This is a genomic window from Algoriphagus confluentis (assembly GCF_036245625.1).
GTDB lineage: Bacteria > Bacteroidota > Bacteroidia > Cytophagales > Cyclobacteriaceae > Algoriphagus > Algoriphagus confluentis.
Genome location: NZ_BTPD01000007.1, coordinates 1 through 57671, shown reverse-complemented (window position 1 = coordinate 57671; position 57671 = coordinate 1). Strand labels below are relative to the sequence as shown.

Below are 57671 nucleotides of genomic sequence, written 5' to 3'. Positions count from 1 at the left end.
GAACAGGTGGTGCTCTACCTGGTAGTTTAACCCTCCGATCATCCAGGAAAACCATCGGCTTTTTTCCGAATAATTGGAAGTGGTAGCCAATTGATGAAGCATCCGCTCTCCTTCTACCATACCTTGCTCATCCGGCTCAGGAAATGATACCTCTGGCATGATGTGGGCAGTTTGAAATACGAGGGAGATACTCAGTCCCGTGATGAAATGAAGGACAAAAAAGGCAAGCAATAGCTCTCCGATTCCAAAGGGGGAAAAGAGCAAAGGAAGTCCAAGTGTGAAAGTGAAATACACAATCTTCCAAGCGATTATTTTGAAAACAGTGTTTCTGTAAACGTTTTTCCCTTTCAGCAAGCCCATTTTATAGTACCTGTTGAGTCGGACAAAGTCTTTGGATGTCACCCAAGAAACAGTGGATAAGCCATAGAAGAACCAAGTATACCAATGCTGATAAGGATGGAGCTTTGTTCTTTTGACATTGGGGGAGAAACGAAGAAAGAAGGGAGCATTGATGTCATCGTCTCCTTCATGAATGTTGGTGTAGGAATGATGAAGGACATTGTGCTGGATTTTCCAGACAGTGGCATTTGCCCCTACCATATTTAGCGTGTAGCCTAGAAGTTTATTAATAAGGGGATTTTTGGAGTACGTGCCATGAATAGCATCGTGCATGACGCCCATTCCAATGCCTGCCATACCAAATCCGCTCAGGATAAAACAAGCAAACAATTGCCACGTTTGATCTGCCACACCCGTGATCACCAAAATCACAGGAACAAAATAGGTCAACATCATCACGACGGTTTTGAAAACCATTTCGGAATTGGCGTACTTGCTCTGATTGGTGGATTTGAAATAGGTGTTGACTCTGCTTTTGAGAGTAAGTGAGAAATCAGACAGGGCTGATTCCGTAAATCGGATCGTTTTAATAAGAAGAGGGGTTAATAAGGGGTAAACTATTCAAGGTTCTCGTAAAGATTGTATACTGCAGGTTTTAATTCCGAAAAGATCAAGATCCGTTTAGAATCAAAAAAGTAGAAGAAGAAGAATAAAACCTGGTATTGGAGAACTCTTGATTTGCTACTTGTGGCAGGTGAATCGCCGATGCTATAACTTGTTGCCAAGTGCCGAAAACATTTCTTCGACCTCACAAAGGTGAGGCTAACATTCTGTAATTCCTAATTTCCTAGGAAAATATCCGAATATCCTTTCATTTTCTGCCTAGTAATTGGTTAAATATTCGGATCAATTCCACCTCCAATTGATGATCCCGTTGATGTGGAGCAATTCTACCTTATTGTAAATCTGATTGATGGATAGGTTTTCTGCTCTCAGTGGCTGCTTGCTCATCAAAATCAGATGAAAACTCAGATTCTTGACTTTGGCTGTCCGGTAGTTCCAGCCCAGATTCCATTGGAAGTAGCTTGGAAAATTGTATTTATTGGAAGCGGGGTCATTTTCATCCGCCAGCCTATGGATTCCTGCATGAACATAGATCTGCATAGGTACCTTCTGAAATCGGTATTCCCCATACCCGACCCAAGCATGAACAGTCGAAAACCCCTCATTTCTCTCTCTTGGGATGAAAGTATACCAGGCATCTTTGCCCCATTCCCTGGGACTGAGCCACCGGCCTTTACCTCCCACATGAGTGAGACTGAAATGGGTCAACCATCTTGAAGAACTCCAGCCCAATCTCCCCGATACTGAATAATTCAGATCTTCGGGATCTTTATACCTTAATTCAGAATTGGGATTCCCACCTTTCCCCAACCCATGCTGAAAGCCTGCTTGTATTCCGTAAAAAAAACTTCCTATATCCCCTTTTCGGTTTTTATCAAAAGCTAGCCAATAAGTAGAAAACAGGTTTTGAGCCATAGTGGCAGAAAAATGAACTTTTGCTCCTTCATTTAAAGAGCGGTCCACTTCCAGAATCATTAGGGTTTTGCTAGTTGTATTTTGAAAATAATCAGCCGGCTTCCCGCTTGCATTTCTTCCCTGAGGATAAATCCCCACTGTTTCTCCTGGATTCAGCCATGCTTTACTTCCACGGATATTCATTCTCCCGACCCCCCAAATTCCGAATTTCCAACGCTTATCGGGTTGAAACCAAGCATATCCTCCTTCCACAGCTGTTGGGGCAAGTCTGCCATCCTGAGCATTCACCCAATCCGAATTGATTCCCATTCGGCCGATTTTAAGGCCAAATTTTTCTTGAGAATATTCCAGAGAGAGTGTTTCCAGACGGCCAAAAAAACGGTCCTTTGGATTCAAAAGATCAAATAGACCTGTCTCGTAGCGATTACTCTGGGAAGAAATAGGATCTGGATCCCATATCTGTGAACTCCAAACATTGGCAAACATCCGATAGCCTGCATGAAAAGTCCAATTTTCTCTATACTTGATTTTTCCTCCCAAATTAAGGCTCATTCCGAGGGCATAGTCCTCTTTAAAATCCAATCCGGGGTAGGAAGTACTCATCCAAAAAGTCCGAAAGTGAAGATCTGGTCTCAGCTCAAGCTTCTTTTCCTCTTCTTGAGCCCATACCTGATCCACTCCTATCAAAAGGAACAGGTACAAAAGAAAGGGAAACCGCATTACTTGACAGCTTTTTGTTTGGTCTCTTGGATAGGCTTGAAGGGGCCATACTTGTGCTGCTCTTCGGTAAATTCATCGGCAAATGGACCAAAAGGATGATCCATTGGCTTTTTGGAAATATCCGGCCAATCTCCTGACAGATCCTTGGAGGGTCTTTCCAAACTGTTGACATAGGCCGCCACATCCCAGGCTTCTTCATCGCTCAGCATGGGGTTTTGATAGGTCGCTCCCAGAGGCATATTAGCTTTGACATAGCCCGCAAACCGGGACAACCGAAAAAGTCCAGCACCTTGATTGTAGCTGTTTTTTCCCCAAAGAGGAGGATAAATGTAGCCCAAGCCATCCTGTCGGGGTATTCCCTGTCCATCTGCCTGATGACAACTCACGCATTGATTGTCGTAGACCAGCTTACCTTTCACCGGGTCGGCAGCCCTTTCCAGCAAAGGCACTACATATAATCCGACCCCCTTGGGTTTTTCTCCTTTAGGTACTTCTTTACCCAACCATTCCATGTAGGCTACCATTGCGATCATTTCTTTGGAATCCCTCTCCAAAGGCTGACCATTGAGGCTTCGCTCCAAGCAGTCGTTGATCCGCTTAGGAATATCCTCTGATTGTCCTGATCTTGCCCTGACCTTGGGATAGGTAGAAGCCACCGCTCCGTAATTATTGCCCAAGGGAGCAGTTCCGGCTTGCAGGTGACAGTTTTGACAGTTCAACCCATTGGAAATCGCTTTGACTTTCCCGTTGGGACCCAAATACTCAGCTGTGTTTGCAATGAGCGCCCTTCCATACTTGATCTTTTCGGCTTCCGGATCCCCTTCCAAACTGGACAAATCAGGCGCAACCCACATCCCTTCTGAATCCATGAGCGCCCGGACGGCAGGAATCTCAAAAGCCGCCTGGGCTACAGATACCGGAGAGGAAGAAAGCGAAGGAAGCTGAATGCCTGAAAAAAACAGTAACACTACCAAACCCACTACTCCGACCAAAGCTGTAGCTAGGCCGAGCAAGGCTACCAGTAAGGTGATCAACTTGACAAAGGGTTGCTTCATGGTCATCTGAGTAGATTTCTAAGATACAAAAATGGGTGGTTTTGAAGGAGGAAAGTTGTGATCAACATCACATAAGGCACGGCGTATTAGGCCTATCCATTCTCACAAAACCCCGAAATCAAATCAAAGCAGAAGTGCTCGGTGTTTTTTCTTTGTTTTCTATCCAGGTGAAACATCCAGTGTATTAAACCTCTGCCAGGAAAACCGCCTTTTCTGTAGTAGCTCCAGAAATGAAAAATCCATCCTCCAGCTTGCCTAGGCTCAAAGTCATCTGATCCCCGGCGTGACATTCGGAGAGGTAATTGATTTTGATTTGCTTTGGGAAAAGAGAAATCCCAGCGAGGATATTCTCCACCCATCGGATGTAGCTGGTATTATTGACGTGCTGGTATAAGTCCAAATCTGAATTTTGAACCCGAATGGTTTCCTCCTTGACTTTTTCTCCTGCCAGCTCTAGTTTCTGAGGTATCCAAGCTGGCTTACTGTTGGGATCAAAGAGTTCAGCAGGCAGGACGGATTCGGGTCGCTGAATTCGTTTGGTTTCGGAATTCAGTAAAAGCCAAGATGACATAGCCCGGGCGATCGGTCTTTGGTTTTTATCCCAAACCAAAAACTCCCGAAAAGCAAACAGCTTCTCAGCCCCCCTTCCTCCTGTGAAAATCTGTAGCTGATCTCCCCACTTGGGAGGTTCAATCATGTTGATTTCCAATCGGGAAAGTACCCACATTTGCTGATTGGCCAGAAGATTTCTTCCAAAATCACCCGAATCTGCATGCCTCCAAGCAATTTCCTGCAGCAAGTCTGCCAAACAACTCAGGCGAATTGCCCCATGTGGATGAACCTGATAGGAACCTACTTCGAATTTTTTGGCAAACTGAAAATCTTCCGGAAAGCTCATGCCCTCACTGTTTTTTGATCGGAAAAGAAAACCTGTTTTCGAATGCTGCTCAAAATCACGATTCCCAATCCATTCACGGCAATGAGTGCAAAAGAAAACTTCAAGTTGAATAAATCCGCAACAAACCCGATCAATGGAGGACCCAGCAAAAAGCCGAAAAATGAGATGGTAGACACCAAGGCCAAGGCTACACTGGGAGGATACAGTTTGGACCGACCGGCAATACCATAAGATACCGGGATAATTGAGGCTACTCCAAATCCCACAAAAAGGAATCCAATTGCCGCTACCCATAGCATAGGTATCAGCACAGAAAGTAGCAAACCAATGAAAATCATCAATCCGCTCATTCTCAAAACAGGCACCCTACCAAAGCGGGCAGTGGCCTTATCTGTTAAAAACCTTCCTGAAGCCATGGCCCCCATAAAACAAACATAACCCAAAGCGACCCACTCCGGCTGGGCGAGAACAATCTTCTTGAAATACACCCCACTCCAATCAAACATGCAGCCTTCGGTCATCATTCCCAAAAAGGCAATCAGGCCAATCCTCAACAGAAGATCGTCAGGCCGTTTCAAAACCAATCCACTTCCGTCTTCGGAATCCGTTTTGTCATTGAGGATAAATTTCTGGGCAAACAGGACAATGAGAATAGAAATCAAGGTCACAATCGCGTAGTGGGAAGCAGGATTGAATTTCAGAAAAATCATCGCAGCTCCAATTCCTGCCCCGGTAAACCCCGCCAAACTCCACAGACCATGAAAGGAGGCCAAAATGCTTTTCCCCATCTGATCCTCCAGTCCCAAGGCCTGTGTGTTGAGTGAGATGTTCATGATATTTCCCAGCATGCCAAAAAGAATCAAAACCGGCACAATGACCCAAGTAGTCGGTGCCAAGCCGATCAAAGGAAGTGTCAGCGCATAAATAAAACTCCCGATGAGAATCACGATCCGACTCCCATAGCGATGTACCGACCAACCGGCAATAGGCAAGCCGATCATCGAACCGATAGGCAAACAAAGTAAAATTGTGCCCAACTGTCCTTCTGACAATTGAAATTTAGCCTGAATATCAGGAATTCTGGCGGCCCAGGAGGCAAAACATAGGCCGATGAAAAAGAACATGGACCCTAGGGCAATTCTTCTTTTTGAAAGGTAATTCATGAAGATGGGTAAGGTAGAAAGCGCACAAAGTTAATCAGATTGCCTGTAATTCCTTTCGTCCGGAACTCCGTGTTCAATGGAATCCTGTTTTCCTCCGGTTCCGGAAAAGTGCTGGGGGACAGAAAAAAGTCTAACCTTTTTTACTTCTTTACTTTGCCCAAAAAGGAAACGAGAGAATATCTTTCATTAAAACCAAAAACCATTCCTCTTCACAGAGAGTTTCCCAAAAAAAACCATCATGGAATTTGTCATCGTAGGAGCAATAGTCCTCACCATCATTTTTCTTATCCGCTTTATCATCAAAAAAGTATTCCAATAAAAAAGCCGTCCTTTTCGTTCAGACGGCTCTTCAAATTTGGTTATTTCTATCAGTTGGGAAGCTTATCGGCAAACTTTCCATAGACCCAAGTTCCAGCCAATGCTGATATCAAAGTCACCAAAACTACAGTGTAGCCACTGCCGATTTGAGCAAAAAGCGGACCTGGACAAGCGCCTGTAATCGCCCACCCCAACCCAAAAATGAACCCTCCGATCACCTGACCTTTTTTGAATTCCTTGTTTGGTATGACAATGTCTTCTCCATGAATGGTTTTCACATTGAATCGTTTGATCACCTGAATAGAGATGATTCCTGTCACTACAGCCGAACCAATTACCCCATACATGTGGAAAGACTGAAGTCTGAACATTTCCTGAATTCTAAACCAAGAGATAATTTCAGCTTTGACAAATACGATCCCGAATACTACTCCGATAATCAGATATTTCAGAAGCTCAAGACCTTGATCATGATCTTGTCGGAGATTTGGCGCTGCACAATGTGGATCACCGGTTTGTTTTTTCTTTTCAAGTACTTTTGACATGATTATTAATTTTTAGAATCCGACAAGTTTCATCAAAGGCCCCAAGAGCATATGGGTCATGAAAAATCCTCCAATCATGAAGAATATCGTGGCTACTACGGACTGCCACTGCAGTGAGCTTATACCCATGATGGCATGACCTGAAGTACAGCCTCCGGCATATCGGGTACCAAATCCCACCAAAAACCCTCCAAATACAAAGAAAAGAAGTCCCTTTGCTGTGAAGATGGTCTCCCAGCTAAAGATATCTGAGGGCATTAGATCTGAGAAATTGGTAATTCCCAAAGCCGCCAAGTCTGTCTGAGTAGCTTCGGAGATTACGATCGTGTTAGGATTTGCCAAGAAATTGGTTGCCAAAAAACCACCAATAGCTACCCCAAGCACAAAAAGGAGATTCCAGACTTCTTTTTTCCAGTTGTAGGTGAAAAAAGGAATTCCAGCGGGCACACAAGCCGCACAGATATGACGCAGAGAGGAAGAAATCCCAAATGTCTTATTTCCCACAATCAACAAGGCCGGGACAGTAAGTCCGATCATCGGCCCAGCTACATACCAGGGCCAAGGTTGACTAATCCATTCAATAAATTGATCCATTTTTTTTTGTTAATAATTAAAATCTATAGTCCAGAATAATATTCATGTTGGTCATATTGACCCGATTGATCACATACTCCTGACCCAGCTTCTGATCGGTATCCTCTCTTTTGTGAGCCACCAAAAACTGCAAGTCTAAGCCTTTGAAGAATCCATCAAATCGATAATCTACCAAACCGGTGAAGTGGTAGTAATGCGGCAGTCCATATTTATTCAGTTGGATTTCCTCCAGATTGGGAGTAGTCACATGTCCGGCCCCCAAAGATACGTTCAGCTTGTCATGGATGAAGGTTTTGTCATAGAGCAAGGTGATTGCATTCACTCCGCCCATTCCTTCAAAACGCTCCCTCCTTAAGGAGACAAAGAACTGCTCTCTTCCCCATTCTCTTGGAAACAGGAACCTTCCCTGATCCGAAATCCCGAGATAGTTTACGCTTAACCTATTATGTCCCCATTGAATTCCCGATCTGAGCCCAACCCCGTGCGTTTTTTCTCCGGGAAGAGTATAGGCCTTATTGGGGTCCGGATTACCTCCATCACCCATAGCTGACTGGTAAAATCCCTGAACTCCATAGTGAAACTGGCTGGACTTTCCCAATTGGGTCGACCCAGTGACTTCTCCGAATGTCGTGGCAAATACTCCCTCTGCCCAATAATTCCAAGATTGGATTTTTCCTTTGGGAAGGAAATACTCGATACCTAAGACCCCCACTCCTTTTGAGTGTACATGATGCTTGTACGACTCTTCCGATCCCGTCGGATTTCTTCCTGTGGAATAAAAGCCAAAGGATTCATCAATGGACACCCATTCCAAAGACCCTCTGGAGATGACGTGATTAAACCAAGCTCCTGTGAGATTAAATCTTCCCGGCAGGTAGTTTACCTTCACTCCACTGAATAGGTTGGGCCTCATTCTGTTGTCAGATGCATTGAGCAAGGGACTTTCGAAATGATGACGCCCAAACCAGGTAGAGAATTTATCTTTCTCGTAAGAGATATAAAATTCCTCCAGACGATCCATATCATGGTAGTTTTCGGGGTGATGGACATCGTACAAGGTGAGCTCATATCGATTGGCCAAGCCTGTAGCGGGATCCAACTTGGTAATGTTGTTTTCATAAAACCTGAAAACAAAAAAACCACTAAATCCCACGCCAAACCCTTTCCATCGTGGACTGAAATAACCCAATCCCGCACCAGTACCCCAAGTGGAGTAATCGAGCAGGCCCGGTTGATTTTCAGTATGCATGAAAAAGGACCTCAGGTGAAATTCAAACTGTCCGGTTTTCAATATTTTCCCAAACAACTTTTCGTTTGAGCTTGTATCCACATTCGCTTCATGATGCTGGGCATTAGCCCTTGACATCAACACCAAGGAAACTCCCAAGGCAAAGAGGAAAACAACTGATGCAAATTTCTTCATAAAAGGACTTGGAAATTGGTGACTTTGATCACATCTCCTATCATTAAACTAAAAATGGCAGACTCTCAGGTCTGCCATTTAGGTGATGCAACTTCTCTTGCGTATTCTTATAATAGGGTAGTAGGACACACATAGTCCGAAACTTTGAATTTGCCAGACTCTTTGATAGCCTTGAATCCACCTGCAATATCGATCAGGTTGTCATACCCTCTAGCTCTGAGAATGGAGTTGAATACCATAGACCGATATCCACCAGCACAATGCACGTAGTAGGTTTGATCCTTCTTCACCTTGAGCATGCTGTCATTGATATAGTCCAAAGGAGCGTTTTCGGCATCGAGGACATGCTCGGACAGATATTCAGAGTTTTTCCTGACATCAAGAATATGGATAGAAGGATCTCCCTCTTTGATTTTCGCCAATTCATCAACAGTGATGGAAGTAATGGAGTCCACTTCGTGCCCGGAATCTTTCCAAGCTTTGAATCCACCTTTGAGATAACCAATGGCATAATCATATCCCACTCTGGCCAATCGGGTGATCACTTCCTCTTCTCTGCCTTCATCTGCCACAACCAGGATTTCCTGCTTCAAGTCCGGAATCATAGCCCCAACCCATACGGCAAAGCTTCCGTCGATCCCGATATTGATAGAATTAGGAATGAATCCTTTGGCAAAGGTCTGAGCTTCCCGGGTATCCAAAATCAAGGCTCCGGTTTCATTGGCTGCAGCTTCAAATTCGGCAGGACTCAAAGGTCTGACACCTCTCTCCAATACCTCATCGATGCTATCATATCCTTGGATATTCATTAGCACATTTTGGGGAAAATAAGCCGGAGGAGGTGTCAGGCCGGTCAATACTTCCCGGATAAATTCTTCTTTGCTCATGGGCTGAAGGGCGTAATTGGTCTTTTTCTGATTACCCAACGTATCAGAGGTTTCTTTACTCATGTTTTTGCCGCAGGCAGAACCTGCCCCATGCGCAGGATAGACCATCAAATCGTCAGAAAGAGGCATAATCTTGTTTCTCAGCGAATCATAAAGATGACTGGCCAGCTTTTCCTGAGTCAGGTCTTTAAGGACTTTTTGAGCCAAATCAGGCCGTCCCACATCTCCGATGAATAGGGTATCCCCAGTGAATAGAGCTTCCTCTTTTCCTTCTTCATTGATCAGCAAATAGCAAACCGACTCCATGGTATGGCCAGGAGTATGAATCACCCGAATCTTGGCTTTTCCAAGAGAAAATTCCTGATTGTCTTCCGCTACCATCGCATCAAAGCCCATCTTCATATCGGTAGGTCCATAGACAATCTTTGCTCCTGTTTTTGCAGCCAAATCCTTGTGTCCAGATACGAAGTCCGCATGGAAGTGCGTCTCAAATACATATTTGATTTGGGCATTTCTACGCTCGGCCTTTTCGATATAGGGTTGTACTTCGCGGAGCGGGTCAATGACCGCTGCCTCTCCATCAGACTCGAGGTAATAGGCACCTTGTGCCAAACATCCGGTGTAGATTTGTTCTATTTTCATAGCCTTGCTAGGTTTATTTGATCTCAATGATTGGGTAAAGGTACTTTTCTTCCTCAGGGACAAAAATGACTTTTGTCACTTAGATTTCAAGAATTCGCCAGTAAATTGGACTCAAGGATTTGGACCAATTGATGGACCGGAACCACCCCAGACTGTCTCCAAACCACCATACCCTTGCGAAACAAAATCAAAGTCGGAACACCTCGTACCTGAAACTTGCTTGCTGCAAGCGGATTTCGGTCTACATCCACCTTGACGATCTTGACTTTATCTCCCATCTGACGGGAAGTATCTTCCAAGATGGGTTGCATCATTTTGCAGGGACCACACCAATCGGCAAAGAAATCCACCAACACGGGAGTTTCCCCATCGATCAGTTCCTGAAATGTTTTTGCCTGTGAACTCATAATTATTGAGGTTTGAATTGACAGGACAAAACTACATCCAAAAGGCCAACAGGAACAGTAATTTTTGTCACAGTAAGAATCTATGCAGGTAATCCCCCCTTAAAAAGTCCTAAAATCCCCTGAATTGGAGTAAAATTTTATATTTTCGCCCGTCTAATTTTCCGATTTAATGCTCAATTACAAGCAGATTAATAATCTAACAGGGTGGATCATTTTTGCTGTTTCTACCTTGGTCTACGTCCTCACTGTAGAACAAACCGCCAGTTTCTGGGATCCGGGAGAGTTTATCGCAGTTTCCTATAAGCTTCAGGTCCCTCATCCTCCAGGGGCTCCTTTCATGCTTTTGGTCTACCGAATGTTTGGTTTTTTGGCCATGGGGGATGGCTTGCAGGTCGCCTATTGGATGAATATCGGCAGTGCACTATTCTCAGGATTTACCATTTTGTTTTTGTTTTGGTCCATTACCCTATTTGGAAGAAAAATCTTCGGAATTCAAGCTGGTCAGGAGTCAAAAGGGCAGGTAATTTCTTTGATGGGAGCTGGCCTTGTGGGCGCTTTGATTTACACCTTCTCTGATTCCTTTTGGTTTTCGGCTGTAGAGTCTGAGGTATATGCCATGTCTTCCTTTTTCACGGCAATCGTGATTTGGGCCTTTCTGAAATGGGATGTCATCAAAGATCCCAAAGAAGAAAACCGATGGTTGATTTTTATCGCCTACCTGGTAGGCCTTTCCATTGGGGTTCACTTGCTGAATCTAGTGACGCTTCCAGCCTTGGCTTTGATATATTATTTCAAAAAGTATCCGAGCCCGACACTCAAAGGAGCAATTTATGCCATGTTTTTGGGAGGGGTAGCGCTGATTATCATCAATAATCTAATTATTCCGGGACTACCTACCTTGGCTGGCTCCATGGAGATTTTCTTTGTCAATAGTCTAGGGCTGCCTTTCGGCTCGGGAATCGTGGTTTTCATCGCCCTTTTCCTCTCAGCGCTGATATTCGGTATCCGGTATTCGATAAAAAATGCCCGAGTCACACTCAATACCATTTTACTTTCTCTGGTCTTTATCCTGATCGGATACGGAAGCTACACCTTGATTATAGTACGGGCCAATCAGAACCCCATCATCAATGAAAACGCTCCCAAAGACATCATCAGCTTTGTTTCCTACCTCAAGCGGGAGCAGTATGGATACCGTCCGCTCCTGCATGGGCAATATTTTACTGCCCAGCTGATTGCTCAAGAAGAAGGAGCACCTGTCTACATGAAAGGGAAAGACAAGTATGAAATCGTCGATTACGAATTAAAAAACACCTACGATCCCGAAAAGACGACCATCCTTCCCCGAATCTATTCCACCCAGGAAAACCACAAGCGAATCTATCGCTCCAAGCTGGGACTGAGAGAAGGGCAAGAACCTACTTTTGGAGACAATATTTACTTTATGCTCAGCCATCAACTTGGGCATATGTATTGGCGGTATTTTATGTGGAATTTTTCCGGAAGAGAAAGTGACTTTTCAGATGCTCCCTGGATCAGTCTTGCAGATTCACTCTCCGACAAATACCCCGATTACATCAAAGAAAACAAAGGCCACAACAACTATTTCATGCTGCCTTTGATCCTTGGCCTGATTGGACTTTTCTTTCAAGCTAAAAAAGACCCCCGATTCTTCTATGTGAATTTGATGCTATTCCTGATGATGGGGGTAGTGCTGGTTCTCTACCTCAACTCCCCCCCTGTAGAGCCAAGAGAGCGGGATTACATCTACGTGGGTAGCTTTTATGCCTTTGCCATTTGGGCAGGCTTGGGTGTGCTTGGCCTGGCACATGCCTTCGGCAAAATGACCAAGAACCTGGGAACAGGTGGAATTATCGCTACCCTGCTTACCTTACCTGTAGCAGGATTGATGGGTGCAGAAAACTGGGACGATCACAACAGAAAAGGAAGGTATTTTTCTGTGGATTCGGCCAGAAATTTCTTGTCCTCCTGCGCTCCCAATGCCATTCTTTTCACAGGAGGAGACAACGACACCTTCCCGCTATGGTATGTGCAGGAGGTGGAAGGATTCCGTACGGATGTTCGGGTGATTGTATTGAGCTATTTTGACACGGATTGGTATGTGGAGCAGATGACCAAACAAGCCGATGAGTCAGCCCCCTTGCCATTCTCCCTTTCACCGGAGCGCTATCAGAAAGGGACAAATGACGTCCTTTACGTCATGGAAAGAGAAAACCTCAACGCCATCTCAGCCAGAGAATACTTGAGATTGCTCAATTCTGGGTCAGACTTACTCAAAATGCAAACCGGAGGAAAAAGCATAGTCAACATGGTTCCTTCCAGAAATCTCATTCTGGAAGTAGACAGCAGTTTCCTCTGGAACGACGAAATCGTACCGCCTCAGTTTAAGGAAATTTTTGCTCCCCAAATCAATCTTCAAGTTAAAGGAAACTACCTCACCAAAGGCAATTTGATGCTGATCGACTTGATTGTGAGCAACAACTGGGAAAGACCCATTTATTTCAACAACACCTCTCTCTCCACGGTCACCCTGAACATTTCCAATCATGTAGTGATGGAAGGTATGGCCTATCGCCTGCTGCCAATCCGAAAACCCGACTACATTCGAGAAGAGTTGGTCAATACGGATATTGCCTACGAAAACTTCATGGAGAAATTTGCCTTCCGGGGCATGAATGACCCCAACTCCTATCTCGATGAGGAATACCGAAGATTTGCCTCCAATCACCGAAGTGTAGCCAACAGCATCGCTATTGCCTTATTGGATGAGGACAAGCTGGAGGAAGCGGCGGAGGTTCTGAATCGAAATCTGGAAGTAATGCCGCACCAAGCTATTCCTTACGATTTGAGCAGCGGGCAATCGGTTCCTCTTTTCTTTGAAGTGGGTGAAGACGAGAAAGCTTTGGATATCGTGGAGAAAATCTCCAAAAAGTCATTGGATATGATCGAATTCTACACCTCCGAAGACAGAACTTACGACCGGGAAATGATGATTTCCATAGAAATGGTGAAGTATTTTATTCCTCTCCTGGAAGAGCGAGGCTACCAGGAAGAGGCTCAAAATCTCAAGCTGAGACTGGAAAGCCTAATAGGCAGTGAAAGTTCCCAGCCGGGAATTTTGGAAAGGAGATAAACAAAAAAGAGTCGGGGATGTCCCGACTCTTTTTTTGGTCTATTTTTCATCCTTCCAGAGGATATAGAATAAGTCCAGTCCCTTTTCGGGGTTTTCCACTAGTGGGTAATCTCCATGTGAAATACGGATTACCGATTCTCCTCGCTGCTGATGAAGTCGGTTTCTGTTGATTCTGTTTAGAATCTCATAGGGCATCCTAAGGATCCAGGCGGGAAGTCGGTGCTGCAAGTCCAATACGTCAAAGCGCATGATTTTTTGAACAGACAGCCTATTGGCTTCATGGTATTCCCATACTTTCTGATTTCCTCCAATCCCCTTCGGTTCGACCCGGTCAAAAATACCAGAGGTCAGTAGGGTAAGTTCATGCGGGAGGTATTCCCGGACATGCCAAGGGTTTCTGGAAAGGGTATGGGCAATATTGGGTGTGGAAATGATAGCCTTCCCTCCAGGTCTCAGCATTCGATAGATTTCTTCCAAAAACAAGCGGTCATTCTCAATATGCTCAATCACCTGAAAACTCACAATTGTATCAAAACTTTCCTCCTTGAACCCTACAAATGGGGGAATTACAGCCTGCCTGAAGCTTACGCCGGGATACTTATCCTGAAGCATGGAGATCACTTCTCCTATTTTGTCCAGCCCCAGATAGCTTTTGGCCAGAGGAAGCAATTCATCCACTCCTCTGCCCTCTCCACAGCCGATTTCCAGCAAATCTCCCTGTATCCAAGGCTTGGCTGCCAAGTAGGCTTTCAGTAAGCGTTGGTGAATAGGATTATCGCTGATCAACTTATCCGATGCGATTTCCGTTGTGTAGGTAGCCATTTGAAAATTTAGTATTTTGGCAAAAGTAAGGCTAATTTTTAAAACCTGAACTTGTACCCAATGAATCGAAAATCCCTCTTATTCATCCTAATCTTTCTTATTTTTTCACCATTTATTGCTTCTGCACAGAAAACTCTCTCGACGCTAAACCAGTCATTGAGGTATTCTCTGTATTCCCGGTTGGGACTCAAGGTAATTCCTGTACAAGTCTCCGATACTACATACAAGGTTCAGTTCATCATTGAAAAGGTGGAAGAAAATCCTGATTTCAATGCTTTCAGTTTCAGCTTCTCCATCCTAAACTCCTACGATGAAGAAATCACTCCTGAAAAAGTTAATCTACTCACTGCGTCCGATTTGTCTGCAGATACCGATCGGCATTGGTTTTTTGAAAAAACAATCGATATCCAATCTACCTCTCCCTTGGCAATTGTGCTATTGACAGCTTTGGACACAAGGCAGGGAGATGAATATGTGTACCATACCGATCTGAAAAGTCCGTTTGTCTCGGGCATACCGGACTTTGGAATTTATTTTTCCAATGAAGTCCCATTTGATCAAAACTACATCAATATCAACGAATCCCTGCTGTTCAAAACCGTAAGACGACCGAGCATTCAGAGTTTTTACTATCCGATCCAGTTCGATGTGCCTTTTCCTCCCATGGAAACCCGCCCTGCAGATGTACCCAAGGAATTAGAAGTGGTCAATCAAGGAGATTTTTTCGCCAACACACCCAGAAAAATTGAAGAAGAAGGCTACTTTTTTTTCCAGACAGACACCCTTGCTCCTGCTGGAATTCTTCTCAAATCCTCTCATGACGCCTTCCCCAAGGTGAAGGACTGGGACGAAATGATCCAAATGGTCACTTATATTTCCACTCGAAAAGAGCACGAAACCCTGCTCCTTGCCTCGGACAAAAAGAAAGCCTTGGATGAATATTGGATCAACTTGACCAGGAATCCGGATACGGCCAAAGAGCTGATTCGCAACTATTTCCGCATGGTCGAATTCGCAAATATTCTGTTTACAGATTTTAAAGAAGGCTGGAAAACGGACAGAGGAATGGTCTACATTGTCATGGGACCTCCCCAAGAAGTTAACTTTTATATGGACCGGGAGGTGTGGACTTACTCCGGCATGGACGCAACCTCGAAAATTAAGTTTACTTTTGTCCGGTCAAAAACTCTTTTGACCCCACATTTCTACACCTTGAACCGATCTAGGGCCTATCAGCCGATTTGGTTCAAAAACATTTCCCAATGGAGAAGCGGAAGGATGGCTTTCTGATAGACAAAGGAGCCCACGACAAAGACTTTATTTTCGGAACCCGTGCAGTCATGGAGGCAATCCATGCTGGCAAAGAGATCGATAAGGCCTTGGTCCAAAAAGAACTCAACAACGACCTGATCAAGGAGTTGCTTCAGCTTTGCAAAAGCGCAGGAATCCCAGTGGTCCGTGTGCCTGAAGCCAAGCTGAACCGCATTACCCGCAAAAATCATCAGGGGGTTATAGCCCAGATGTCGGCAATTGAATACGCTTCTCTGGATCATGTCATCGATTCTTGTTATGCTGAAGGAAAAGCACCTTTCATCCTTATTTTGGATCATATCACTGATGTGAGAAACTTTGGAGCCATTGCCAGAACAGCCGAATGCGCTGGAGTAGATGCCATTGTGATCCCAGAAAGAGGAAGTGCTCAGATCAACTCCGATGCAGTAAAGACATCTGCCGGAGCGCTGAATTTCCTGCCGGTCGCGAGAGTAAAAAACCTGTTTTACGCTTGCCGAGATCTACAAAAGATGGGATTGGCCCTGGTGGCAGTCACAGAAAAAACCGAGCAGATCATGTATGAGGCGGACTTTTCCTCCCCTGTAGCACTGGTCCTAGGATCGGAAGAAGATGGAATTTCTCAGGAAATCATGGGGATTGTAGATCAAAAGGTGAAAATCCCCATGGCGGGAAAAATAGAAAGCCTCAATGTCTCGGTTTCTGCGGGGGTGGCGATTTATGAAGTCACCCGACAAAGAAAAAAGTAAAAACCCCGTTTTGATTTTGAATACCGATGAGGGAAACTCCCTGGGTGATAGGAGTTCGGAATGGATTGCTTAAAAATGTGAAACATTACCCACGTTTTTCAAGCATTGAGGCTACACGGGCTCCGGGGTAATTCTTTGGTATTTATCTGCAGGTAGTGATGATTGGTCTTGACCTGTTTTCTATTTTGGCTATTTTACGAGGATAAAAACTCCTCAAAGCCATGCTAATCACCCTCTTTTTATCTTTTTTTGCTTTTTTCCAAGAGCCCCTAGAGCAGGCAAAAGAGCTCTATCAAATGCGGAAATATGACAGTGCAATCTGGCTGGCAAGCTCAATCCGGGAAGACTCCTATGAAAAACTCAACCTGATCGGAAACAGTCATTTTTCTTTGGGTCAATACGACAGCGCGATCAAGTCCTTTCAAGATGTATTGAATCTGCAAGGAATCACCGTGCCCAATCAAGTCAACGCTCTCAATCGTCTCGGTCAATCTTTTCAACGCCTTGGAAAATTTGATGAATCCCTCGAATACCTGTTTGATGCGCTTAGGATACAGGAAAACCAAGTGAATTTGGAGAAAAATGAAGAAAATCTGATTCTTCTCTCCAGAGTTCAGCTCACGATCGGAACCGTCTTGGATGAAATCGGGGACTCGGACAGGGCAATACGGTATTACAATAAAACCCTGGCTACCCGAAGTGAACTTCAGGATTCTCTGGGTATGGCCAGAGTATTCAATAACATTGGAATTGTTTACAAAAATGCCTTGAACTATGATTCTGCCTTGATAAGTTACCAAAAAGGACTGGAACTGCTCCCCAATTCCAACCCCAACCTCACCGTCCAATGGCAACTGATTACCAACCTGGGAAATCTGTACAAGAGAATGGAGAAAATCGAACAGGCTAGGTCAGCTCTCATCCAAGCAGTGACTATTTCCGAAAAACTCAACAATTCTACCCTTCAAAGCGACAGCCATCTGAATCTTGCCTCATTTTGGCAATCGGTAGGCAATTTTGCCGCAGCTGAAAAGAATCTCTTGCTGGCTTTGGATCTGTCCTTAGAAAATGGAAATACCTATGAGCTCTTCGAGATCAGAAAGAATCTGGCCGATCTTTACCAAAGCTGGGACAAAAAAGACCTAGCCTATGATCAGCTACTGCTAGCCAACCAATACCGGGATTCCCTTTTTCAGGAAGAAAAGGAAAAGGCAATTGCGGAAACACTGATCCAATACGAAACTGAAAAAAAGGAACAGCAAATCGCCTTGCAAAATGCCCAACTTGTCGAGCAAAAAGTGATCAATCAGAGAAACTTCCTGCTTATTGGCATCTTGCTCATTTTTGTTTTGCTGCTGGTATCTCTGGCCATTTTAATCAGAAATAAAGGTGCCAAACAGCAGGAGATTTTAAGGAAGGAAGCCGAAATCCAGCTTCAGGAAGCAGAATTGAAAGCCACGGTACAATCACAGGAACAAGAAAGAAAGCGATTTGCCCAAGATCTTCACGACGGTTTGGGTCAGATGATTACCGTACTTCTGCTCAACATCAAATCCCTGGAATCGAGGATTTTGGACGAAGCAAACCTATTCCAATCGGCAACACAGATCCTGGAAGACATGTACGACGAGTTGAAGGCTATCTGTTTTAACCTGATGCCCGACACATTGATTCGATTCGGAATAGAGGCCGGAATTCGGGAATTTGCCCAAAAAATCAACGACACCGGAAAAGCTACCATTCGGGTCCAAGTCAGTGGCTTAGAAGACCGCTTGGGGGATATTCAGGAAGTCTCACTCTACCGACTCGCACAGGAATGGATCAATAATATCATCAAGTATTCGGATGCAGATCAAATCGAAGTGCTTTTGAAAAAAGATCGGAACCAACTGCTTTTTCAAATCCGGGACAACGGTTCGGGATTCGATCCGATTCACCTTAAAAAAGGCAAAGGAAACGGCTGGAGAAACATGAACTCCAGAGCAAAAATTCTGAAAGGAGATTTGCAGATCTTCAGCTTTCCCGAGCAGAAAGGGACCACCTTGAACCTGATAGCTTTTTCGGAAGACAATCGGGTGCTGGAGCCGGAGTATTGACACCAAATTCTTGATCCATCTGAGAATCAGACGAAATCCTCCCCTTTTTTACGGGCATTGCTTACAAATTCCCTAAACTTTTTCTCCGCATCAAGTTTACAGATCAAAAGCACATTCTCCGTGTCATTGATGAGGTAGTTTTCCAAGCCTTGGACTACTACCAATTTTTCTGAATCGGATTTGATATACGAATGGTGTGTATCAAAGAGCATTCCATTGGCTTCTACGACATTGTCGTGTTCGTCCTTGTCGCGGATTTCGTGAAGGCTTCGCCAAGACCCCAAATCCGACCAGCCAAAATCTCCCAAAACCACATAGACTTGGTCTGATTTTTCTAAAATTCCATAGTCAATAGAAATGTTTTTCACCAAAGTATAGGCCCTGTTCAAGAATTCCTCTTCAGTGTTTTTTCCGAAATGCTCTATTCCCTCTTCAAAAACCTCCGCTACATCGGGCATGTGTGCTTTAAAAGCATCGATGAGACTTTTCACTTTCCAGACAAACATCCCTGAATTCCAAACAAAATCTCCGCTTTCAAAAAAGGCCTTGGCAAGCTTGGCATTCGGCTTTTCGGTAAATGTTTTTACTTTTTGAGCGGGTCCTTGCTGAATGTCCTCATGATACTGAATGTAGCCATATCCTGTTTCAGGCCGATTCGGTTTGATTCCCAGAGTAATCAAATGCCCTTCTTCTTGAGCCGCATCCAAGGCTTTCTTTATGGATTCTTGAAAGCGATTTTCTCTCAAAATCAGATGGTCGGAAGGTGTTACAATCAGCGTAGCATCCGGTTCAAACGCATGGATCTTATATGCAGAATAAGCAATGCAGTTAGCTGTGTTTTTTTGGAGAGGCTCAGAGAGGATTTGGTCTGACTTTAATTCGGGAAGCTGGTCAAGGACGAGATGGAGGTAGTTTTTGTGTGTGACTATCAAAAAACGGCTCGGGTCAGCCACTTCCCTGAAGCGGTCATAGGTCATTTGCAAAAGAGACCTGCCTGTACCCAAGACATCCAAAAATTGCTTGGGCTTATTTTTGCGGCTATACGGCCAAAACCGGGAACCGATTCCCCCAGCCATAATTACGATATAGGGCTTTTGCTTCATGCTTGGCTTAAACAATTCCTTCTTTCATCAGGTCATGAATATGGATAAATCCCGCGATTTTTCCCCCTTCCAATGCGACCAGCTGCGTGATATTGTGATTGCGCATCAAATTAAGCGCTCGAATGGCAAATTCATCCGCATCGATGGTTTTGGGGTTGACTGTCATGATATCTCTGGCTTTCAGCTTGGCAATATCCAGACTCTTCTGAAGCATTCTTCTCAAATCTCCATCGGTAATGATCCCCTTCAGATTTCCCTCCTTGTCTAGTACGGCTGTAGCTCCCAAACGTTTCCCAGAGATTTCAACAATCACCTCTGCCAGACCTGCATCTTCTTTGACCACGGGTACTTGGGTTTTGGATAAAATGTCCTTGACTCTTAGATAGAGTTGCTTACCCAAGGAGCCTCCGGGATGGTATTTGGCAAAGTCATCCGATGTAAATCCCCTAGCCTCCAAAAGGCAAACGGCCAGGGCATCACCCAAAGCCAAATGGACCGTAGTACTGGTAGTGGGGGCAAGATTATGCGGACAGGCTTCCTCCCCAATTGTGGCATTCAGGACAAAATCCGCTTGTTCGGCGAGGTAGGAATTGACATTGGAAACCAAGGCAACCAAGACTGAACCCAACTTTTTTAGCAGAGGAACCAACACCTTTATTTCGGGAGTATTTCCCGACTTGGAGATGCAAATGACCACGTCATGCTCTTGGACCATTCCCAGGTCTCCATGGATCGCATCAGCAGCATGCATAAATAAGGCAGGCGTACCTGTGGAGTTAAGTGTCGCCACAATCTTATTGGCAATGAGGGCACTTTTGCCTACACCGGTCACCACCACCCTACCTTTGGAAGCTAAAATATGCTCCACACAGGCCTCAAAATCCCCATTTAAAAAATCCGCTACACCCAAAATCGCATTTGCTTCATTTTGCAAAACCCGGGAAGCAGTATTTCTAATATTTTTAGCTAAATTCAATTTTACCTGCGTTTATCATTAATTTTGTACAAAGGTAAAAAACTAATCATTCAATCCTGTTTACTGGGATTATAACCTTACTAGCCCTTTCTTCAAGTGGAGGAAAAAGTCAAAGCAGACCTTAAGAAAATCTTCGGATTCAGTCAGTTTCGAGGGAATCAGGAACCCATCGTAGACAATCTGCTGAATAAGCGGAACACGTTTGTCATCATGCCTACTGGGGCAGGCAAATCCCTGTGTTATCAGCTGCCTGCAGTAGTCAATGAGGGTACGGCTATCGTTATTTCCCCGTTGATTGCCTTGATGAAAAATCAGGTAGACCAGTTGAATGCTGTGGGTATAAATGCCCACTTCCTCAATTCCACCCTCACCAAGGCGGAAGCGACCAAAGTGAAGAATGAGGTGTTGAGGGGGAAAACCAAACTCCTGTATGTAGCCCCTGAATCTCTTACCAAAGAGGAAAATATCGCTTTTCTCAAATCCGCCCAGTTAAGTTTTGTAGCTATAGATGAAGCGCATTGTATTTCGGAATGGGGCCACGATTTCCGACCGGAGTACCGAAAGATCAAATCCATCGTAGCTCTGATCGCCCCCAATCTCCCCATTATCGCACTGACGGCCACAGCCACCCCTAAAGTGCAGCAGGATATCCAGCGAAATCTGCAGATGGAAGAGGCCGATGTATTCAAATCTTCCTTTAACAGGACCAATCTCTTCTATGAAGTCCGACCCAAAGTAAAGAATGAGAGTAAAAAATCCTTGATTAAATTCATCAAACAACACAAAGGGAAATCAGGCATCATTTATTGCCTCAGTAGAAAAAAAGTAGAGGAAATAGCAGAATTACTCAAAGTCAACCAAGTCAATGCAGCCCCCTACCATGCCGGCCTGGACTCAGCCATACGGATCAAAACCCAGGATGATTTCCTCAATGAAGAGCTGGATGTGATAGTGGCTACCATCGCCTTTGGGATGGGCATAGACAAGCCGGATGTCCGGTATGTCATCCACTACGATGTACCCAAATCTCTCGAAGGCTACTATCAGGAGACCGGGAGAGCGGGTCGGGACGGACTGGAAGGCCACTGTTTGATGTTTTACCGCTATGAGGACATCATCAAGCTGGACAAATTCAACAAGGACAAGGCAGTAACAGAGCGGGAAAACGCCAAGCTTCTTTTGCAGGAAATGGCCGCCTATGCGGAGACCGGGGTCTGCAGAAGAAAGTTTATCCTCAATTATTTCGGAGAAATGATGGAGGAAGACTGCGGATTCTGTGACAATTGCAAAAGAGAAAGAGAGACCTTCGAGGGCATGGAGTTTTTACTGACAGCCCTTCAGGCAGTTCAGCAGACTAAAGAACGGTTTAATCTGACTCATTTGGTCAAAGTCATCCGTGGGGACATGGACGAGTACGTTTCCAGCTACAAGCACGACTTATTGCCTGTATTTGGCCAAGGGAAAGAAAAAGAGGAAAAACATTGGATTTCCATCATCAGACAGGCTATGATTCTGGCTTTCCTCGAAAAGGATATAGAAAATTACGGCGTCCTTAGATTGACCCCAAAGGGGCAAGAATACATGGATTCTCCCTACACAGTGGATCTTTACCAAGACCATGATTTCGAAAAGCTGACTGAAGAAGAAACCCAAGAAGTAACCGTATCTACCGGCCCCGCCTATGATGAGAAGCTTTTTGAATTACTCAAAGCGGAAAGAAAAAAAGTAGCCCGATCTAAAGGTCTCCCTCCCTACGTCATCTTCCAGGACCCATCCTTGGAGGAAATGGCCACCGTCTACCCCACCACCCGTGAGGAACTCGCACAAATCAATGGGGTGGGAATGGGGAAAGTAGCTAAATTTGGTGCTTCATTTCTAAAGCTCATTGCCACCTATGTGGAAGAAAATGAGATTGAAACTGCTTCCGATGTGGTGGTCAAAACATCCGGCAACCGATCCAAAGTGAAAATTTCCATTATCCAGCAGATTGACCGCAAAATCGACCTGGATGAGATTGCCGAAAATCTCAATATTTCCATGGATGAACTACTCCAAGAAGTGGAGCAGATCATTTACAGCGGTACCAAACTCAATATCGACTACTACATTCACCACATCATGGATGACGAGCGGGAAGAGATTCTCCATGATTACTTCATGAATGCAGAAACCGATCACATCAAAACAGCACTGGAAGAACTAAGTGGTGAAGACTTTGCAGAAGACGAACTGAGAGTCTATCGAATCAAGTTCATATCCCAGCATGCCAATTAATTAACCGAAACAATTAAATGAATATACTCTTATTGGGCAGTGGAGGCCGAGAACATGCCTTCGCTTGGAAAATAGTACAAAGCCCGAAATGCTCTCGACTTTTTGTGGCGCCAGGAAATGCAGGAACAGCGGAAATCGCCGAAAATGTAGCCATTTCTGCCACTGATTTTGACGGCCTACTTCAGTTTATCCTAAAGGAGAAAATAGACTTGGTAGTTGTGGGTCCAGAAGAGCCATTGGTCAAAGGGCTGGTGGATTTTATCCGATCAAAGCCTGAAACAGCAAAGCTGCCCGTGGTGGGCCCAAGTAAGTTGGGGGCAACATTGGAAGGAAGCAAGGATTTTTCCAAACGATTCATGCATAGGAATCATATTCCTACCGCCGCCTATGAAACCTTTACTCCGGACCAAATAGATCAAGGGCTTGCCTATTTGGAAAGGCAATCCCTCCCCATAGTCCTGAAGGCCGATGGACTTGCAGCCGGTAAGGGAGTTTTGATCTGTCAAACTTTGGAAGAAGCCAAAACCGCACTGAAAGAAATGCTTTTGGATGCCAAATTTGGAGAGGCCTCTTCCAAAGTAGTGGTGGAAGAATTCCTGACCGGCATTGAGCTGTCAGTCTTTGTCGCTACCGATGGAATCAGCTACAAAATCCTCCCGGAAGCCAAAGATTACAAACGAATCGGTGATGGAGATACCGGCCTCAATACAGGAGGCATGGGCGCTGTAAGTCCTGTGACTTTCGCAGATGATGAATTCATGAAAAAGGTAGAGAAACGTATCGTGATACCTACGATCGAGGGCTTGGCCAAAGAAAACATGGATTACAAAGGATTTCTTTTCATCGGTCTAATGAACAAAGACGGTGAACCTTTCGTGATTGAATACAACGTTCGGATGGGAGATCCGGAGACTGAAGCTGTTCTGCCCAGAATTGAGAGTGATTTCTTGGAAATGCTTTTGGCGATAGGCACAGAAAATCTAAGGCAATACCAACTCAAAATCTCTCCGGAATATTCCACAACCGTGGTCATGGTCAGCGGAGGATATCCGGGTTCTTATACCAAAGGCCACCCCATCACCTTGCCCGAAATAGTAGAGCACGGGGTTATCTTCCACGCCGGAACGGCAAGGAATTCAGAAGGAGACCTGATCAATCATGGAGGCCGGGTAATTGCGGTGACTGCAAATGGAGGTACTTTGGAAGAAGCTTTGAAAAACACCTACACGACAGTCCATTCCATATCTTGGAACCAGGTCTACTTCAGAAAAGACATCGGCCATGATATTTTGAAATTGAAGAAATAAACCCAAAACTAAAAGAGGCCTAAGCCCTGAAAATAAAATATGTCTGGATGCAGTACTTGCTCAACCTCCTCGGGAGGAACGGGAGGATGCCAAAACAACGGCACCTGCGGCACGAGCGATTGTAATAAAATGAACTCATTCGACTGGCTTTCCCACTTGGGAATACCCCAGGTCGATAATTTTGATATCGTAGAAGTCAAATTCAAAGGCGGAAGAAAAGAATACTTCCGAAATGTGGATTATGTCTCTCTGAATACAGGAGACCCCGTAGTAGTAGATGTGCCTAGCGGCCACCACATAGGGTATGTATCCCTACAGGGGGAATTGGTCAGGCTGCAGATGCAAAAAAGAAAAATCCGAAACGATGATAACATCACCAGGATTTACCGATTGGCCAACGAGAAAGACATCGAAAAATGGGAAGAAGCCAAAAATCGGGAAATCCCTACCCTCTATCGATGCAAGCAGATTGTAGATGAGCTCGGCCTTCAGATGAAGATGTCAGATGTAGAATACCAAGCCGACAATTCCAAAGCCACCTTTTATTATTCCGCAGAAGATCGGGTGGATTTCCGAGAGTTGATCAAGATTTTGGCAGGAGAGTTTAAGATTCGAGTAGAAATGAGACAAATCAGTCTCCGACAAGAGGCCGGAAGATTAGGGGGAATAGGCGTTTGCGGACGGGAACTTTGCTGCTCCACTTGGCTGGTTGATTTCAAAAACGTCACTACCTCAGCCGCCCGGTATCAGAATCTTTCCCTCAATCCCAGTAAGCTAAGCGGACAATGCGGACGGCTGAAATGTTGCCTGAATTACGAACTCGATACCTACATGGAGGCGATCAAGGATATCCCTTCCATTGACCGTCCTTTGCAGACTGAACAAGGCCCTGCAAAACTCCAAAAAACTGACATCTTCAGAAAATTGATGTGGTTTAGCTACAATAACGACAACGATTGGCACAGCATTACTTGTGAAAGAGTAAAAGAAATTCAAGACCTCAATGAAAAGGGTGTAAATGTATTTAATCTCCAAGTGGACAAAGCAGACGAATTGGAAGACTTGGCGGCCCAGTCAACCCGAGAATTGGAACTCTTGGATAAGAAGTTTGCCAAAAAGAAGAAGAAAAAGAAAAAGAGAACAAAAGATTTCAAACCGGGAGAAGCGGAACAAAAAACCAACTCCAACCCAAGCGCAGCACCGAAGCCCAATCGGGTCAAAGATGAATCTTCACCTGCCGAACGTGCCAGACCTGCTCGTGCAGACTTTCAGGAAAAGAACCCATCTGCAAATCCACAGCCCAACCGGGAAAACCGCAGAAAAAAGAAGCCAAGAAACAGGCCCAACCCCAATCAAAAACCAAGTACAAATTCCCAAGGGGCAGAACCGAAAAACCCGCCTTCTCAATCAGGGGATAATTCCCAGGAAAACAAAAAGAGGAAATTCCCTCCCCGACGAAACCAAAATCCAAATAAAGGAAGTAATGAATAGGTCGGTGTGGATTGGATTGGTTTTCTTCACTTTTATGCTCAGCTCCTGCAGTGGAGACCGTCTTTATGAGGAGTTTCATCCGATCGAGGGTGATTCTTGGCAGGTCACTGATACACTCCTCTACCAAATTGGGCCTTTGGGAACAGAACAGAAATTAGATTTGATTGCCATTAGATATACCGATTTGTATCCATATTCCAATTTGTATATTCGGATTTTGATGGAGGACTCTATAGGTAAGCCTCTGGATAATAAGCTAATCAATATTCCTCTATTTGATACCAAATCAGGAAGACCTTATGGAAAAGGATTCGGGAGCACCTTTATTCAATATGATACCCTACCGATCCAATTCCCGAAAGAAGCATCACGAATCCGAGTAGTCCAATACATGAGAAAAGAAGAAGTTGCAGGAATTGAAGCAGTGGGAATCAAGATTGTAAAAATCAACTAGCTTTCGATTTTCAAATTGGCTGCCTTCTTGGAGTAATCCCTGATTTTCGAATCCAACTCTTCGGCCAAAGGTTTTAAGTACCCAAAAAGCTTTTTATTCTCTTCACTTAGAGAGGTAAAATCAACGAGGTCCAAAATACCCAGCATGCTGGACAAAGGACCCCTCAAAATATGAGAGGGTTGCAATGCGAGCTTTTTGAGGATTTGGTTTTCCTCACGAAGTCGATGGACCTTGTTTTGAAGGCTGGAATTGTTCCAAGCATAGATAAAAATCCCCTGTACCCCCTGGCCAGAATCGCAAATTGGATTGATTACCACTTCCAAGGATTGAACCTCATCCTGAAGCGGGCTTCTTTGAATCTCAAAACGTGTATAATTCCCATTCAGGGCCTCCTCGATCGCACGTCTGAATCGGAGAGAATCAGAGGAGGGTGGGTAAGCGCTCATTGCCAAAGGCACACCTTCCTCCAAGTAGGCACCAAACAAGGTCTCGGACAATTGAACTGCCAGATCATTTCTCTGGATCAAACAGGCCTTCTGATCAAGTATGAATACGGCGCCTGGAATCAAATTAATTCCTTTATCCGAAAAAAGCCGAAGAGCTGGAGGGTTAAGTTCTTTCTTTTCCTTTGGTCCCATGAAAAAGTGAATTTCCTGACCCGACCTGGAAAGCAAGCCTCCAAACTCTTTGGAATTGCCTTGGAAGGTGAAGAAAACCGGGTTTTCCCCTTCCAATAACTTTTGCAAACTGGAAAAAATAGAAAGGTCATCCCCAAACTCTTCAGTTTGTAACAAATCCTTATTCTTCCAGAAGCAATTCTCTCTATTGAACCATAGCTCCACTCGGGAGTCCCAATTGGTAATTCTGAAACGGCTATCCAACACAAGTTTACCAAACCCCAACACATCCACCAGATTATCCCAAGGTAGCTCTTCCTCTAAAAGCTGAAGACCTACCCCAATCCCAATTACTGAAGAAATGTCTCCCTCTGGAGTAGTAATCACCGAAAACTCCCACCAGATCTGAGAAAAGGTATCCTCATTTCCAAAAGGGTGTTCAAGCATAAGGTGCCTTTTGATTTTTGGTGCACCCAACATCAGCTCTAGAGAATAGCAAAACTCTTCTGCCGTGTCCAGAGATAGGAAGTTCCAAAACTCTTTGCCCGAGGCACGAGGCGCAATTTTCTCGAATACCCCATTTGATTTCAGGACTTTCCCTTCCACATCCATGATGACGAAGTAGAAGTGACCAGAATCCATCAAAGACTCGGGAATGAGATTTTCAATATTCTCAGTACAAATCAAGGTAATAAAGGGTCGGGTGATGTCGAAATATGAGTAAAAAATTTTAATTAGAAAAAGTATATTTTCTAAAAATATTATATCTTTTTTTTACCCTATACAAAATTAAATTTTACAATAGAAAAAAAGTAGTTTTAAATTGAAAAAATGTTTTTGATAAAAAAGAACAGAAATCCATCCGAACTTTTTTTTTCAACACCTAAATAAAATATTCTGAAGCTAAGGGAGTTGCGGCAAATTCACCCCTTCTTTATAGAACCTAGAGTAATCTATTTCCTTGACCAGAAGAATTAAGGTATGGGCAAAGTTTTGTTTGCAGGTTTTGATCATAAATGGCCAATCTTCCTGATCTATTGAGTGCTGCACAGAGGACCCAAAAAGTCGCTGCAATTCAATCGGATCTTTAGAATAAACAGAAAGGCAACCATCACAATCCGGAGAGGTTTCAATCAAAAAATTGGCATTTAAAGTTTGAATAATCATAGAAATACTACTTATCGGAATAAAAGTAAGGGAGATATTATTTAAAAAAATACCCACAAGTGGGTATTTTGAATTTTTTGAAAAAATTTCTGTTGATTTTCAGGGATTTAAACAGGATAAAGCCAAAGAAATTTCCATTTTATTGCTCCTATTGTTTAAATCTTCTCAATTGGCTTATATTTGCATCACTTTGGCGAAAGGCCAAGAAAGAGAGTTGGGTGAGTGGCTTAAACCAGCAGTTTGCTAAACTGTCGTACGGGTCAAACCGTACCGGGGGTTCGAATCCCCCACTCTCTGCATTTTAAGTTTTTAAACCAATTTAGAGCTCAATAAAAGACAATTATTGAGCTTTTTATTTTGCCAAAATTTTAATGTCAAAACCCTTTACAATTATTTGATTTTCAACGGGTAGGAGAAAATTTCGGGGAGAGGTTTCTTTCAAGGCATTAGTTGCCATTAACCTTAGTCAGAAGAGATTATCCGTAACATCTGCACAATGGACCTCCTTTTCTGATGTAGCTACCGGAAAGCACATCGTTCTTTAATTAAACTCCAACTTATCAGCCAATTTTTTTTAACTACTTCCTGCATTCTTCCAAAGCATCTAAATGAAGACTTATCGTTTCAATTTTATTTGCAAAAACCGAAAAGTACCATTCTCTTCATTGCTTTCCCTGATGGCAACAATCAGAATGAGAAAAGTGCTATTTCTGTCGATCAATTCATCTTTATAGCTTCTTTACCATCATAAAATTAGTGTTTGTATCACTAAATTCAGTTCAGTTATTTAGGGGTGAATCCTCTTTCGGATCCAACTAAATCGCTAAATAAATCACTGATAATGAAAAGAGCTAGAAACAAACAAGCAAAAGGCGACCGGAAGCAAGACATCTTGAATTGCGCAGAAGAGCTCATCCAAGAAAGAGGATTGGAAAACCTGAGCATTGCCCAAGTCGCCAAGAAAGCCGGCTTGGCTGTAGGTACGATCTATCTTTATTTCCCAAAAAAAGAGGACATCATCGCTCATCTGACGATCAAGTCGAGAGAGATTCTTTTACAAAAATTCAAAGAGAGCGGAGAATCGACGGCAGACGCTTTGATAAAAGTCCGCCTGATGCTTTGGGCTTATCTCAACTTCTATAAAGAGCATCCATTTTACCATCAACTGGTCTCCTTTTATGAAACCAATGCCGGACTGGAAGAACCCGAGGAACTCCTGATGGCCAGCCGAAAAATCACCAATTATGTCATTGAGGTCATCCAATCGGGAAAAACCCAAGGAAGCATTCACCCGGATATCGATGAGTCGGAATTTTCATTCCTGCTTTGGGCCTCTGCTGTGGGAGTCATCCAAATTATTGATGTTAAGTCAAGGATCATCCAGCAACAGCTAAACAAAAGTACAGACGCCTTTTTTTCATCTTATATTGACATGATAATCAGATCCTTGAAAAAATAAATTGATTTTTTTTCCTTTATCAAAAACATAAATGAATTACGTTCAGTTATTGAGTCGGGACAGATAATCTGTCCCATTTCATCCAATTCAATAACTCAAACCCATTTATGGATCAGAAAGAAATTACCCTATTTGAGACCGCGGCGAAATTTGGAATCTTCTCCATTGCAAGGCGCAAACCAACCGTCTTTGATGCATTTCTCAACCTAGCTCACGAGGTCATGCATCCCGAGAGTGCTTTTACTCCACTTACCCGCGAGCTATTGGGAGCGTATGTTTCCAAACAATTTGGCTGTTCATTCTGCCACTTGGGACATTTGGAAACTGCTTTCGCAATCGGAGGTGAAGAAGTTAGAAGTCTGGTGGATCATCCTTCCGAGGAGTTGAAACCGATTTTTGCCTTGGCAGATAAAATAGTCGCAAACGCAGTAACAGAGGAAGATATCCTTTCCTTTTTGAACTTGGGCTACAGCGAAAAGCACTACGAAGATGTGGTATTTGTTTGCGCACTTTTTGGCTTTGCCAACCGCATGGTCACCGGTTTTGGGATCGAGTATGACGCCAAGCGAGACGAGGCCTCTTCCCGATTTCTGGCAAAAGGTTACCGCATGAAAAACTGATTTTTCACTTTCGGCCCTCTTCCAATGGTTTTTACCGAAGGAAGAAGGTCATTTACCTCTAAAAATCCACGACCATGTTCACTTCCAATTACCTATCCTTTTTCGCTCAACTCAGCGAAAACAACAACACCGATTGGTTTAACACCCATAAAAAAGACTACGAAAAAGACGTCAAAAAGCCCTTTGAAGCCTTAATCTCCAAATTGATTTTTGAGATGAATGCCTTGACGCCCGAGATTACCATTTCTCCTTCAGAAGCCATTTTCCGCATCAACAAAGACATTCGGTTCAGTTCCGACAAGTCTCCCTACAAAACAGAAATGTCAGCTGTGATTTCCAAGAAAGGAAAGAAAAGCAATCCTTGTCCCGGCCTATACCTCAGCATTGGTGCTGATGAAGTGACCGTGGCTGCCGGATTGAAAATGCTGGAAAAAGAGGAGCTTCTTGAGGTCCGGCACCACATTGCTCAGCATTCAGAGCAGTTGGATGAGATCATCCAAAAGCCAAAGTTCAAGGAGACCTTCGGAGAAATTCAGGGAGAAAAAATCAAAAGGCTTCCCGAGGAGTTCAAAGAAGCTGCGGCACATCAACACTTATTATACCACACCTCGTTTTTGGCGATGACAAAACTTCCGGCTACCGAAATCACCAAGCCAGACTTTGTTGAACAAATCATGAGTTTGTACCAACTTACCCTGCCTTTTGCGAAATTTCTAAGCAAACCTCTCGAAGGCTAAATCCCATTCCAATGAAACGCTCCGGAACAGCTGACCTGAAACTCATGGGAGGAAATATCCCCACCTGGTTGTTTGATCGGATGACCCGATTGAGCTTACCTATCGTGGAGACGATTTTGATGGAATACGGGAAAAAGGAGTTTCTAAGAAAAATCTCAGACCCTTTCTGGTTTCAAAGCTTCGGAGCAGTCATTGGGATGGATTGGAATTCGTCCGGTGTCACCACTGCAGTGATGAGTGCCTTGAAAAAATCCCTCAATCCCCATGCTAAGGAGTTGGGGATTTTCGTCTGTGGGGGAAAAGGAAAAGATTCCCTTCAAACACCCGCCGAACTCCTTCGAGTAGGTGACCTCACTGGGCTGGATGGGCAGGAGCTTTCACGCTCAAGCAGACTTTCTGCCAAAGTGGACAGCACTGCGATTCAAGATGGCTTTCAGGTGTACATGCACTATTTCCTGGTAAGCGACGAAGCTGATTGGTCGATCATTCAGCAAGGCATGAAGCCTGAAAACGGCAAGGCACGGCGTTACCATTGGAACTCCAGCAGCCTGACGTCATTTGTGGAGGAGCCGCACACGGCGATTTGTGGAGATCATCAGGGGGATATTTTGAATTTGGTGGACCGAAACGCCAAACCAATCCAAACCTCCATGCTCAGCATCGCCCAAGAAGATCCTGCCAAAATCCTCGTAGAAATTCCCCATATGAAGCTCCCGAACTACTACGATGTCAAGGATCAGGATGTAGACATAAAACGCTTGGGCTCTATTCTTTGGTTGGCCCAAGAGTCCCAAACCACAACTTTCGAGGAGCTTCTTCTTCTCAAAGGCCTTGGGCCAAGGACGCTCCAATCTTTGGCTTTGGTCAGTGAAGTGATTCATGGCACGCCTTCCCGATTTACCGATCCGGCAAGATTCTCATTTGCCCATGGAAGTAAGGGAGGAAAGCCATTTCCTGTACCCACGAAAGTCTACGACGAGACCATCGCAACGTTGAAAACAGCCGTTGAAAAGGCGAAAATCTCTTCCACCGATCAGCAACAAGCCATCAAAAAACTCAGTGAACTCGCCCAAGCGGCGGAATCTGATTTCACGCCCAAGTCAAGGCTTCAAGACCTGATCCAAAAGGAAAATGAAGACGCTTGGAAATATGGGGGACGAACGATTGACGGGTATGCAAAGAAAAGTGAGGGAAATGGTGAATAGACAGATAAGGGTTATCTAAAGTCATTTTTATTTACCAAAAAACGGAAAGAAGCTAACCAAACCCTTTCGTCCCAACGGTATTTTGACGAATCGACTTTTTCATTTCAATCCAAAAAAAGGCGATTGTTCCCCACTATCCATTTCCCAACAACCACCGCTTAAATTGGGGACTTCTCTCTTTGCTGATTTCTACCTTTTGGAGAATTGAGTTTTTGAGATAGACTTCCAGTCCTTTGTAGGTAGTCTTTATGTGCTTGATTTCATCTATTCGGATGATGGTTTGCCGATTGGCCCGAAAGAAAACGGCCGGGTCCAATTTCCCTTCCAACACCTCCAAGGTCTGAAAGTCTGTGATCAATCGCTTTCCCTCACGATTGACCAGAAAAATGAGTTCTTCTTTCACAAACCCCGAAACCTCCCCAATCGTGACCGGCATCAGGGTATTTTGCACCGTCACCAGCATCCTTTCCAGGTAGGCTTTTCCTGATTTAACCCGATCCAACGCCATCCTCAGCTCCGGCAGGACGTAAGATTCCCGGCGCTTTCTTAGTTTTTCCAGGGCATTTTTCAACTCTTTTTTTTCTATGGGTTTGAGCAAAAAATCCACACTGTTGACCTCAAAAGCCCTGATGGCATATTGATCAAAAGCTGTGGTAAAGATCACTGGGCACTTGGGCTCCATTCGCTGAAATAGGTCAAAACTGATCCCGTCTGCAAGCTGGATATCAGCAAAAATAAGGTCCACCTCCTGCCCTTTTTCAAACCAGTCCAGGGCCTTTTTTACGCTGGGCAAAATCACCAAGATTTCTGCTTGAGGCATCAAATCCAAGAGGTGCTTGGACAATCCGTCGGCTACCAGGGGCTCATCCTCGAGGATCACTAGTCGTGCACGCTCAGTATTCAGATAATTACTCATGGCTTAGGATAGATGGGGGATCAAGGGGATGATGACTGAAAATTCACTTTCCGAATAAAGTACTTGGACAGACTCCTTACTCAAAAAGCTGTATAGCTTCTTTAAATCTTCCAGCCCCCTACCATTGGAATCCATCATTTGGATTTTGTGATGAATGGAATTGCTGACTCGCAGGGATTTTTCCTCTGCCGTTACCCGGATTCGGAGTGGAGCATCGGGATCAATGGCGTTGTGCTTGATGCAGTTTTCGAGCAAAATCTGAAGCGTGACCGGCACTATACCCAAATTTTTGGACTCCTCCGATACATCGATTTTTACGACCACACCTTTCCCAAAGCGGGTTTCCAACAAAAAGATAAAGTGACCGATAAACTCCAATTCCTCCCGAAGGGGAACCGTCTCTTTATTTTCATGAAGGAGTACATAGCGGTAGACCTTGGACAGGTTGGTCACATATTCGGAGGCGAGCGCAGGCCGATCCATGATCAGGCTGTGAAGGGAACTCAGAGAATTGAAAAGGAAGTGCGGGTTGAGTTGATTTTTGAGGTTGTCAAATTGTACCTGTGTCTTTTCCCGCTCCAGTCGCTCGGCACGCAGGAGGCTTTTTTTCCATTCCTGGAAAAAATACTTTCCGAAAAAGATGCTGTTGATCAGGAAGGAAAGCGTAGCAAACGTAGCATAGGTAGTCATGCTAAACATGACCGAAAGCGAACCTTCGAGGTATTTCCCAGCCACCATAAACAGCAGCCGATTGACCAAAAGCATGTACACCGCTCCAATCACCAGCTGAACGGAAATCCGCAATGCCAAGCCTTTGGAGTAGGGAAGGATGCCGTTCATGTATCGCTCCATCCCTTTGAAAAACTCCCAACTCAGCACCAAAAAGACAAAGGAAAAACCGATCGTCTCCGGGGGAAATTCTCCTTTCATCCCCAAGTCATCCCATAGCAAGTATCGAGTCACCCCGCTGACTAGTGTGACCAATACAAGAATGGCATACTCCATCCAAAGGCTTTTTTTGATCTTCATAGGTTTTGTTTGCACAGTAGATTACGGGTTTTTCTCGGGCTAGTCAATTCGTGGCACAAAGAATTCCAATTTTCCAAGCTTCGGTCAAACCCTCGCAGGTAGGAATTAGGCTTCCCATAGCCAGCCATTAACTGACTCCAAAACCCGTGATCAGGAAACGATCTTTCCATCCTTCATCTCAATGATACGGTCTGTTTTTGCAGCAAAATCATCGTCATGGGTCACCGTGATGATGGTCTGTCCCAAGTCTCTGGTGAGTTTTCGAAACGTATCAAACACGATTTTCGAATTGACTGAATCCAGATTGCCAGTAGGCTCATCGCCCATGATCAGCAGAGGATCATTGATTAATGCCCGGGCTATAGCCACTCGCTGCTGCTGTCCTCCGGAAAGGCGGGAGGAAGCTTTTTTTGCCTGATCCGCGATTCCAAGCAGGTCAAGTTTTTCCATCGCTTTTTGGCGGATCACTTCCTCCGAATACTTCCCCAACTTCAGCGCAGGGATCATGACATTCTCCAATGCGGAAAACTCAGGCAAGAGGAAATGAAACTGAAATACAAATCCGATGTGCTCACTTCGAAATCGCGCCAAGTAGTCCGGAGACTTTTCGGTCAGTTCTTCCCCGTTGATCACCAACTTGCCTTCAAAGTCCATGTCCATGGTGCTGAGCAGGTAAAGAAGGGTGGATTTCCCACTGCCAGACTTTCCTATCAGACTGAGAAACTCTCCTTTATGGACTTCTATATCGATGCCTTTCAGAACCTGAAAAGTCTCTGGATCATGGAAATATTTGGTGATTCCCTGCGTCTTGAGCAGGATATTGCTAGTGCTCATATTCCCCTGATGATTTCGATTGGGTCAATTTTCCCTGCTTTTCTTGAAGGCATCCAGCCTGCTATTGCAGTAGTCACTACGCCAAAGACAATTCCGATGAGGTAATACTTGGTCTCAAAGTTGACCGGAAGTGAATCTAAAGCCAATAACTCCCCACCATCAAAAGGAACCTGGGCCAACAGTAAGGAAAAGACAAATCCCACTGCCAATCCCATCAGACTACCGATCAGACCGATAATTAAAGACTGGGTAAGGAATATTCCTGTGACATCTTTGGCCGCAAAACCCGTGGCCTTAAGAATGGCAATGTCCTTCATCTTGCTGTAAATAGTCATGTTGAGGATATTGTAAATCCCAAAACCAGCCACAATCAATAAAGTGATCGAAACGGAGTAAGTCATGATGTCCCGAATTATTGCCCCTGCCAGCAGCGTGGAGTTGGCCGTTTCCCAATCTTCAGCCTTATTCCCAAAGGCTGCCTGAATGGTCTCTGCCTTGGCTTTTGCCTCCCGGTAATTGGTAATTTTGAGATTAAGGTCAGTGATGTAGCTGGCATCTTTGCCCAATAGCTTTTGGACCGTGGCGAGATTGGCATAGGATCGGACATTGTCGATTTCTCCCAATCCCAATTGAAAAATCCCAACTACCTTCATTGTGTATACGACCCCCTGCGGAGTAGTGACCATCAGCAAATCACCGACTTGAGCGGAAAGTTTTTTGGCCAAGCCAGAACCTATAATCAAACCATTGGAGGTGGTTTTGAGTGCTGCCAGTGAGCCAGCCTTGATTTTGGAATGGAGGTCAAAGAGCTTGTCCTCTTCCAAAATATCCACCCCAGCTACCGAACCGTTGAGTTTTACAGGGCCAAAGTTGTAAAAGACCTGACTGGTCAGCCGAGGAGCCACGCCGATCACTTCGGGGTCTTGGCGTAGCAGATCTGCAATCTGACGGGAATTTCGGATCTTATCGGACTCGTTTTTGGGTTTGACATGATGAACCAGGTTTAATCCTTCCGGACGAATTCGGTCCAAAAGCGTGGCTCTTGGTTCGGTGACATCTTTGTAGATTCGGATGTCTGCCGAGGCGATTTTGGTCAGGTCTTCCGTGAAATTATTCAGACCGGTCATCAAGCTGATCATCATGATAAACATCCCGATACCGAAGGTCACGCCCAGCATCGCCACCAAAGTCTGCTTGGGCTTGGACAAGAGGTGGGTTTTGGCGATTTTCAGAATGACATTCATGGTTTGATCAGATTGGATTCGGCTGTTATTCCCTCCAGGATTTCCACCTCTGACAAGGTCCGGATACCGGGAATCACTTTCACTTTTTGCGCTTTTCCCTCTTTCAGAACACGGACACTGTCACCTGGAAGCAGGAGGTTACCGGGAATGACAAGGGCGTCGGATTTTTCACGGATGACAATGTTTGCCTCCAGAGCCAATCCCGTCAGTGCCGTGGGTAGCTTGTCTGTCAAGGCGACATCCACACGCAGCATCTGATCTATGGGGTCGATTCTGGAGTAGACTTTGGTCACTTTGGCCATGAAGGTTTGATCCGGAAATGCATCCATCTCCAACAGGACCTGTTGTCCCAGACTGACCCGACTGATATCTTTCTCATCGATTTTGAGACTGCCGATGTAGCCCTGATCCGAGCCGATGACGGCCAGGACATCGCCTTTTTTGACCAGCTCTCCGAGAGAAAAAGGTGACTCGAAATAGATCCCATCCCGGTCGCTTTTCACTTGGTAGAAATCCAACTCGTCTTGGACCATCCTCAAATCTTTCCGACTGGCTTCAAGCTCCCGAATGACCTGATCTCGCTTACTTTTCAACTGGCTCTGACTGCGCTCCAGACTCTGTCGGGAGGATTCGTAAGCTTTTCGGGCATTCTCATAGGTTGATGAAGAGACTGCCTTCTGTGGAAAAAGGTTGGATTGTCTAACCCACGTGAGCGAGTCGTTGATAAATTGTTCTTTGGCAATTGAGACTCCATGGACTGCTTCCTGTATTGCAGGGCCTGATTCGGAAGCATTCCGCAATGCTATGTCATAGGCCGTTTTTGCAGAGTGGAGTCGACTATCTAATGCCACTCCCGAAAGGGTAAACAAAACTTGGCCCTTTTTTACTTTGTCCCCCTCTTTGGCAAATGATTCCAATAATACCCCATCCACTTGGGAGCGAATTTCTGCCTGGTTTAATGCCTCGAGGTAGCCTGAAGCATAGACAGCCTCCGTGACTGCTTTGAGCTGAGGAGTCTGAGTAGGAACTTCCGAGCAGGCCAAAAGTCCTGCAGAAGAAATGACCAAATGAAATAGTTTGCTGATTTTTAATTGAAGCTGATTCATGGGGTTTCGGTGTAGGATTGATTTCGGATGGCCTGAAGTGCTTTGGAGGTGAAAAGGTCAGAAAGTGCAATCAGATATTCTTGTTGCTGCTCTATCCATTCCTTTTCTACCTGAAGGAGCTCATCTGTAGAAATTTGCCCCTCTGCCCACTGAATGCCGGCCAAGCGGTAGTTTTCTTCATAGAGCACTTGAAGTGGCGCAAAGTCATTTACGAGTTGCTGATTTTGGCGCAACTCGATGTCGAGCTGGTTTTGTTCCTCGACCAGAATCTGTTGAGTATGCAACTGCCGCTCTTTAGCAATTTGCCAGTCCAAGTAGGCAGTTTTCGTTTTGAGACGTTTCTGGTTACCCTGAAAAATGGTCCAGTTTAGGCTTAAACCCCAGACCCCAACTTCAAAAGAACTGGCATCGCTTAGGTTAAAATTATTTCCCAAGGTTTGCTGGTAAAACCTCCCGTTGGCAGTCAGCTTGGGCCAATAACTTGCACGGGACTGCTTCCATGCCTGCTGGCTCAGCGCCAAAGCCAATTCCTCCCTCCTCCAGCTAGGCAGGGAGTTTAGCTCATAGGAGGAAAACTCCTCTTTGGTGGCTAAGCTTTGAATTTTTTCCGACAGTCCAACGGGCTGGTTTCCGGCACCAATCAGCGTTGTCAACGAGGACTTGGCTAAGTCTCTTTGCTTTTGTTGCCTGATAAATGCATGTTGAGCCGAGAGAGCAGAAGCTTTGATCCTTTGAAAAGGCAAGGGTTCCATCTCACCTGCCTGAAAAGTAAACTCAGCCAATTGAAAGATAGAGTCGGATAGTTGATAACGCGCTTCAGCCAGCCTTAAGCTTTCCTCATGAAGAAGCACCTGAAAGTACATCCGGGCAATCTCCTCAGTCCATGCTTGTTCCTTAGAAGACAACTCCTGCAGCCCCATCTGATACCTAAGTCGGTCAGATTTAATTCTGCTCCAAAGCTCTGGATCAAAAAGTGGCAAAGAAGCCTCTACTCCCAGATTGATTTGGTATTGGGTGCCAAATCGAATCTCCGTAAAAGTGCCTGGCTCACCTCCCACCGCCTCCGATGGAAGCAATTGGACCGGAAGCTGAAGGTAATTGTCCCAGGTACCATAGGCCCGAAAGGCGGGAAGTAGTTCGGTCCTGCTCATGCGGGATGCAATCCCCTCTTTTTCTCTCTCCAAGGCTCGGATTCTTTGTTCTGGAGAATTCTCCTTCGCAAAAAACAGGACTTCTTCCAAAGTATGGAAAACCAGATCCTGCCCAAAAGCCGGTTGGCAACTTAGATAAAAGAGGCCCATTGTGAAGAATAGGAAATGTAAGGAGCGTATCATCAGCGGTTAGAATATGGATTCATGTCGCCAAGTTGGATACTGACTCTTAGCCTTGAAAAAAAAAGAAGCCGAAGCCGCTTAAAAGTAGGTTTAAGCAGACGAAACAACCTACGAAGCAATAGGTCCGCCCCTTTACAGGACTCCAATCCGAGGGCAAACAAAAAGAAAAAAAGAACCTAAGAGAACCTCTTCACTGGCTCAATCCAGTCCCTAGGAAAAAGTAAATCACCCTAAGCGGCCATCAGCCAAAAGTCTATACCACTCCGCTCAATGCAAGAACCCCTTCTCAAGAATTCAGTCCAAGGAGTCTATTATTGGCCTGAAAAATCCTTTCAATAATTGAAGACCTATTCCATTGCCTGCAATTAGGCTATGGTCTACAGGAGGACTCGGATAGGACTTTTACAGATCGACTCGACTTTCCTTCTTCTTTGGAAAAAAGCTGAAAGAAGAGAATAGGAAAGCAAGAGTCCAAAGTCATTGCTTCTTTCGCTTTGCAACGCTTTCCTGCTCAGAAAAAAATCCATGAATCATCTAAAGATAGTTGTTCCTATTCCGATAGGTAGATGGAAAACAAAGCATTCTGACTCAACTAACGAATGGTGAATTCTTAGTCAAGAATAATTGACGGGCGATCCCTACCTGATTTTTTCTATTCTTGGAAAATCTAAAAAAAAACTTGCTGGAGATCTACAAATTTTACCTACTTTCGTGACTCGAAAGAGAGTGGGGAAAGCCCAATTTCAAAAAAGAGTTTAGAAGAGTTGCCTTTTTTTATTTTACTGAAATAAAATATTGGTAATCAGTCAGATGGATTGAAGAGCTCTTTTCGCTCCATTTTAAAGCTTTTAATGAAGAAGATAAAAGCTCTTCTTCTGGTTTCAATAATTAGTTCGGGGTGTAGCGTAGCCCGGTATCGCGCCACATTTGGGATGTGGAGGTCGTAGGTTCGAATCCTGCCACCCCGACAAAGTTTTTCCGGCACTTGCGCATGTGGCGAAATTGGTAGACGCACTGTCTTCAGGCGGCAGCGCCCTCGGGTGTGGAAGTTCGAATCTTCTCATGCGCACTTATGGCCTCTCAGAATCTCTGAGAGGTTTTTTTATGTCTTCTCCCCACTCCTATTCACCTTTTCTTTCCTCCTCAGCTTTCTGGCAAGAATTTTTACAAAATTTTCACTTTCTTCTTCTACCGGAATTTGATCCCCTAAGAGATAGGCAAAAGGATGCAGCCGTTCGCTTCTACTCAAGGTGATTTTCAATACACCTACCAAAGGAATAAATAGAACCATACCGGAAACTCCCCAAAGCCAACCTCCTAATAGAATAGCCAAAATCACAGCTAAGGCATTGACCTGGACCTTTGCTCCTACTACCAATGGAGTAATGATGTTGTTCTCCAAAAGCTGAATTCCCCAGAGCACAAAAAAAGTAAGCAAAGGAAAAAACAAGGTGTCGAAGGTAAGAAACACATACAGAATTGCGAAAAATGAAGAAATGACTACTCCCACATAAGGAATCAGGTTCATGATGGCTATAAATGCAGCAAAGAGTAAAAAATACTTGACCCCGATGGAAAAGAAAAACAATCCAGAAAGCACGGATACAATGAAAGTAACGCGAATCATTCCGATCAGATAGGATTGGATGACAAGTCCGGAATCCCTGACCCAGGCCAATACATCCTCTTTTTTTTCCTTGGATATTTGAACCAAAAACTCACCGAAAAAATCCTTATAATAGAGCAAAAGAAAAATGTAAAGTGGGATAATTCCGGCTAGAGTGAGGGACTTTCCGGTAGAGAAAAGGGTTTGGTTGATATTTTCAGGTCTGACAATAGACCAAAACTCAGTTTTGTGATCGGAGTCCACCCCATCCCCTCCAATCAGAAAGGACAGCTCTTCGGAATAAAGTTCAAGCTTGGATTGAAGGTTGGCTCCAATCTCGGGGATATCCCGAATCAATCCTACCATCTGATTGAGCAATAGGTAAAAGATACCCAATACGGCAGAGCTGATCAGAAAAATAGATAAAACAATCGACATCCCTCTGGGAATGGACTTTTTTTCAAACCAAACGGCCAAGGGATTGAGTGCGAAAGCGAAAAAAACCCCCCAAACCAAGGGTACCAGAATAAAGGAGCCTTCTTTCATGACCAGTGCTCCCAATACCAAAACAATCAGAAAATACGCGGCTGTCTGAAGCTTTCTCATAGTTTGTGGGTTTTGCCCAGAATTTACAAAAACAGCGTATTTTCATTCCTGATTTAACTCAGCTTTGGGGCGAAAATTCCAAATCTTTTCTGAAAACAGAAGCTTATTGAAAAAAAACAGACCTTTATCCCCATTTTTTACGTCTACCATTAGACCAATTCCATTTCGCGATTTGCATAAAATTCTGCTTTTTGCGTTCAGAATCTCACCCCACCTATGTCAAAATTCGACCCGATCAGACCCTATTATGATGCCGAAGTCAATGCTGCTATCCGGCAGATTATTGATGACCCCATGCTGGAAGCCATGATGAATTTTGCTTTTCCGGATCAACCCACCACCTTTTGGAAAAGCATGATGCTGCAGACCCATTCCCTTAGGGACTTTCAGATCAAGTTCATTTATCCCGCTTTGATGAAGGTCTTGGAAAAAAGCTCGGATGGCCTGAGTACCTCAGGGTTTGAAAACCTAAAGCCGAACACCTCCTACCTCTTTATCTCCAACCACCGAGATATTATTTTGGACACTTCTTTGCTCAATGCCTGTCTATTTGAGAATGGACTGGTGATGACTACTTCAGCTATCGGAGACAATCTGATCAAAAAGCCATTTTTACATATTCTCTCCAGACTGAATCGGAATTTCGCCATTCAGCGGGGACTAAGTGGGAAAGCCCTCTTCGAGAGCTCCATGCTGGTCTCGGAGTTTATCAAGAAATCCTTGCTCAACGAAAACAGATCTGTATGGACTGCACAGCGGGAAGGAAGAACCAAGGATGGAAATGACAGCACACAAAAAAGCGTGCTCAAGATGTTGACTTTGGCCGAGGAAAGCTCGGACTCCTTTTCCTATTTTGAAAAAATCCGACTGGTACCGGTGTCCATTTCCTATGAATACGATCCCACCGATGTGTTGAAAATGCCCGAGCTTTTGGCCAAGTCAAGGCAGGAAAAGTACATTAAAAGTGAAAATGAAGATTTTGTCAACCTTTTAAGAGGTTTGATTGGCACAAAAAAAAGAATTCGTATTTCCGTAAATGGGGAGTTAAATGAAGAAATCAGGGAAATAGCGGCCATGAATCTCTCCCAAAATGACAAGCTTGTTCAATTATCCGGGGTGATTGACAAAAAAATATGGAATGGATATAAACTTTGGCCAAGCAATTACATCGCCCATGACTTGCTGCATAAGACTTCCGAGCAAGCCGGATTTTACACAGAAGAAGAGAAAAATGCCTTTATTGGAAGACTTAATGAAAAAGTGGACGCCAAAAACGGGTTTTTGGTAGAAAACTTCCTGTCCATGTATGCCAGTCCTGTTGACAATCAAAAAAAGCACTCAGTGGATTCTGAGTGCTTTCGATTAGTGAAAAGGAATTGAGACCTCAAACTTGGTACCTCCGCCGGGGCTGGACTGGATCGTCACTTTTCCTTTGAGGCTTTGGATTAAATGCTGGACTAGATTCAAGCCGAACCCATATCCCGACTCTCCCATGGTCCCTTGGGTAGATTTCCCTTGAAGGGCTAAGATTTCTTCAATTTTCTCAGAGGTCATCCCTGTGCCGGTATCAGCTACTTCCAAGAGCAGTGTTTGTTCATTCTCAAAAATTTTATAATCCAATTTCACAGAAACCTTACCTTCTTTAGGAGTGAATTTCAAGGAGTTGGATATCAGGTTTCCCAAAATCTGTAAAATCTTGTTTTTGGGGAAAGGTACCTCTGCATTGGGAGCCTCGACATTCACGGTAAGGCTTATATTTTTGATCAAAGCCTGGGGATCAAACATGGATATCAGTTTGTCCTTGAGGGTATTCAAGGTAAACTCTCCATCGCTCGGCTTTCTTGGCTGAATGGTCTTTGGACTTCCATAATCCTGAGAAAGGATTTCATCCGCCAATTCCAACAAGGATTTCCCGCTTTTTTGGATTAAGTTGATGAATTCCAGTACTTCATCGAGCTTGTTTTGATCTCCCTGCATCTGGATGATTTCGGCAAGACCAATAATTCCGCCCAAAGGTCCTCTGATATCATGGGCAACCCGGTTTTTTATTTGCTGGGACTCATGTACCCTTTTTTGGAGGCCATCTACGGCTTTATAAATCTTGAATCTATTGACCACTTCCTTGGCAATAATCCCGAGCATCTCCTTCTTTTCAGGACTCAATTCTTTAAAGTCCGTGTCCATCACACAGAGAGCGCCCAGGCTCACACGCTCATTGACTCGAAGCGGCACCCCATAATAGTACCTCAGACTGGGATCTTCCTTCACATAAAATTTGTCCTTGAATCGCTCATCCTTGGCCAGATCCTGAACTTCAAAATCTTGGATATTGGGATCCACAATCACGTATTGGCAGACGGTATCCTCCCTGGGCATTTGAGTGATGTCCAAGCCAAAGGAAGACACACTCCATTGGGTAAAGTGATCGATGAGATTGATCAGAGATACTTGAGTTCCTGCGATCTTGGCTGCCAGTTTGGTGAGATCTGAAAGGTTTTTATTCAGGTCCATAAAATCCAAATCCAACTCACTAAGCGCCAATAGACGCTCCATTTCATTATCCGGAATTAGCTTTTCCAAACCCATATTTGATTCGTTCATCCTGCAAAATAAATACTATCTTCGATTGACTTCCTATTATTCCATTTAAGAAAAATCATAAGCTTATTTTCCCCTTATGAAACACAAAAAACTGCATATCATAACCACTACCTTTTTCCAAACCTTCCCGAACTTTTTTCTACTTACGAATATCTTTTGTTTTTGGACTTTCTTTTCTTTTGCGAAGGCTCAGGAAAAATCCCCTTATGGTCGAATCCAAACTCCTCTGGGAGAAATCCTCTTGGAACTGGATGATCGAACGCCCAATCACCGGAGGAGCTTTATCCAATTGGCAGAAGCTGGATATTGGGATTCCCTGACTTTCAACCGGGTCATTCCCGAATTTGTAGCCCAGGGAGGCTGTCCAGATACGCCAGAAGGCTTTACTGACCCAGAATATTTGCTAGAACCGGAATTTCATCCCGAACTCACCCACACCTATGGAGCTTTAGGAGCTGGTAGAGATGATAATCCGGGCAAACTCTCTGCACGATGTCAATTTTACATTGTCCAAAACAAAGACGGACTGCACCGACTGGATGGAAACTACACTGTCTTTGGTCAGGTGATTCAAGGGATGGAGGTGATTGATCAACTGGTAAAGCTAGCTAGAGATCAAAATAATCAACCTTTGAGTCCGGTCACACTCAAGATTGACATCATTTATCTTTCAAAAAAGGAATTAAATCAGCTTCTTAATCACTAAATCCATTTAAATCCAATGAATCCAAAATTAAAAATCCTGGTGGTAGGATGCGGAAATATGGGAGCTTCTCATGCCACGGCTTATCACCATATGGCTGAATTTCAAATCTGCGGACTGGTAGCCAGAGGAGACAGCAAGGTTCGGCTCAATCAAAAGCTGAATGCCGACTATCCGCTATATGAGGATATGGAAGATGCTTTGCTCCAATCCAAACCCGATGCGGTCTGTATTTCGACCTATCCGGATACCCACGAGGAGTTTGCCCTAAAGGCATTGGAGGCCGGCTGTCATATTTTTATAGAAAAACCGCTTGCTGACACCATTTTGGGCTGCGAAAGAATCATTGCCAAAGCGAAAGAAAAAAACAAAAAAGTAGTTGTAGGCTATATCCTCAGGCATCATCCTTCCTGGATCCGATTTATCGAAGAAGCTCAAAAGCTGGGAAAGCCTCTGGTGATGCGGATGAACCTGAATCAACAGAGTCATGGCTTCATGTGGGACGTCCACCGAAATCTGATGAAATCCCTAAGCCCAATCGTGGACTGCGGCGTGCATTACATTGATGTAATGTGTCAAATGACCCGATCCAAACCGATTTCAGTTTCGGCCATTGGAGCCCGCCTAACCGAGGAAATATCCAAGGATAATTACAATTACGGGCAGCTTCAAATCCGCTTTGAGGACGGCTCTGTAGGATGGTACGAAGCAGGCTGGGGTCCCATGGTCAGCGAGACGGCATTTTTTATAAAGGACGTATTCGGGCCAAAAGGTGCTGTATCCATCGTAGCCAAGGAAGCCGGAAAATCAGGGAAATCAGATGATGTGGACTCCCATACCAAAACCGAATCGATCCGGGTACACCATGCTGATCTGGACGAAAAAAACCATTTTACCAAGTCGGATGATTGGATAGACATGACCGATGAGCCCGGCCATCAAGAGCTTTGTGACCGGGAACAGGCCTATTTTCTCCAAGCCATCCAAGAAAACTTGGACCTCACCGACCACTTGGCTGACGCACTGAACAGCCTGAAAATCGCATTTGCCTGTGACGAATCTGTGAAGACAGGAAAAATAATTCAACTTTAATAGTTAAGAAACCTAAATCAATGAAGTAAATTATCTGAGATAAACATCAAGTACTTCATGCCTGCCAAACCCAAATTGAATCCGTCTAAGGGGATAGAAAACCCCGTCCCAGCCTCTCCTGCTTCTCTTCAAATCCAAGGAGACTTGGGCAGAGCAGAAAGAGTGGCAGGGTTTGGTGTTTGGAAAATTGATTTAAACGCCTCTAAATCAGTTTTTTCCAATAATTTCATGGAATTGTTTGGCTTCAGTCCGGAAGAATTGGTTGATTCTCCTGACTTTGAATTTTCGTTTGTGGTACCCAAAGACCGAAAAAAGGTCCAAAAAGCAATTGCCACATCCATTCAGAAAGAAAATTGCTTTCATCTTCAAATCAAACTGGGCAATTCTTCCGGAAAAACATTTTGGACTGATCTGAAAGGGGAGTTTGAAAAAGAAGGAATCATCAAATCAATTTTCATGATTGCAAAATTGATTCCTGAATCAATGCAGGATGGACTTGAACTTGAAGAATCCTTTAGCTTTCAAACCATAATCAATTCCACTCCGGACCTGATATGGAGTGTGGACAAAAATCTGAATCTGATCCATGCCAACAGGGCATTTTTGGATTTGGTCAAATCTTCCCTGGACTGGACCATCCAGCCTGGGAATTATATTTTGGATACACGATTGTATAGCTCGAAATCCTATGAGTTTTGGAAGAAAAAATACCTGCAGGCGCTCAATGGAAAAACCGTCAAAATAGAACGCAAACTGGAGGAGCGCCCGGGCTACCCTACGACTTTTCTCGAAACCATCATTCATCCAATCAAAACTGAAGGACAAATCATTGGCATCGCCTGTCACTCCAGGGACATTTCCGAAAAAATCAGAACCAATCAGAAAATCAAAGAACTGAACCAAAGACTGATCAGTGCCCAAGAAATAGCCAAAGTCGGATACTGGGAAACAAATCTCAAGACTAAGGAAGTGTTTTGGTCCAAGGAAATGTTTCGGATTTGGGAAATCGAAGAAAGTACTCAACCTCTGGAATTAAATTATTTTCTGAAGTCAATCCATTCCGAGGATAAAAATTTTTTCGAGAAAAAAAGAAATGAAGCCTTGACCAAAAAGCAAAAGCTGGATGTGATTTATCGAATCCAGCTTCCTTCGGGCACGGTCAAATACATCAGAGAACTGGGTGAAATAGTCAAAGAATCAGACCAATCCAAAGAACTCTTCAAGGGTGTGGTTCAGGATATATCCGAACTCATCGAAGCACAACTTGCCCTCAAAGAGAGGAATAAATTTATAGAGTCCACCTTGGATAATTTGCCTCTGGGAATTGCCGTGAATAAGATCAGTACGGGAGAAGCCACCTTTTTGAATCAGGCATTCCTTGATATTTATGGCTGGCCGGCACAGGAATTGAAAAATGTGGAAAACTTTTTTTACAGGGTATATCCCAATCCGGAATATAGAAACTGGATCAAAAACCAAATCTTGGAAGACCTCAAGAGTGGAGACCCGGAACGGATGGCCTGGAGAGGAGTATTGATTACTACCCAAAGCGGAGAAGAGAAAGTAGTAAACGCGAAAAATATTCCTGTTCCTGACTTGGACCTCATGATTTCCACAGTCGCAGATGACACCGACAGGTATTGGGCAGAGCATGCCCTTCGAATCTCCAATGACCGCTTTTCCTTGGTTTCCGAAGCTGTTTCCGACGCGATTTGGGATTGGGATCTGGCCAAAAACACTATTTTTTGGGGAAAAGGATACCATTCCCTTTTTGGCTATCCCGAAAAACACGTGCAGGTGGATGAAAACGCCTGGCTGGAATCCATTCATCCCGATGATTTTAAGGAAATATGGGAAAGCATTTTAACAGCCCGCAAAGACCATCACAGGAAATATTGGGAGGGCAAATACCGGTTTAAGAAATACGATGGAACTTATGCCTTTGTCCATGAAAAAACGATTATTCTAAGAAATAACATTGGAACTCCTATCCGGATGGTCGGAGCACTTCAAGACATCACCAAAGAAAAAGAAAGGGAAGAGCATCTGAAATTATTGGAATCAGTGGTCACCCACACCTCAGATGCCATCCTTATTTCCCAATACAATACCGAAAAACAGGATTTTGAGACGATCTACAGCAATCACTCTTTTTCGGAAATTACCGGGTATCCCAAAGAAGAAGTGCTGGGGAAAAATCCCAATTTTTTACAAGGTAAGGACACCCACTCGGACACCCTCAAGCACTTGGAACAGGCGTTAAAGAATCAGAAAAGTCTCTCTACAGAGCTTCTGAACTATCGAAAAAATGGAACTCCCTTTTGGGTAAGTTTGAACGTAATCCCAGTAAAAACCCAAAATGAGGACATGAGTCACTGGATCTGGATCAAAAGGGATATTACTGAGCAAAAAAATAGAGAATCAGAGCTGAAAATTGCCAATGAACGTTTTAGGCTGGTAGCAGATGCCAGCAACGATGCCATTTGGGATTGGGACATACGCAATGACATTCATATCTGGGGAGATGGCTTTTTGAAGCTATTTGGGATAGATCTCAAATCCCAAAAAGAAAGCTATCAGGAATGGATAAATCGTGTACACCCCGAGGATATTCAGGGGCTTTTGGATTTCCTGGAGAATCTCAAAAGCCATCCTGAACTCACCCGTTTTGAGCTGGAATATCGATTTTTGAAATCCAATGGAGATTACACCGATGTTTCGGATACAGGGACCGTCCTTCGGGATGAAGCAGGCAATTTAACCCGACTAGTCGGAGCCATGCAGGATATCAGTACCCGGAAGAAATACGAAAACTCCCTAAAACAACTTAATGATGAACTCAAAAAAGCAAACAAGGAGCTGGAACTGTCCAATCAAGAATTGGAAAGATTTGCCTACGTAGCTTCCCATGATTTGCAGGAGCCACTCAGGATGATCTCCAGCTTTTTGGGCCTTTTAGAAAAACGATACGATTCCATTCTGGATGAAAAAGGCAAACAATACATTCACTTTGCCATCGAGGGTGCCAAGCGAATGAGACAAATCATTCTGGACTTGCTGGAATTTTCCAAATTGGACAATTTTCAGGAGTCCAAGACGTGGCTTGATACCTCAGAGCTGGTACACATTGCACAACTCTTCCTCAAAAAAACCCTGCAAAGAAGCAAAGCGGTCATTCACCAGGATGCCTTGCCTAAGGTATTTGGGCATAAAAACACCCTCATCCAACTCTTCCAAAACCTGATATCCAATGCCATTAAATACCAGCCGGATGGACAAACAGCCCGGATTTGGATTACTTGTGAAGAGGAAATAGACGCTTGGAAATTTTCAGTCAAAGACAATGGACTGGGGATTGATTCCGATTATTTGGAAAAAATCTTCATCATATTCCAGCGGCTTCACACTCAGGACAAATTCTCCGGTACTGGAATCGGGCTTTCTATCTGTAAGAAAATTGTAGAATTGCACCAAGGAAAAATCTGGGTAACCTCAACTCCCGGACAAGGGTCCACCTTCTTTTTCACCCTCCAAAAACCAAAGGAAAGATGAAAAAGAGAGGAAATTTATTTTCAAAAAGCCCCATCATTTCCGGAATCCTGGGATTTTTGGTGACGCTTTCCATCGGGATCTTCATTTCTCAGAAAGAAATTGAGCTGGATAGGCTTCAGGAAAATCAATTCGTCAATCAATCCGCTGAGTTGGTTAAGGACCGAATCGAAAAGATTCTCTACACCGCCAATTCCTCGGTAAACATTTTGGCCTACTTGGTAAAAACCAACGATGTAGAGCAAAATTTCTCAGAAGTCGGGAAAAGTATCATCGATAATATCGACATCATCGATCAAATCCAGTTTTTGGATAGCGGAAAAATCATTGCCACCCATCCTCTGAAGGGAAACGAGATAGTTATCGGCTATGATATTCTGAAAAATCCTGAAATCAGAATGGAAGCCTTGGCCGCCATTGATAAGCAAACCTTATACTTTGCCGGTCCTTTGAAGCTCCTTCAAGGAGGAGAGGGAATTATTGGTCGCCTGCCTTTATTTGAAGAAAATCAATTCAAAGGCTTCGTGGCAGTAATTATTGACTGGGAAAAATTTAAAAAAGAAGTTTTCATTGGGTTTGATGACGAAAAATCAACGCTTCTTTTTGATCTGCTAAAAACCAAACCGGGCGAAGCAAGCACTAGCTCCCTCTTACAGACGGATTTTTCTGAAGCAGATGGGCCCGTTACCCAAATCCATATACCGGAGGGAAACTGGACAGTAGTGGTCCAACTAAAAGCCTCAAAAGCAATTCAAGCTCACCTGTGGGTTATGGGTCTTCGTTTTCTCTTGGCCGGGCTACTTGGATACCTGATTTATCGATTTGCCAATTTACCCTTGGTCCTTTCCAAAAAAATCGAAGAAACCACCAAAGACCTACAGCTGAGCAATCAGCGATTTACCTTGGCCACACAGGCTACTTCTGAAATTATTTGGGATTGGGATCTACAGACCAACCAAACATTCCGGAGTGAAAACTTTGAAAAACTGCTGAAATACAAAGCCGAGGACAATTACCATAACGATGCATTTTGGAGGTCCATCATTCATCCTGATGATCTGGAAAAAGTGACTGCAGACCTAAACGAGGCAATTGCCAGTGATTCCAAAATCTGGTCCAAGGAATTTCGGGTCAAAAATGCCTTCGGGGAATATCTGGATGTGATAGACAAAGGAATTATCCTGAGAAACAAGCAGGGAAAAGCGATCAGGATTATCGGATCAACCCAAAATATCAGCTCCCGAAAGAAAGCCGAACAAAAAATAGAGGAGCAAAACAAAAGACTTTCGAATCTGATAGAAGGTACTCGGGCAGGCACTTGGGAATGGAACGTGCAGACTGGGGAAACAATTTTTAATGAAACCTGGGCAAAAATGATCGGCTACACCCTGGAAGAGCTGGAGCCGATAAGCATACAAACCTGGATCAACCATTCCCACCCGGAGGACTTAGCAATATCCAACCGCATTTTGGAGGAATGTTTCACTAAAAAAGACGGTATATATGAAGCAGAGGTAAGAATGCGGCATAAAAATGGGCATTGGATATGGGTCATGGATCGGGGAAAGGTATTCTCATGGACCCAGGAGGGTAAGCCACTGATGATGTTTGGAACCCACATGGATATTACCGAGAAGAAGAAAAACGAGCAAGAGCTTATCTCCATAAACGATCGCCTCCAATCCGCCAATCACGAACTGAAGCAATTTGCATCAGTAGCTTCCCATGACATGAAGGAACCTTTGCGGATGATCAGCTCATTTCTTCAATTGCTGGAAAAAAAATTTAGTCATCAATTGGATGAAAAGGCCCAGCAATACATCCATTTTGCAGTGGACGGGTCCAAGCGATTGAGTACGCTGATTGAAGACATGATCGCTTACGCGGCGATTGGATTCGATTCTGAACGGTTGGTGGCTTTAGATCTCAACGAATTGGTTCAGGAGGTTTTGGATTTGAAAAGAGAAGTCATCCGGGAGAAAAAAGCAATCGTCGATGTGCAACCACTTCCCAAAGTTTGGGGAATTCCCAGTCCAATCAAAACGGTGCTCATCAACCTGATTTCCAATTCTCTAAAATACCATCCCAAAGACCTCTCTCCTCACCTAAGCATCTATGCCCACATCAACAAGGAGGACTGTCAAATCACGGTAGAAGATCGGGGCATAGGAATAGAAAAGGAATTTTTTCAAAAGATTTTCAATATTTTAGAAAGACTGCATACCAAGGAAGAATATTCAGGGACAGGCATTGGGTTGGCTGTTTGCAAAAAGATCATCGAACAACATGGAGGAAAAATATGGGTAGATTCCATTCCCGGAAAAGGAAGTAAATTTCATTTCACTTTGAAAGTATATGACGAATCAGCCAATTGACATTTTTTTGGTAGAAGATAACGAGGGCGATATACTCCTGATCCAAGAATCAATGGATGAAGCCAATCTTTCCAACCGAATCAGGGTAGTCCGGGATGGTGAAGAGGCCTTTCAGACCCTGGAAGACTTGGGCACCTCAAGTCTGAAAAATCTCCCTGATATCCTATTACTGGACATCAATCTGCCCAAAAAAAACGGTCATGAAGTATTGGCTTCCATCAAAACCAATCCCGCACTAAAAAAAACACCCATCATAGTCTTGACCAACTCCTCCTCAGAAAATGATATTTTTAAAGCCTATGACCATCATGCCAATTGCTATATTGTCAAACCTTTGGAGATTCAAGACTTTCATCATGTCGTGAAAAAGATCAAAGAATTCTGGAATTCTGTGGCTAAACTCCCTAAACCCTCAATTCTATGAAAAGGGACGAAAAAGAGTATCACCTATTGGTGATAGAGGACAATTTGGGTGATTTTGTGATCTTAGAAGAATATCTTTCCGAATATTTGATCAATTCCTCCATGGTTCATGCGGAGGATTTCAAAGCGGCTACCACTGTTTTGAACCAATCGACACGCAGATTTGATTTGGTCTTTTTGGACCTTTCTCTTCCGGACAAGTCGGGGGAAGACTTGGTGAAAGAGATCATCAGACTCACCGAAGGAATCCCGGTGGTGGTATTGACCGGCTTTACAGATTTGGAGTTTGGCAGTAGATCTTTGGCGCTTGGAGCCTCTGACTATCTGGTCAAAGATGATCTTTCCCCTGCCATCCTTTATAAAAGCCTGATATACAATATTCAACGAGTCAACTTCATTCAGGAACTTACCGAGACCAAGAGAAAATACGCTGACCTGTTCCAGCTCAATCCCTCTCCAATCCTAGTCTATGACCTCAATACCTTAAACATACTGGATGTCAACAATGCCGCCTGTGAAAGCTATGGATACAGCAGGGAGGAATTTTTGACCCTAGGACTGAAAGATATCAGACCGCAGGAGGAAATTCCTGTTTTAGTCCAATCCGTGGAAGACTTTTGGATCAATAATAAATCGGATTATGTCCGATTCACCAGACACTTGAAGAAAAACGGAGAAATCATCGATGTAGAAATCAGTCCCGCAAAAGTCAAAATCAATAATCAGAATGCAGCTATCGTTTTGATCAAAGACATCACCGAAAACCTGAAATACATCCATAAAATCGAGGAACAGAACCAGACATTCAAAGAAATCGCCTGGATCCAATCCCATGTGGTACGGGCTCCCCTTGCCAGAATGATGGGAGTTATCCATTTGCTGGAGTCCTGTGAATCTACCATGGATCCCGAAACCCTCGAACTGATTCAATACATCAAAAGATCTTCGGAAGAACTCGACGGTATCGTGAGAGACATCAGTAAAAAATCAGAAAGAGTATTAAACGGCAAAAACCCAAATGATTCCTGACCTAGTCCTTATAGATGATGACCCGATCTTGCTGATCATACTGGAAAAGATGTTTAGAAAAATCAATCCAAAACTCACTATCCAATCCTTCGAATCTGGATTGGACGGTTTGGAGTTTTTAAAAAATCAGGATTCAGCCCATAAACCCATCGCAATGGTAGATGTGAACTTAAAGGACATCAGTGCTTGGGATTTCCTGGATAAACTGGAATCAAGCCCATCTTCTGTCCCACCTATTTTCTTAATCACTTCTTCTGTGAATTCAAAAATCCCGGAAATCTCCCGGGAGTACAAATGTGTGGCAGGGTTCTATGTAAAGCCCATAACTCTGGAAACAATAAAAAAAATAAACCATCAAATCCTTGAGGTCTCCTAATCTGCTTGGAAATTGATCTATCAAAAATGAAACATCAAACTGTCTTAATTACCGGAGGAGCTAGCGGTATCGGCTTGGCCATGGTCAAAAAATTCGCCTCGAAAGGATGCACTGTCTTTTTCATCGACACCAACCATCCCGAGGGAACAAAGCTGGAAATGGAAGAGCATGAAAAGGGTTTTACTGTCAAATTCCTGGAAATTGACCTTACAGCCTTTGATGCGGTAAGGAAAGCCGTGAATTCCATTCCTGGAAAAATTGACGTGCTGATCAATAATGCAGGAATCTCCCATATAGGAAAAGTCGAAAACACCAGCGAAGAAGACTTCGATAGGCTGTATTCCGTCAATATCAAAGGAGTCTTTCATTCGATCAAAGCTGCTTTACCCAAATTGATTGAAAAAGGCGGGGGATCCATTCTCAACCTTTGTTCTGTGGCTGCCACCATTGGCATTCCCGATCGGTTTGCCTACAGCATGACCAAAGGAGCCGTGCTCTCCATGACGTTGAGCATAGCCAGAGATTATGTCGATCAAGGGATTCGCTGCAACTGCCTATCTCCCGGAAGGGTACATACCCCTTTTGTGGATGGATTTTTGGCCAAAAACTACCCGGGTCAGGAAAAAGAAATGTATGCCAAGCTCGCTGCAACCCAACCCATCGGCAGAATGGGAACTCCAGAAGAAATCGCTGAATTGGCGTATTTCATCAGTTCAGACGCTGGTGGATTCATCACCGGAGCCAATTTTAACATAGACGGAGGATTTATGGGCCTCAAAATGTAGCCTTACCTCTAATCTCAAACCAATAAACCTAAACTTATCTCATGAAACTCATACGATTTGGAGAAAAAGGGAAAGAGCTTCCCGGTATTCAGACTTCGGAAGGAAAATATTTGGACTGCTCCGCATTTGGGGAAGACTGGAACGAAGCTTTTTTTGATTCCAATGGATTGGAAAGGCTCTCCGGTTGGCTAAAGGCAAACCAAGATAACCTAAAGGAAATCTCAAAGGGTGCGAGATTGGGTTCTCCAATCGCCCGCCCTTCCAAGATCATCTGCATCGGTCTCAATTACCGCAAACATGCAGAAGAAGCAGGAATGGCCGTACCCGAAGTGCCCATCATTTTCATGAAAGCCACCTCTTCCCTTTGTGGTCCTTTTGATCCCATTTTTATTCCCAAAAACTCGGTAAAAACTGACTGGGAAGTGGAGTTAGCCGTAGTGATCGGAAAAAGAGCCAAATACGTAAAAAAAGAAAACGCATACGACTACATCGCAGGCTACTGCCTCCACAATGACGTCAGCGAACGGGATTTTCAGTTGCACCACGGAGGACAATGGGTCAAAGGAAAAAGCGCAGACCACTTTGCTCCTTTGGGACCGGTTTTGGTCACCCGAGACGAAATCAAAGATCCTCATAACTTGCGGCTTTGGCTCAAACTCAACGGAAAAACGCTGCAGGACAGCTCCACTTCAGACCTGATATTTGACATTCCCACACTCATTGCACACCTATCTCAATACATGACTTTACTCCCTGGGGATGTCATCTCTACAGGAACCCCGGCAGGAGTAGGAATGGGATTAAAACCCGAGCCCCAATACCTAAAGGAAGGAGATGTGGTAGAGTTGGGTATTGAGGGACTTGGTGTTTCCAAACAGGTAGCCATCAACGACCCTGAAGGATGAAAGTAGACTCCCACCAGCATTTTTGGGAGTACGATCCCAAACGCCAAGACTGGATCAGCGAGGATATGAAAAGGATCCGGAGAAATTTCCTTCCCGGTGATCTATTTCCTTTGCTCCAAGACGCCAAAATCGATGGATGCATTGCCGTGCAGGCAGAGGAAAGCCTACGCGAAACGGATTTTCTCATTGACCTTGCTCAGCAGCACGAGTGGATTCTGGGAGTGGTAGGCTGGGCAGATTTGGGAAGTGACGGATTGGAAGAAGTGCTGGAAAACTACTCGGAAAATGAGCATCTAGTCGGTTTTCGGGAAGTATTGCAGAGTAAAGATCCCCGATACATGCTCCGGGAAGAGTTTATCCGAGGTATTCATAAACTAGGTGAAAAAGGCTATTGCTACGATCTCCTGACGTTTCCCCAGCATCTTGAGGCTACTTTGGAATTGGTAAAAAAATGCCCGGATCAGCGATTTGTGATTGATCATCTCTCAAAGCCGGCGATCAAATCAGGAGCCTGGAAGGAATGGAAAAAACGCATCTCTCCTTTGGCTGAGCGGGAGTTGGTTTGGTGCAAACTTTCCGGCATGGTCACCGAGGCAGATTGGCAAAAATGGACCTATGAGGACCTCTTTCCTTTTTTGGAAATCAGCATGGAATTATTCGGCCCTGAGCGGTTGATGTTTGGATCAGATTGGCCTGTCTGTTTGGTGGCTGGAGAGTACGAGCAGGTTTTCCGGGTGATTGAGGACTTCAGTTCACAGCTCTCCACCTCCGAACAGGACCTTATTTGGGGTCAAACAGCCTTGGAATTTTACCAAATATCTTAAGCCATGGATCTGAAATTACGGGGAAAAGTCATTCTGGTATCAGGTGGAGCAAAAGGAATAGGAGGAGCCATTTCCAAAGGGCTGATTGAGGAAGGTGCGTTTCCGGTCATTATTGATCCTTCGGAAAATGAAGGGAAAGCCTTGGTGGAATTGGCTCAGGGAAATGCCCTTCATCTGCCCATTCGGCTCTTTTCAGCCGATCAGGCCAAAGAAGTGGTCATGCTAGCGGTGGAAAAGTTTGGAAAAATAGATGGCCTCGTCAACAATGCCGGAGCCAATGACAGTGTCGGTTTGGAAAATGGATCTCCTGAGGAATTTGCCCAATCCCTTGCTAACAATCTGTTCCATTATTACCATTTGGCCCACTACGCGCTCCCCCATTTGAAAAAAAGTCAGGGAGCGATAGTCAATATATCCTCCAAAACAGCCGTGACCGGGCAGGGAGGCACTTCGGGTTATGTGGCTGCTAAAGGAGCTCAATTGGCGCTCACCCGGGAATGGGCCGTGGAACTCCTTCCCTACCAAATCCGAGTCAATGCCCTATTACCCGCTGAAGTTTACACTCCGATGTATGAGTCCTGGATTCAGTCCTTCTCCAACCCTCAAAAAAAACTGGAGGAAATCAACCAAAAAATCCCTTTGGGCAGGCGAATGACCAATCCGGAAGAAATAGCTGCGATGGCTATTTTCCTTCTTTCTGAAAAAGCCTCACACATCACTGGACAGCATCTCTATGTGGACGGGGGATATACCCATCTTGACCGATCTTTATGAACCGAAAATCTCCCGTAGTACCAAAAGAACTCCTTATCCCCTTCATTCTGATCACCTCCCTTTTTGCTCTTTGGGGATTTGCAAATGACATCACCAATCCCATGGTGGCAGCATTTAAGCGGGTTTTGGAACTGAACAACACCCAAGCCTCATGGGTACAACTGGCTTTTTATGGAGGATACTTTACCATGGCTTTACCAGCCGCATTTTTTATCAAAAAATATTCTTACAAGGTAGGTGTCCTTTTAGGTCTGGGCCTGTATGCTTTTGGGGCACTTTTATTTTATCCAGCGGCTTCTTTGGAAAGCTATGGGTTCTTCTTGGCTGCCTTGTATATTCTGACCTTCGGATTGGCCTTTTTAGAAACTACTGCCAATCCCTATATCCTATCCATGGGGCCCGAGGCAACAGCCACTCAACGGTTGAATTTAGCCCAAGCTTTCAATCCCATGGGCGCCTTGGCGGGTCTTTTCGTGGCCAAAACATTTATTCTCAATTCCCTTCAGTCCAATAATTTAGACGAAAATGGTAACCTGATTTATGACTCTTTGGATATCGGAGCCAAAGCCATAGTGAAGAGTAATGACCTGATGGTCATCAGAAATCCTTACGTGATCTTGGGATTGGTAGTCTTGGGCATTTTGGTGGTGATTGCACTGGCTAAAATGCCGGAAAACAAGGATTCCCGTGGGAAAATCAACTTTGGCTCCACAATGAAGCGTCTGCTGAAAAACAGAAACTTTGTGGAAGGAACCTTAGCCCAAATGTTTTATGTAGGTGCGCAAATCATGGTATGGACCTACATTTATCAATATGGCGAATCGATCGGAATTACCACCTACGATGCAGTCAATTATGCCTATGCCTCTTTAGGGGTATTTTTGGCAGGAAGATGGATTTGTACGGCATTGCTTCGTGTTATATCCCCTTCAAAACTATTAGCTGCTTTTTCTATCCTGGCCATGGCTTTCACTTTAGGAGCCATTTTTCTGGAAGGAATGACTGGATTGTATTCTTTGGTTGGAATCAGCTTTGCGATGTCCCTGATGTTTCCAACTATCTATGGTATCGCTTTGGATGGTTTGGGAGAGGACTCAAAGTTTGCCGCGGCGTTTTTGGTCATGGCTATCGTGGGAGGGGCCATCATGCCTACCCTACAGGGGATGATCTTGGACCTTGGAGGGAAAGGCTACACGGACACCTTGATTCTCGGGGTTCCGGAAGTGAATTTCTCCTTTTTTCTTCCTTTTGCCTGCTTTTTAATGGTTTGGCTATTCAGTATTCGGGTGAAGAAAACTGTCATAAATAATTAGACCATAGGTCTATTGGAAAGACTTTTCCAGATTCAAGTAATAAGTGCAACACTAAAGGTTTAAGGAAGGAAGCCTAGGCTTCCTTCCTTAGGCTGAAGAATTAAATTAGTGTTGTCATGCAGAAATTCAATCATCTCAGCCCAGAGCAAAGGTACCAAATCGAAATTTTAATCAAACAAGGGGTGACTCAGACCGG

Annotated in this window: 47 protein-coding genes and 3 tRNA genes (1 of these 50 running past the window's edge); 28 read left to right on the top strand and 22 right to left on the bottom strand. The window is 44.2% G+C overall.

From position 1 onward, the window contains the following. The 10 genes from AAA943_RS11605 to trxA form a co-directional block, all read right to left on the bottom strand. A protein-coding gene (locus AAA943_RS11605; RefSeq protein WP_338224420.1) for a fatty acid desaturase family protein crosses the window boundary here: on the bottom strand, positions 1-816 show its 5' portion. Its footprint begins 171 nt before the window's first position; 816 of the gene's 987 nt are visible here — the first part of the coding sequence; the start codon lies at positions 814-816; its stop codon lies beyond the left edge, outside the window. A 429-nt stretch (positions 817-1245) separates the two neighbouring features. After that, entirely contained in the window at positions 1246-2598 is a 1353-nt protein-coding gene (locus AAA943_RS11600) for a hypothetical protein (protein ID WP_338224418.1), read from the bottom strand. Beyond that, the gene (locus AAA943_RS11595; protein WP_420915602.1) at positions 2598-3659 is read right to left on the bottom strand and encodes a c-type cytochrome; all 1062 of its coding nucleotides are present in this window, start codon (positions 3657-3659) and stop codon (positions 2598-2600) included. Before AAA943_RS11595 ends, AAA943_RS11600 begins: the two co-directional genes overlap by 1 nt. Positions 3660-3837: 178 nt before the next feature. Beyond that, entirely contained in the window at positions 3838-4551 is a 714-nt protein-coding gene (locus tag AAA943_RS11590) for an acyl-[acyl-carrier-protein] thioesterase (RefSeq protein WP_338224416.1), read from the bottom strand. Beyond that, positions 4548-5714, bottom strand: coding sequence for an MFS transporter (locus AAA943_RS11585; RefSeq protein ID WP_338224415.1), 1167 nt, complete (start codon positions 5712-5714; stop codon positions 4548-4550). The genes AAA943_RS11590 and AAA943_RS11585 overlap by 4 nt, the downstream gene beginning before the upstream one ends. Before the next feature lie 368 nt (positions 5715-6082). Continuing rightward, complete coding sequence (locus AAA943_RS11580; protein WP_338224414.1) at positions 6083-6577, bottom strand: DUF6691 family protein; 495 nt, start codon at positions 6575-6577, stop codon at positions 6083-6085. Positions 6578-6589: 12 nt separating this feature from the next. Further along, positions 6590-7171, bottom strand: a complete 582-nt coding sequence (locus tag AAA943_RS11575) for a YeeE/YedE family protein (protein ID WP_338224413.1) — start codon at positions 7169-7171, stop codon at positions 6590-6592. A 16-nt stretch (positions 7172-7187) separates the two neighbouring features. Beyond that, a complete protein-coding gene (locus AAA943_RS11570) occupies positions 7188-8594 on the bottom strand; it encodes a hypothetical protein (protein ID WP_338224412.1) in 1407 nt (468 codons plus the stop codon). Positions 8595-8701: 107 nt separating this feature from the next. Further along, positions 8702-10123: an MBL fold metallo-hydrolase gene (locus AAA943_RS11565; RefSeq protein ID WP_338224411.1), complete on the bottom strand. Its 1422-nt coding sequence runs from the start codon at positions 10121-10123 to the stop codon at positions 8702-8704. An 86-nt stretch (positions 10124-10209) separates the two neighbouring features. Then, complete coding sequence (gene trxA, locus AAA943_RS11560) at positions 10210-10530, bottom strand: thioredoxin (protein WP_338224410.1); 321 nt, start codon at positions 10528-10530, stop codon at positions 10210-10212. A 169-nt stretch (positions 10531-10699) separates the two neighbouring features. Between trxA and AAA943_RS11555 the strand changes: the two genes are divergently transcribed. Continuing rightward, positions 10700-13684: a glycosyltransferase family 117 protein gene (locus tag AAA943_RS11555; protein ID WP_338224408.1), complete on the top strand. Its 2985-nt coding sequence runs from the start codon at positions 10700-10702 to the stop codon at positions 13682-13684. 39 nt (positions 13685-13723) lie between these two features. Here AAA943_RS11555 and AAA943_RS11550 read toward each other — a convergent pair whose 3' ends face one another. After that, positions 13724-14506: a class I SAM-dependent methyltransferase gene (locus tag AAA943_RS11550; protein WP_338224407.1), complete on the bottom strand. Its 783-nt coding sequence runs from the start codon at positions 14504-14506 to the stop codon at positions 13724-13726. A 60-nt stretch (positions 14507-14566) separates the two neighbouring features. On the opposite strand from AAA943_RS11550, the gene AAA943_RS11545 reads away from it, so the two are divergent. The 3 genes from AAA943_RS11545 (at position 14567) to AAA943_RS11535 (ending at position 18641) form a co-directional block, all read left to right on the top strand. Beyond that, positions 14567-15796 carry a GWxTD domain-containing protein gene (locus AAA943_RS11545; RefSeq protein WP_338224406.1) on the top strand — a complete coding sequence of 410 codons (1230 nt, stop codon included), beginning with the start codon at positions 14567-14569 and terminating at the stop codon, positions 15794-15796. Further along, positions 15769-16545: a 23S rRNA (guanosine(2251)-2'-O)-methyltransferase RlmB gene (gene rlmB, locus AAA943_RS11540; RefSeq protein WP_338224405.1), complete on the top strand. Its 777-nt coding sequence runs from the start codon at positions 15769-15771 to the stop codon at positions 16543-16545. The genes AAA943_RS11545 and rlmB overlap by 28 nt, the downstream gene beginning before the upstream one ends. A gap of 221 nt (positions 16546-16766) precedes the next feature. Continuing rightward, complete coding sequence (locus AAA943_RS11535; RefSeq protein WP_338224404.1) at positions 16767-18641, top strand: tetratricopeptide repeat-containing sensor histidine kinase; 1875 nt, start codon at positions 16767-16769, stop codon at positions 18639-18641. Positions 18642-18667: 26 nt separating this feature from the next. Here the strand turns inward: AAA943_RS11535 and AAA943_RS11530 are convergent, their stop codons facing one another. Both AAA943_RS11530 and AAA943_RS11525 read right to left on the bottom strand, forming a co-directional pair. Further along, a complete protein-coding gene (locus AAA943_RS11530) occupies positions 18668-19744 on the bottom strand; it encodes a mannose-1-phosphate guanylyltransferase (RefSeq protein ID WP_338224402.1) in 1077 nt (358 codons plus the stop codon). A gap of 7 nt (positions 19745-19751) precedes the next feature. Beyond that, positions 19752-20720: a KpsF/GutQ family sugar-phosphate isomerase gene (locus AAA943_RS11525; protein ID WP_338224401.1), complete on the bottom strand. Its 969-nt coding sequence runs from the start codon at positions 20718-20720 to the stop codon at positions 19752-19754. Positions 20721-20816: 96 nt separating this feature from the next. Here AAA943_RS11525 and recQ point away from each other — a divergent pair, with 96 nt between their 5' ends. The 4 genes from recQ to AAA943_RS11505 all read left to right on the top strand — a co-directional run bounded on the left by recQ (position 20817) and on the right by AAA943_RS11505 (position 26246). Then, positions 20817-22994, top strand: a complete 2178-nt coding sequence (recQ, locus tag AAA943_RS11520) for a DNA helicase RecQ (RefSeq protein WP_338224400.1) — start codon at positions 20817-20819, stop codon at positions 22992-22994. Positions 22995-23011: 17 nt separating this feature from the next. Continuing rightward, positions 23012-24301 carry a phosphoribosylamine--glycine ligase gene (purD, locus tag AAA943_RS11515; protein WP_338224399.1) on the top strand — a complete coding sequence of 430 codons (1290 nt, stop codon included), beginning with the start codon at positions 23012-23014 and terminating at the stop codon, positions 24299-24301. A gap of 129 nt (positions 24302-24430) precedes the next feature. Next, positions 24431-25792, top strand: coding sequence for a PSP1 domain-containing protein (locus tag AAA943_RS11510; RefSeq protein WP_338224398.1), 1362 nt, complete (start codon positions 24431-24433; stop codon positions 25790-25792). Beyond that, on the top strand, positions 25785-26246 hold the full coding sequence (locus AAA943_RS11505; protein ID WP_338224397.1) for a gliding motility lipoprotein GldH: 462 nt from the start codon (positions 25785-25787) through the stop codon (positions 26244-26246). The genes AAA943_RS11510 and AAA943_RS11505 overlap by 8 nt, the downstream gene beginning before the upstream one ends. Here the strand turns inward: AAA943_RS11505 and AAA943_RS11500 are convergent. Beyond that, the gene (locus tag AAA943_RS11500; RefSeq protein WP_338224396.1) at positions 26243-27505 is read right to left on the bottom strand and encodes a PAS domain-containing protein; all 1263 of its coding nucleotides are present in this window, start codon (positions 27503-27505) and stop codon (positions 26243-26245) included. The two genes, AAA943_RS11505 and AAA943_RS11500, sit on opposite strands and share 4 nt — an antisense overlap. A 733-nt stretch (positions 27506-28238) precedes the next feature. Between AAA943_RS11500 and AAA943_RS11495 the strand changes: the two genes are divergently transcribed. The 5 genes from AAA943_RS11495 to AAA943_RS11475 all read left to right on the top strand — a co-directional run bounded on the left by AAA943_RS11495 (position 28239) and on the right by AAA943_RS11475 (position 32051). Next, a tRNA-Ser gene (locus AAA943_RS11495) sits at positions 28239-28327 on the top strand. 544 nt (positions 28328-28871) lie between these two features. Further along, positions 28872-29489, top strand: a complete 618-nt coding sequence (locus AAA943_RS11490; protein WP_338224395.1) for a TetR/AcrR family transcriptional regulator — start codon at positions 28872-28874, stop codon at positions 29487-29489. Between the two features lie 107 nt (positions 29490-29596). Then, on the top strand, positions 29597-30109 hold the full coding sequence (locus tag AAA943_RS11485; RefSeq protein ID WP_338224394.1) for a carboxymuconolactone decarboxylase family protein: 513 nt from the start codon (positions 29597-29599) through the stop codon (positions 30107-30109). Between the two features lie 74 nt (positions 30110-30183). Beyond that, a complete protein-coding gene (locus tag AAA943_RS11480; protein ID WP_338224393.1) occupies positions 30184-30846 on the top strand; it encodes a DUF2461 domain-containing protein in 663 nt (220 codons plus the stop codon). A gap of 11 nt (positions 30847-30857) precedes the next feature. Beyond that, on the top strand, positions 30858-32051 hold the full coding sequence (locus AAA943_RS11475) for a DUF763 domain-containing protein (RefSeq protein ID WP_338224392.1): 1194 nt from the start codon (positions 30858-30860) through the stop codon (positions 32049-32051). 133 nt (positions 32052-32184) lie between these two features. On the opposite strand, the gene AAA943_RS11470 is transcribed toward AAA943_RS11475, so the two are convergent. The 6 genes from AAA943_RS11470 to AAA943_RS11445 all read right to left on the bottom strand — a co-directional run bounded on the left by AAA943_RS11470 (position 32185) and on the right by AAA943_RS11445 (position 38514). Then, positions 32185-32967, bottom strand: a complete 783-nt coding sequence (locus AAA943_RS11470; protein WP_338224391.1) for a LytR/AlgR family response regulator transcription factor — start codon at positions 32965-32967, stop codon at positions 32185-32187. A gap of 3 nt (positions 32968-32970) precedes the next feature. Then, on the bottom strand, positions 32971-33996 hold the full coding sequence (locus AAA943_RS11465) for a sensor histidine kinase (RefSeq protein WP_338224390.1): 1026 nt from the start codon (positions 33994-33996) through the stop codon (positions 32971-32973). A gap of 150 nt (positions 33997-34146) precedes the next feature. Continuing rightward, the gene (locus tag AAA943_RS11460) at positions 34147-34830 is read right to left on the bottom strand and encodes an ABC transporter ATP-binding protein (protein ID WP_338224389.1); all 684 of its coding nucleotides are present in this window, start codon (positions 34828-34830) and stop codon (positions 34147-34149) included. Then, entirely contained in the window at positions 34827-36074 is a 1248-nt protein-coding gene (locus AAA943_RS11455; protein WP_338224388.1) for an ABC transporter permease, read from the bottom strand. Before AAA943_RS11455 ends, AAA943_RS11460 begins: the two co-directional genes overlap by 4 nt. Beyond that, positions 36071-37180, bottom strand: coding sequence for an efflux RND transporter periplasmic adaptor subunit (locus AAA943_RS11450; protein ID WP_338224387.1), 1110 nt, complete (start codon positions 37178-37180; stop codon positions 36071-36073). The genes AAA943_RS11455 and AAA943_RS11450 overlap by 4 nt, the downstream gene beginning before the upstream one ends. Next, the gene (locus tag AAA943_RS11445) at positions 37177-38514 is read right to left on the bottom strand and encodes a TolC family protein (RefSeq protein ID WP_338224386.1); all 1338 of its coding nucleotides are present in this window, start codon (positions 38512-38514) and stop codon (positions 37177-37179) included. Before AAA943_RS11445 ends, AAA943_RS11450 begins: the two co-directional genes overlap by 4 nt. An 894-nt stretch (positions 38515-39408) precedes the next feature. Between AAA943_RS11445 and AAA943_RS11440 the strand changes: the two genes are divergently transcribed. Together AAA943_RS11440 and AAA943_RS11435 are read left to right on the top strand one after the other, a co-directional pair. After that, positions 39409-39482, top strand: a tRNA-Pro gene (locus AAA943_RS11440). A 19-nt stretch (positions 39483-39501) separates the two neighbouring features. After that, positions 39502-39583, top strand: a tRNA-Leu gene (locus AAA943_RS11435). A 33-nt stretch (positions 39584-39616) separates the two neighbouring features. On the opposite strand, the gene AAA943_RS11430 is transcribed toward AAA943_RS11435, so the two are convergent. Then, positions 39617-40726, bottom strand: a complete 1110-nt coding sequence (locus AAA943_RS11430) for an AI-2E family transporter (RefSeq protein ID WP_338224385.1) — start codon at positions 40724-40726, stop codon at positions 39617-39619. Between the two features lie 216 nt (positions 40727-40942). Here AAA943_RS11430 and AAA943_RS11425 point away from each other — a divergent pair, with 216 nt between their 5' ends. Continuing rightward, positions 40943-42106: a 1-acyl-sn-glycerol-3-phosphate acyltransferase gene (locus AAA943_RS11425; protein WP_338224384.1), complete on the top strand. Its 1164-nt coding sequence runs from the start codon at positions 40943-40945 to the stop codon at positions 42104-42106. On the opposite strand, the gene AAA943_RS11420 is transcribed toward AAA943_RS11425, so the two are convergent. Further along, positions 42089-43327 (bottom strand): GAF domain-containing sensor histidine kinase, encoded by a 1239-nt coding sequence (locus AAA943_RS11420; protein WP_338224383.1) that lies wholly within the window; start codon positions 43325-43327, stop codon positions 42089-42091. The genes AAA943_RS11425 and AAA943_RS11420 overlap by 18 nt on opposite strands. A gap of 76 nt (positions 43328-43403) precedes the next feature. Here AAA943_RS11420 and AAA943_RS11415 point away from each other — a divergent pair, with 76 nt between their 5' ends. From AAA943_RS11415 to fucP, 12 genes are read left to right on the top strand one after another with little or no spacing between them, the layout of a single operon-like run. Then, a complete protein-coding gene (locus tag AAA943_RS11415; RefSeq protein ID WP_338224382.1) occupies positions 43404-44033 on the top strand; it encodes a peptidylprolyl isomerase in 630 nt (209 codons plus the stop codon). A 15-nt stretch (positions 44034-44048) separates the two neighbouring features. After that, positions 44049-45122: a Gfo/Idh/MocA family protein gene (locus tag AAA943_RS11410; protein WP_338224381.1), complete on the top strand. Its 1074-nt coding sequence runs from the start codon at positions 44049-44051 to the stop codon at positions 45120-45122. A 57-nt stretch (positions 45123-45179) separates the two neighbouring features. Further along, entirely contained in the window at positions 45180-48674 is a 3495-nt protein-coding gene (locus AAA943_RS11405) for a PAS domain-containing protein (RefSeq protein WP_338224380.1), read from the top strand. After that, the gene (locus AAA943_RS11400) at positions 48671-51046 is read left to right on the top strand and encodes a PAS domain-containing protein (protein ID WP_338224379.1); all 2376 of its coding nucleotides are present in this window, start codon (positions 48671-48673) and stop codon (positions 51044-51046) included. Before AAA943_RS11405 ends, AAA943_RS11400 begins: the two co-directional genes overlap by 4 nt. Then, entirely contained in the window at positions 51027-51470 is a 444-nt protein-coding gene (locus AAA943_RS11395) for a response regulator (protein ID WP_338224378.1), read from the top strand. Before AAA943_RS11400 ends, AAA943_RS11395 begins: the two co-directional genes overlap by 20 nt. Continuing rightward, the gene (locus AAA943_RS11390) at positions 51467-52498 is read left to right on the top strand and encodes a response regulator (protein ID WP_338224377.1); all 1032 of its coding nucleotides are present in this window, start codon (positions 51467-51469) and stop codon (positions 52496-52498) included. The genes AAA943_RS11395 and AAA943_RS11390 overlap by 4 nt, the downstream gene beginning before the upstream one ends. Continuing rightward, complete coding sequence (locus tag AAA943_RS11385) at positions 52488-52874, top strand: response regulator (RefSeq protein ID WP_338224376.1); 387 nt, start codon at positions 52488-52490, stop codon at positions 52872-52874. The genes AAA943_RS11390 and AAA943_RS11385 overlap by 11 nt, the downstream gene beginning before the upstream one ends. A 26-nt stretch (positions 52875-52900) precedes the next feature. Next, on the top strand, positions 52901-53659 hold the full coding sequence (locus AAA943_RS11380; protein ID WP_338224375.1) for an SDR family NAD(P)-dependent oxidoreductase: 759 nt from the start codon (positions 52901-52903) through the stop codon (positions 53657-53659). Positions 53660-53700: 41 nt separating this feature from the next. Beyond that, positions 53701-54564 (top strand): fumarylacetoacetate hydrolase family protein, encoded by an 864-nt coding sequence (locus AAA943_RS11375; protein WP_338224374.1) that lies wholly within the window; start codon positions 53701-53703, stop codon positions 54562-54564. Further along, positions 54561-55388 carry an amidohydrolase family protein gene (locus AAA943_RS11370; RefSeq protein WP_338224373.1) on the top strand — a complete coding sequence of 276 codons (828 nt, stop codon included), beginning with the start codon at positions 54561-54563 and terminating at the stop codon, positions 55386-55388. Before AAA943_RS11375 ends, AAA943_RS11370 begins: the two co-directional genes overlap by 4 nt. Positions 55389-55391: 3 nt before the next feature. Continuing rightward, complete coding sequence (locus AAA943_RS11365) at positions 55392-56162, top strand: L-fucose dehydrogenase (RefSeq protein ID WP_338224372.1); 771 nt, start codon at positions 55392-55394, stop codon at positions 56160-56162. Further along, a complete protein-coding gene (gene fucP / locus AAA943_RS11360; protein ID WP_338224371.1) occupies positions 56159-57475 on the top strand; it encodes an L-fucose:H+ symporter permease in 1317 nt (438 codons plus the stop codon). The genes AAA943_RS11365 and fucP overlap by 4 nt, the downstream gene beginning before the upstream one ends. The last annotated feature ends 196 nt before the right edge of the window (positions 57476-57671 follow it).

Bases quoted from the DNA above. Each gene is read 5' to 3' on its own strand.
- AAA943_RS11600 (WP_338224418.1), bottom strand. From the start codon at position 2,598: ATGCGGTTTCCCTTTCTTTTGTACCTGTTCCTTTTGATAGGAGTGGAT.
- AAA943_RS11595 (WP_420915602.1), bottom strand. From the start codon at position 3,659: ATGACCATGAAGCAACCCTTTGTCAAGTTGATCACCTTACTGGTAGCC.
- AAA943_RS11590 (WP_338224416.1), bottom strand. From the start codon at position 4,551: ATGAGCTTTCCGGAAGATTTTCAGTTTGCCAAAAAATTCGAAGTAGGT.
- AAA943_RS11585 (WP_338224415.1), bottom strand. From the start codon at position 5,714: ATGAATTACCTTTCAAAAAGAAGAATTGCCCTAGGGTCCATGTTCTTT.
- AAA943_RS11580 (WP_338224414.1), bottom strand. From the start codon at position 6,577: ATGTCAAAAGTACTTGAAAAGAAAAAACAAACCGGTGATCCACATTGT.
- AAA943_RS11575 (WP_338224413.1), bottom strand. From the start codon at position 7,171: ATGGATCAATTTATTGAATGGATTAGTCAACCTTGGCCCTGGTATGTA.
- AAA943_RS11570 (WP_338224412.1), bottom strand. From the start codon at position 8,594: ATGAAGAAATTTGCATCAGTTGTTTTCCTCTTTGCCTTGGGAGTTTCC.
- AAA943_RS11565 (WP_338224411.1), bottom strand. From the start codon at position 10,123: ATGAAAATAGAACAAATCTACACCGGATGTTTGGCACAAGGTGCCTAT.
- trxA (WP_338224410.1), bottom strand. From the start codon at position 10,530: ATGAGTTCACAGGCAAAAACATTTCAGGAACTGATCGATGGGGAAACT.
- AAA943_RS11555 (WP_338224408.1), top strand. From the start codon at position 10,700: ATGCTCAATTACAAGCAGATTAATAATCTAACAGGGTGGATCATTTTT.
- AAA943_RS11550 (WP_338224407.1), bottom strand. From the start codon at position 14,506: ATGGCTACCTACACAACGGAAATCGCATCGGATAAGTTGATCAGCGAT.
- AAA943_RS11545 (WP_338224406.1), top strand. From the start codon at position 14,567: ATGAATCGAAAATCCCTCTTATTCATCCTAATCTTTCTTATTTTTTCA.
- rlmB (WP_338224405.1), top strand. From the start codon at position 15,769: ATGGAGAAGCGGAAGGATGGCTTTCTGATAGACAAAGGAGCCCACGAC.
- AAA943_RS11535 (WP_338224404.1), top strand. From the start codon at position 16,767: ATGCTAATCACCCTCTTTTTATCTTTTTTTGCTTTTTTCCAAGAGCCC.
- AAA943_RS11530 (WP_338224402.1), bottom strand. From the start codon at position 19,744: ATGAAGCAAAAGCCCTATATCGTAATTATGGCTGGGGGAATCGGTTCC.
- purD (WP_338224399.1), top strand. From the start codon at position 23,012: ATGAATATACTCTTATTGGGCAGTGGAGGCCGAGAACATGCCTTCGCT.
- AAA943_RS11510 (WP_338224398.1), top strand. From the start codon at position 24,431: ATGAACTCATTCGACTGGCTTTCCCACTTGGGAATACCCCAGGTCGAT.
- AAA943_RS11505 (WP_338224397.1), top strand. From the start codon at position 25,785: ATGAATAGGTCGGTGTGGATTGGATTGGTTTTCTTCACTTTTATGCTC.
- AAA943_RS11500 (WP_338224396.1), bottom strand. From the start codon at position 27,505: ATGGATTCTGGTCACTTCTACTTCGTCATCATGGATGTGGAAGGGAAA.
- AAA943_RS11490 (WP_338224395.1), top strand. From the start codon at position 28,872: ATGAAAAGAGCTAGAAACAAACAAGCAAAAGGCGACCGGAAGCAAGAC.
- AAA943_RS11485 (WP_338224394.1), top strand. From the start codon at position 29,597: ATGGATCAGAAAGAAATTACCCTATTTGAGACCGCGGCGAAATTTGGA.
- AAA943_RS11480 (WP_338224393.1), top strand. From the start codon at position 30,184: ATGTTCACTTCCAATTACCTATCCTTTTTCGCTCAACTCAGCGAAAAC.
- AAA943_RS11475 (WP_338224392.1), top strand. From the start codon at position 30,858: ATGAAACGCTCCGGAACAGCTGACCTGAAACTCATGGGAGGAAATATC.
- AAA943_RS11470 (WP_338224391.1), bottom strand. From the start codon at position 32,967: ATGAGTAATTATCTGAATACTGAGCGTGCACGACTAGTGATCCTCGAG.
- AAA943_RS11465 (WP_338224390.1), bottom strand. From the start codon at position 33,996: ATGAAGATCAAAAAAAGCCTTTGGATGGAGTATGCCATTCTTGTATTG.
- AAA943_RS11460 (WP_338224389.1), bottom strand. From the start codon at position 34,830: ATGAGCACTAGCAATATCCTGCTCAAGACGCAGGGAATCACCAAATAT.
- AAA943_RS11455 (WP_338224388.1), bottom strand. From the start codon at position 36,074: ATGAATGTCATTCTGAAAATCGCCAAAACCCACCTCTTGTCCAAGCCC.
- AAA943_RS11450 (WP_338224387.1), bottom strand. From the start codon at position 37,180: ATGAATCAGCTTCAATTAAAAATCAGCAAACTATTTCATTTGGTCATT.
- AAA943_RS11445 (WP_338224386.1), bottom strand. From the start codon at position 38,514: ATGATACGCTCCTTACATTTCCTATTCTTCACAATGGGCCTCTTTTAT.
- AAA943_RS11430 (WP_338224385.1), bottom strand. From the start codon at position 40,726: ATGAGAAAGCTTCAGACAGCCGCGTATTTTCTGATTGTTTTGGTATTG.
- AAA943_RS11425 (WP_338224384.1), top strand. From the start codon at position 40,943: ATGTCAAAATTCGACCCGATCAGACCCTATTATGATGCCGAAGTCAAT.
- AAA943_RS11420 (WP_338224383.1), bottom strand. From the start codon at position 43,327: ATGAACGAATCAAATATGGGTTTGGAAAAGCTAATTCCGGATAATGAA.
- AAA943_RS11415 (WP_338224382.1), top strand. From the start codon at position 43,404: ATGAAACACAAAAAACTGCATATCATAACCACTACCTTTTTCCAAACC.
- AAA943_RS11410 (WP_338224381.1), top strand. From the start codon at position 44,049: ATGAATCCAAAATTAAAAATCCTGGTGGTAGGATGCGGAAATATGGGA.
- AAA943_RS11405 (WP_338224380.1), top strand. From the start codon at position 45,180: ATGCCTGCCAAACCCAAATTGAATCCGTCTAAGGGGATAGAAAACCCC.
- AAA943_RS11400 (WP_338224379.1), top strand. From the start codon at position 48,671: ATGAAAAAGAGAGGAAATTTATTTTCAAAAAGCCCCATCATTTCCGGA.
- AAA943_RS11395 (WP_338224378.1), top strand. From the start codon at position 51,027: ATGACGAATCAGCCAATTGACATTTTTTTGGTAGAAGATAACGAGGGC.
- AAA943_RS11390 (WP_338224377.1), top strand. From the start codon at position 51,467: ATGAAAAGGGACGAAAAAGAGTATCACCTATTGGTGATAGAGGACAAT.
- AAA943_RS11385 (WP_338224376.1), top strand. From the start codon at position 52,488: ATGATTCCTGACCTAGTCCTTATAGATGATGACCCGATCTTGCTGATC.
- AAA943_RS11380 (WP_338224375.1), top strand. From the start codon at position 52,901: ATGAAACATCAAACTGTCTTAATTACCGGAGGAGCTAGCGGTATCGGC.
- AAA943_RS11375 (WP_338224374.1), top strand. From the start codon at position 53,701: ATGAAACTCATACGATTTGGAGAAAAAGGGAAAGAGCTTCCCGGTATT.
- AAA943_RS11370 (WP_338224373.1), top strand. From the start codon at position 54,561: ATGAAAGTAGACTCCCACCAGCATTTTTGGGAGTACGATCCCAAACGC.
- AAA943_RS11365 (WP_338224372.1), top strand. From the start codon at position 55,392: ATGGATCTGAAATTACGGGGAAAAGTCATTCTGGTATCAGGTGGAGCA.
- fucP (WP_338224371.1), top strand. From the start codon at position 56,159: ATGAACCGAAAATCTCCCGTAGTACCAAAAGAACTCCTTATCCCCTTC.